Source organism: Flavobacterium sp. NRK F7 (assembly GCF_024054195.1).
Classification (GTDB): Bacteria; Bacteroidota; Bacteroidia; order Flavobacteriales; family Flavobacteriaceae; genus Flavobacterium.
The window spans coordinates 761,835-819,505 of the sequence record NZ_JAMXLB010000001.1 but is presented as its reverse complement, the minus strand read 5'-3'; the positions used below and the strand labels follow the sequence as shown (position 1 = coordinate 819,505).

The window sequence follows — 57,671 nt, the reverse complement described above, 5'->3', positions numbered from 1 at the left end:
AATTCTTCAATAAATTTCATTTGCATATTGCGTAATTCAGACAACCAATCTTGACGAATGATTTCTAAGTTTACGCCATTTTTTTCCATTAGAGAACCTTTTGTTGTTTTTGGTCCACCATTAGAAACAATAATTCCAGATTGTGCATTCCAAGCGTAACCCGCAATTCTTACTAAAGGTTTATTACTTACTTCGTTTGAAATATCTTTTGTAGGCAATTCAATTTTATCTGCGTTTACCACATTGTTAACTTCCACTTTGTCTAAAGTAATTCCATCTAATTTCTTTGAAACTTCAGTTCTAAGTCCTGGAGATAAAAAATAGATTGCTCCTAATATCCCACCAATACCAAGAATAACAATAAGTAATTCTGATAAAGTCGTTAGTTTATTTGTTCTAAGAATTTTTCCCATTATATATAAAAGATTTAGTTTTAGTTATTAAAATATATCGCCAAAGCCACCAGCATTTTGCTTATCTTCTTTGGACATTTTGTAATTTGGATTCGAATATTTAGTAGAATCAGGAATGGTGTTGTCTCCCGTTTTAATTTTATCTGCTAAAGAATCTAAACGAGAATATAATTCGTCGTTATCAACTGAATATTGAGACGTTAAAGTGTCTATATCTAATAAATTTTCAGATGTTCTCGCAATATCTTGAGCGATAGTTGACGTAACCACTTCTAAAGCATACTCTAATTCCCAATCTTTGGTAAACATCATGGCGTTTTTTGCGCTTTCTGTAGCTGCTTTTGCGTTTTTGGCAAATTCATACTCTTTTCTAAGCATGGTAATTGTAGCATCAAAATCGGCAATCTTAATATCTATAGCTGTTCCAGCTAAAGTTAATTTTCTATCCATTTTACCTAAGACATTCGCTCGCACTCCATATTTTTGAATAAAACTTTTGCTTTGCTCATATTGATTTGAAATACGTTGCGAATTACTTAATTTCTTAGCCAATTCACTTTGCAAGGCTACATATTCATCGGTATCTTTTGCTCCTGCACCGTGTTGTCTAACCATTTCATCCATCGCTGATTTTAACTTTTCAGATTGTCGTTGCAGACTTAACAATTGTTCTTGGTAATCTTTCGCTTCCTTTTCAGATTTTGAAGCTTCCATTTCCATTTCATTTTTAAGTCCTTTTAGTTTTGCTTTGGTATTCTTAAAAACTTCACGGTTTTTAATCATTTTTTGTTTTTGTTCCTCCAACTCGTTGAAAGGATTGCTTTGTATTAAGGCTTTATGAATATTTTTAGCCGCAAAACGCAATGCTTTCATAATGACAGGGAACATAATTACTAAGAAAATCAAGAAAATTGCTGTTGCTGATAATGCAATTACTTGACCTAACATGGTAAATAAAGGTGGAATAATATAGGTCCAGGTTAAATAACCTCCAATTCCTAATAATCCTAAAGCAATTACCCAGAAAAGTCCTTTTTCACCTTTTTTTAATGAATTTGCTTTTAACGCAATTTCTCCTTTAGATTCATCAAAGTGCTTTAAGATAGGTAATTCTAATAAAGTACTTTTTTCTTGTTCGTATTTATTCATTGATTTTATAAGTATTGATTGATTCCGCTTATGACTAAATTAATTGAATCCACAATTTTTTGTTTGGCAAAATTATTGGCTTCTATTTTTAATTGAAGTTCTCTAAGTTCTTGTTCGTTTTTACTATCGATGTTTGCTAATAATGATTTCTTTTCTTGCAATTCTTGTTGCATTTGAAGAATTTTAGTCTCCAAATCAGAGATTGAAACAGTTAATGCTTCTTTTTCTTTTTGAACCAAATTGCTTAAATCTTGTTTTTTTCCATTACCAGTAGCATCATATTTAGTATGTACTTTGTTAATTTCTTCAATATAAAACTTCGATTTTTCTAATAAATATTCTTTCGTTAAATCGGGCTTTATCGATTTTCCCATCATAAAAGCCATCTGATAACTTTGCGGATTTGTTATTCCTACAGCTACCACAGATTTATACATTTCAAAAAAATCGAAATTATCTAAATTTAAGGATTCAAATCCTTTTTCATAAACGTCTAGAATTTCATTCACAAAAGGATTGGCAAAATTATCTTGAGATACTTGCGCTATCTTTTCTTCTGGAAATTTATTCACTTGTGAACCAGAAGTAGTTGTCTGATGAGATGAATTTGATTTTGATGATTCTTCTTTTTTAGTAGTGTTTTCAGATTCGTTTATAAATAAACTTTTCCAATTGAAACCTTCTTTTGACATGGATTACTTGTTATATTGTTCTTAATTATACGCAAAAACTTTGTTAAAGTTACAATTTTAAATAAATTTCATTAAAAAATAATATATTCAAATATAAATAAAAAAAGGCTATTTGAATGATCAAATAGCCTTTTTGAAAAAATGCTGTATAAGTAGAAATTAACTATTTAAAGCTTCAGCACCACCTACAATCTCTAGAATTTCTCCAGTAATAGCAGCTTGACGCGCTTTATTATAAGTTAATTTTAATTGATTTCTTAATGCTGTTGCATTATCAGTAGCTTTATGCATTGCTGTCATCCTAGCTCCGTGTTCAGAAGCAAAAGAGTCTCTAATACCTTTATATAATTGCGTTTTTAAAGATTTTGGAATTAAAGTTAATACAATTTCTTCTTTAGATGGTTCAAAAATATAATCAGAAGATATTTCTTCACCTCCAGAAATTGGTGCTAATGGTAAAAACTGCTCTGTTTTAACAACTTGAGTTGCCGCATTTTTAAAATGATTATATACCAATTCAATTTTATCATACTCACCAGCTACAAATTTATCCATTAAGGTTTGAGCAATTTCAGCTACATTTTCAAAAGTTAATTGATCAAAAATGGCACTTTGATTAGCAACAACTTTATTGGTTTTCTTTAAAACATCATTACCCTTTTTACCAACTGCAAAAACATCAACTGTTTTTCCTTTATAAAATTCAGTGCGACTTTTCACTTCTTTAATAACATTCGAGTTAAATGCACCACATAAACCTCTGTTTGAAGTTATAGCAACGATAAGCACTTTATTTACCTCTCTTTGTTCAGCAAAAGCTCCTCCAGTGTTTCCATCTAAAGTAGCACTTAAGTTTTGTAATAATTCCGTTAATTTTTCTGCATAAGGACGCATCGCTGTAATAGCATCTTGTGCTTTTTTAAGCTTAGCAGCAGAAACCATTTTCATCGCAGACGTAATTTGCATCGTAGATGAAACGGAACTAATTCTATTTCTAATTTCCTTTAAGTTTGCCATTTTTTTAATTTGTCAATTTGACAATTATCAATGTGTCAATTGATTAATCGACACATTGACTAATTGAAAATTAATTAATATTTTGCAGAAATTTCTTTTGCTACTTTAGCTAAAACATCGGTAATATTATCATCAAATTTACCTGCTTTTAACGCATCTAAAGTGTCTCTATGTTTCGCATTTAAATACGCTAAGAAATCTTTTTCAAATTCTTTTACTTTTTCAACTGGAACATCCTTTAATAAGTTTTTAGAACCAGCATAAATAATTGCAACTTGATCTTCTACCGTAAATGGATCATTTACTGCTTGTTTTAAGATTTCCACGTTACGTTTCCCTTTTTCAATTACGTTTAAAGTAACTGCATCTAAATCAGAACCAAATTTCGCGAAAGCTTCTAACTCACGGTATTGAGCTTGGTCTAATTTTAAGGTACCTGCAACTTTTTTCATTGATTTAATTTGCGCATTACCTCCTACACGAGATACCGAAATACCAACGTTAATTGCTGGACGAACCCCAGAGTTGAATAAATCACCATCTAAGAAAATCTGTCCATCCGTAATAGAGATAACGTTTGTTGGGATATATGCAGAAACGTCACCCGCTTGTGTTTCAATGATTGGTAAAGCTGTTAATGAACCACCACCTTTAACGATTGGTTTTAACGAATCTGGTAAATCGTTCATGTTTTTTGCAATATCATCATCTGCAATCACTTTAGCAGCACGTTCTAATAATCTTGAGTGTAAGTAGAATACGTCTCCAGGATAAGCTTCACGTCCTGGTGGTCTTCTTAATAATAAAGACACCTCACGGTAAGCAACCGCTTGTTTTGATAAATCATCATAAATGATTAATGCAGGACGACCTGTATCTCGGAAATATTCTCCAATTGACGCACCAGCAAATGGAGCATAAACTTGCATAGCAGCAGGGTCAGAAGCATTTGCCGCAACAATTACGGTATACGCCATAGCTCCTTTTTCCTCTAATGTTTTTGCAATTGCAGCAACTGTAGAAGCTTTTTGACCTACAGCGACATATATACAATATACTGGTTTCCCAGCATCGTAAAATTCTTTTTGATTTAAGATGGTGTCAATACAAACTGTTGTTTTACCAGTTTGACGGTCACCAATAACTAATTCACGTTGTCCTCTACCTACAGGAATCATAGCATCAATTGCTTTAATACCTGTTTGTAATGGTTCTGTTACGGGTTGACGGAAGATAACTCCAGGCGCTTTTCTTTCTAATGGCATTTCATATAACTCACCACCAATTGCACCTTTACCATCGATTGGGTTACCTAAAGTATCTACAACACGACCTACGATTTCTTCACCTACTTTAAGAGATGCAATACGTTGTGTTCTTTTTACATTTGAACCTTCTCTTACACCAGTAGATGGTCCTAATAATACCACACCAACATTGTCTTCTTCTAAGTTCAATACAATTCCTTCCAATCCATTATCGAATTGAACTAACTCACCGTATTGAGCATTAGATAATCCATACACACGTGCAATACCGTCACCTACTTGAAGTACTGTTCCAACTTCTTCTAATGAAGTACCAGATTGAAAACCTGATAATTGCTTTTTTAATATTGCTGATATCTCAGCAGGTTTAATTTCAGCCATTTTAATTTATAATTTTAACACTTAAAGAAGTGCGATCACTATTATTAATTACTAAACTCTCTTTTTAATTGTTGTAAACTATTTACAACAGAAGCATTATATTGTTTGTCACCTATTCGTAATACAAACCCACCAATAATAGATGGGTCTACAATATTCTTAAGTGTTATTTTTTTATTTGAAAAACTAGCAATCTTAGTTAATACTTTTTCTTCTAAATCTTTTGTAATTGGAAATGCGGTAGTAACCACTGCCGTTTCCATATTATTTAATTCATCAAATAAAGTATTGTACTGTGAAGCAATTGTTGCTAAAATTTCGAATCTGCTATTTTCTTGTAGCAAACGAAATAATTCTTTAGTTTCTCCTTGTGCTGAAGCAAATACTTCAGATATAGCTGCAAACTTGGCAGGCCCTTTTACAACAGGACTTTTCAAAAAATCTTTCAATTCTTTGCTTTCTTTTACAGCAGCAACAATTTGTAACATATCGTTATTTACTTGTGCTGTCGTATTGTTTGCTTGTGCAATATCTAGAATAGCCTTAGCATATCGGATAGCTGCTCTACTGGTTGCCATAATTAACTTAATTTAGCATCAGCTAACATTTTCTCAACTAATTTAGCTTGAGCGTCATTGTTAGCTAATTCTCCTTTTAATATTTTTTCTGCAATTTCTAAAGACAAAGTAGAAACTTGAGATTTAATTTCAGCCATAGCTGCATTTTTCTCACCTTCAATAGTTGCTTTTGCTTGAGCAATCATTTTTTGACCTTGTACTTGTGCTTCTTCTTTAGCGTCTGCAATCATTTTTTCTTTAATTTCACGCGCTTCTTTTATCATGGTATCTCTCTCTGCACGAGCTTCTGATAATAATTTCTCATTATCAGCTTTTAAATTTTGCATGTCTTTTTTAGCGTTTTCAGCTGCTAACAAAGCATTTTTAATTCCTTCTTCACGTTCTGTGATAGAGTTCATAATTGGTTTCCATGCAAATTTAGCTAATAAAATTAATAATATTACTAAAATTAATGCTTGCCAAAAAAACAATCCAAATGAAAAATCATTAATTAACTTATCCATTGTTGAAAATTATATTTATTCGTTTAATCTCTTTTTAAAAACAAGACCTGCAACCAACCGTTACAGATCTTTGTTTCTTTGTTTTAATTAAGCTGCGAAAAGTGCTGCGAAAGCAACCCCTTCTAATAAAGCCGCGATAATAATCATCGCAGTTTGAATTTTACCAGCAGCTTCTGGTTGACGTGCAATAGCATCCATTGCTGATCCACCAATTCTTCCTAAACCTAATCCAGCACCGATTACTACTAAACCTGCACCAATAATTCCTGGAATTGTCATAACTATTTGATTTATATATTAATTAAACTAAATTCTATTTTAAATAATTGCATTATCATGTTCTCCTAACATATCCTCACTATGGTGTTCATCATGATGATGATCTTGTACCGCCATACCGATAAATAAAGCTGATAACATTGTAAATACAAACGCTTGTAAAAACGCTACTAATATCTCAATAATTGAAATAAACAAGGTTAATCCAAAAAATGAAGGCCCAGCCACCCAGTTTTTGAAAATAAAAATTAAACCAATTAAACTCATTACTACTATGTGTCCTGCAGAAATATTCGCATAAAGACGTATCATAAGTGCAAAAGGTTTTGTTAACGTCCCTAATATTTCAATAGGGATTAATGCAATTTTCATTAAAACAGGAACATCTGGCATCCAAAAAATATGCTTCCAATAATCTTTGTTAGCACTAAATTGTGTTACTATATAAGTAAACAAAGCCAAACAAGCAGTTATTGCTATATTTCCAGTTACATTAATTCCTAGAGGTGTTAATCCAAATAAGTTTAGAATTAAAATAAAGAAAAACACCGTTAATAAATAACCCATAAATTTTCTATATTTTTTCTCACCAATATTTGGTAAAGCAACTTCATCACGAATAAAAATCACTAATGGCTCAAGTACTTTTCCAAAACCAGTTGGAATAGGCCCTTTTCTATATGATTTAGCCAAACCTACAAACAAGAAAAACATTAAAATTGCAGTCACTAACATTGCTACTACATTTTTAGTGATTGAAAAATCCAAAGGTTTTTCATTCGTCGGATGATGATGCTCATCATAATTCAATTGTCCTTCCGCATTTGTTTTATAAATTTTACCATGATGTAAAGCATAGTAGTTCCCACCTACTTCTGCAATTTCTTCTCCATGATGAAATTTAGATGAAGAAAACACTTTCAAACCATTATCAATCAAGATGACTGGCAAAGGAAATCCATAGTGTTTCCCTGTTTCCTCATCAGAGAAAAAAGTAAAATCATGAGAATCCTGTAAGTGATGATCGATGAAAGCTTTTATTTTAGATTTTTTATCTGTTGGCTCTACTTCTCCGTGTCCTTCATCATGAGCCTCGTGAGCTTCAACAGGAGATTCGTGAGTAATTTCAGTAGCTACATGAGTAGAATCTGAAATCGTATTAGCAGAACTAAAAAATGGTAGTATCGCTACTGCGCATGCTACAAATAAATGAAGTGGTCTTTTTGAAATCACCATAACGTTATAAAATGTTCTTTTTACGGTCGTTAAAAATTTTTGCAAAAGTACAATTTTAATTAATATTTCAAGTTTCTAAAATACTTTTTTTTGAGAATTTATCATTTTTTTTATCTAATAGTTGTTTTTGTTTAACAATCTCGCTGTAAAATAGACATCTATGCATAAAAAAAGAACAAACAAAATAAAAAAATAGCCTTTTTCGAATGTGTTTACTGGTTCACTATTTAATACCGGTGCTATAAAAATATAACACGCAACAACTTTAATCGTTAATGTCACCAAAAAAACATAGCCTAAGATAGCTTCATTCTTACTTTTAACAAAATCATGAACCAATAATAAAATGGTACTGCTAATGCTTAAAAAAGCAAAAATTTGATGGAGACTATACTGTGTTTTTTCAAAATCAGATTCCCATTGGAAAACTGCAATTGCTAATCTATTGGCTAAATAAACAATAATAAGAAATAAGATATATTGTAAGTATAATGCTTTATTGAATTTCATTTAAGGTTCTATTGATTGAATTGATACTATTTCTCTCCTTTATTAATTTGATTCACTTGCTTAATAACGAAATACAAAGCTACAAAGACACCCAATAAAATACTTATTTTTTGAATGTAATGGGTTTGGTATTTTTCATCTAAAAAAACACCTATGTAATTAAAGCCAAAAATTACAACTCCCATTTGAAAAGGAATCGTAAGTAATGCCAACCATTTATTGTATCTATTATTTTTCATCTCACAAATATAAAATAAAAAAGAGGTTGCAAAATACAACCTCTTTTAAAACTAATTCCTCTTTTTATTTAAAATTCGTAACGAACGGTAAAGTTCCAAGTTCTTCCTAAACCAAAGAAAGCATTATTACTTGTTGCTAAACCTTTATAAAGATTCCCATTATCTCTAAAGGTAGCATTAGAAGGAGCTGATGAATCATACGTGCTTGGATCAACACTATCCGCTTGATAACTTGTGTTTGATTCAGAAATATATTTTCTATTTAAAATATTATCTACATTTAAACGTAAGTCGATAAAATTGGTAACGTTTACTCTAAATCTGTAAGAAGCAAAAGCATCTGTAACAGCAAAACTTGGTAATCTTACAGGTGATTTAAAAGCAAATACATCGCCATAAAAAACAGGATCATATCTTTCTAAAGCTGGAGAAGAATACATTCTGTCTGAATACTTTATATTTGAACCTAATCTGAAATTCTTGAAAAATTCATATTCTGCACCTAAAGACGCCATTAATTGTGGAGCACCACCTATTTTTTGACCATCAATTAAAAGAATAGAAGGATCCAATAAATTACCGCTTGTATCAGGTCTTAAATCTTGGAAAATGGCGTTCGAACTATATTTCCATTCTCCAACAGATAATGTTCCGTTTAAGATTAATTTTCTAATTGGTGCAGCAGTAACATCTAGTTCAATTCCTCTATTTACTCTATTAATACCAGAAGTGGTACCAAAATTTCCTAATTCAGGAGTATAATAAGGGGTTTCAGCATCTTTATGATCCGATGAATATGCACTAATATTTAAGCTCACGCTTCTAGATCTGAAACCATACCCAACTTCAATAGATTTGAATTTTTCATTTTTATAATTCGTATTAATATCATTATTTAAACCACTATAAACTGTTACGAATACAGGTGGTCTAGACACAAAACCTGCATTTGCCCAAATGTTATGTTTTGAAGTTACATTAAAATTCACGCCAAATTTTGCATTGTAACCGTCCATTGGTAATTCATTTGTAGTATTAGAAGAGTCCTCAATTAAAGAATAATCTACACGTTGAATGAATTGTCTATTGAAACCTCCTTGTGCTAAGAAATTCAATTTCCAAATATCGTATTCAATTTGCGCATATGAACCTAAATAAGCAATTTTGGCATCATAGTTATAATCTACTGGAGTAGCTCCTAAATTTTTCTTAGTAAAATCTAAAATAGGTTCAGGCAATGCAGTATTGTTGGTATACATCGAATACCAAGAGCCTGAAGGACCTGAATTTAATGCATCATAAAAATCGATAGAATAGCCACTAGCTCCAAATAAATCATTTACAATTCTTGTTTTATTATACACCGTTTTACGCGCGTCTAAACCATAATTTAATTTTAAGTTATTTGTTAATTGCGAACTTAAATTTAAAATTCCACCGTAAAAAGTTTGATTGGTAATCTCAGATAATAAAGTAACCCCAGTATCGTACGAATAGCCAGTAACGTTACCGTTTGCATCTGTAAAAGCACCTGCAAAAGGAGAATTTATATAAAGATTATTCCCATTACCATCAACATAATTTGGATCTCTGAAATAAACACTACTTGGGTTTGTAGTATAAGTATTTGAAGTATATTGTTGAATAAAATCTAAGTCAATTTGTCCTTCATCATTTGTAAGTTGTGCAGCAGAAAAACCTAAAATTCCACCTGAAAAATCAGTGCTTCCACTGGTACCTTTAGAACCGTATAATTTTGCAGATAACTGTGTTTTATCCGTAAAATTGATATCCCATTGGAAAATTCCTAATGGTTTGTGACCAAAGTTCACTTTTGTAGCATATTGCTCGTTATCTAAATAACCCCAATCACGATTGTATTTATAATTTGGTTCGTCTACACCGTTTCCTCTTTCAATATATGTATCTAATGAAATATCAGATACTCTTTGATTGTGCCATTGCGGAGAACCAAATACTTTAAATTGAAAATCGTGTTTCCCTTTTTTGTAGCCTAAAGCTAAATAGTAGGAATACGCTTCAAAGTTGGTAGCCGCTACATACCCATCTCCAGAAGTTGCGCTTAATAAAACGTTAGCAGAAAATCCGCTTTTTAATAATCCTGTTGCATACGATCCTACAAATTTTCTATATCCATCATTCCCAGTTGCATTATATAGAAATCCTCCTTTATCATAATTAGCATCTCTTAAAATCATATTGAAAGTACCCGCTACAGAAGAGTTTACTAATTTAGAAGCTCCTAAACCTCTTTGTAACTGAATCGAAGAAGCCACATCATTCATAGAAGCAATATTTGCCCAGTCCACAATACCTGCCTCTAAGTCGTACACAGGGATACCATCAATCATTGGAGAAATATTGTTTTGCTCAAAACCTCTCACATTCATTCTTGTGTCTCCGTAACCACCTCCAACTCTTGACGTATATACGCCAGGCATGTGACTTGTTAATTCAATAAAGTCTTTATTAGAAACTTTTTCACGCATTTCGTAATTTCTCATTGTAGAAGAAGAAATAGGTGTTTTTCTATCTTTGATAACGTCGATACTTGATGTAGTTACGATAATATCTCTTTGAGTAACTGTATTTTCTTCTAAATAAATAATTCCTAAATCAATCGTAGACTCATCACCTTTGCCATAAAATGGGAAAGATTTAGAAATAAACCCATTCATAGAAACCTCTACTGTACCATAGGTCTTAGTAGTAGTCAAAGAAAATGTCCCATCAAAATCTACAGTAGCTTGATCTACAGCTGTAGTACCTTCTGCAGTAATGGTTACCAAAGCGCCAAACAAAGAAAGTTTTTCTTTGTCATCTTTCACCACTCCTTTAAATTTTGTTTGAGAAAACCCTTGAAAGGAAACTAATAGTAATAATAGTAAATAGCCAATAATTTTTTTCATAAAACTCATTTTTTAAAACGAGTGCAAAGTTTGTCTTAAAAAAAATTTAAAAAAAAATTGGATTATTTAACAAAATAACATTGTCTTGTGATTTTTTATCTTTTTAAAAACTAAAACATTTTTTTTATGTTAATTTTTTATTCTTACAAAAAAATAAATTTTATCAAAAAACGAAATATTAATTTTTTAAGCTATTTTATTAATAAGAATATAAAAGTGATGCCTAACCTAACTTTTTATAAAAAAAGGCGTAAAAAACAACAAAAAGCCCTCTAATTGAAGGCTTTTTGTTGTTAAAAAGTGTTAATTTTTCTATTTTTTATCCGCTTTTGGAGTATCAACTAATGGCTTTTGAGTGGATTTCATAGAGCAAGTTGCTTCAAAAACAGCTCCAGACTCAACTGAAAGTCTACTAACAATTACATCTCCTTTTATATGTGCTGTGGATTTAACCGTTAAAAGTTCATCTACTTCTAATTTACCAGTATACTTACCTTCAACATCAACATTTTTACATTTAATATCTCCTTGAACTTCTCCTGATGTTCCGATAACTAATTTTCCTCCGGAAGTGTAGTTTCCAATTAATGTTCCGTCTAGTCTAAAGTCTTCTTTGGTTTCAATATCTCCTCTGATTACTGTTCCTTGGACTATCCTGTTTGTTTTTCCTAATGGGTTACTTTCTGGTGCTTTATTTTTATCAAACATAGCTTGTTGCGTTTTGGGGTTTATTTATGTTGTTTTTTATTTAATCCATTCTTGAAGCTTCTTCTTTACTTGAATAATTTTATAATCGTCTGAAGAAATTACATAAACTTGATCTTTAATTTTGTAATCTTTATATTCCTGCAATACACTTAAAGTAGCACGAGCTACTTCTTCTGTAATGAAACCATGTATTACAACAAAATTTTCTTCTAAGGTATAAATATCTACTGAGCGTTTTAGATCATCATTTCTTCTAGCTTCTAAATATTTATCTATTTTTTCAATCAACTTATTTGTACTTTCTTCATCACCTATTGCATTTTTAGGAAAAACTAATTTCCAAGTACTGGTTGGTGAAGTGTCAAATTGTAAAGCTTCTAACTTAGGAATATGATTGCGTAATAAGTCTTCAGCTTCTTTGCCTTCTTCTGTATTAGGATAGGTAAGCGCTACATCATTAAGTACTTTTTTATATTCCTCAACACCTTTTAATCTTCCTACTACATTGGCTTTCAACATTTCAAATTTAGGTAACGATTCTTCTCCTATATATTGTTCAATTCTTTGTTGTACTTCTTCATAAACGTTTCTTAGTTTGTTTTCAGTATATTTTTTATACAATTTATTGAAAACTATTTCAGGTCGGGTATCATCTTCAATAGATAAAGAAGGGTCTTTAAGAATTTGAGCGTAACGTGAATCTGGATATTCTGCAATAATTTGTTCTTTATAAGAAACCGCTTTTGCTGGGTTTATAATTTCATATATTTTGAATAAATTATATTTTGCAGGTAATATTAATCGCTCTTCTGGGTTATTCTTAAGCAATTGCTCTAAACGATCAGCAGCTAATTGGTATTCTTTAAATTTTTCTTTATATATCGTTCCTAATTGAAAATAGGCAAAATTTCTATCTTTCACCAAAGTATCTATTTGTGTTTGTCTTTTAGGCAACTTATTTAAATAGTAAGCTACCTCATACTCTGGTTTAGTGATGGTATTCGCTTTCAAAGAATCATTAGCTGTTACTTCATTTTCTCCAGTTCCTTTGTTAGCATCGTTCAAAGAAATATTGGTTTTACTATCCTCTAATTTCCAATTTTCTTTCCATTTTTTATTTCCCCATTTGTTTTGGAAATCTTTTTTCCCATAAGCAACTGTCACAGGATTGTAGAAATAGAATGTACTTTGTTCCTCTATCCCTATGGGTGGAAAATTGCCTGGTGGTAAATTTCCGTTTGGTTTTAGAGCAGATGTATTTGCCAAGGCTTGATTTTCTTGTTTTATAGCTTCTTTTTCGGCTTTTTCAGCTTCAATTTTAGCTTGAATAGAATCTGCAGTTTTTATTTTTTGTATATGCGCTTCGAAATAGTTTTTCCTTTCCAATTCTCCCATGGCAACAATACCTAAAATACTATCATTATCGTGTGCAATGGTTTCGTATTTAATAACGTCTTCTAAATTATCTCTTTTCTTTTTGAACTTTCGATATTCTTTCGTTCTATTATCCAATTGAATTAAAGTACTATCATAATATTGACCCGCCAATTTATATTGTGCCTCTTTGAAATACATTTCACCAATATTTCTATAATTAGAAGCATTTAAATAACGGTCTTGAGAAGCAGTACGTAACGATTTATTATACCATTTTTGGGCGGTAGAATCGATTTCCAATTGGTCATAAAAAAGCCCCATTTGATGATATAAAATATCTAAATAAGGTCTGTTTTCTCTATCTTCTATAAGCTTATTAAATTTTTCAGTAAAAAGTAATGTGTCTCCATTTTTGTAATCAAACTGAGCTGCTTGTCTCGCATGTGCTTGTATGACATATCTTCTTGGAGATTTTCTATTCATATCGATTACTTCCTGAAAACTAGCATAGGCACTGTCCTTGTAAGTTAAAGATTCATAAAGCTGACCTAAAATAAATGCATATCTAGCTTTTTGTTCTTTATTCTTCGTATTCTCTTTTGCTATTTTTAAGGTTGCTACAGCACTGTCATTTGACCCTGTCTTTATGTAAGCTTCTGTTAACATGGCATTCGCATCTGCTAAGTCTTGCCCTTCTATTTTATCATCTTCTAAAAGCTTTTTAAGATTTTCAATGGCAGTTTCGTCATTATCTAAACGAATATTAACCTTTTCTCTCCATACTTTTGCATGGTAAATTTTATCACTTGTAGGGTATTTATATAAAATGTAGTTGAGCGCTTCTAAGGAAGGTAAATAACGATTGTCATAATATCTTGCTTTTCCAAGTAAAAGATAAGCTTCATCCATTTGTGGGTTTTTCTCCTTACCTTTTATATTCATAGAATGCTTTTGAATCGCTTTAACCGCTTTTTCTTCTGCTCTTTCAAAATTCGGATTTTTTTTATCTCCTGGCATTAAATCTTCTTCTTTAACACCCATTCTTTCAACAGGTAGAATTTCCCAGAAATTGTCTTTATAAGTCAGTACTAATTCAGCCTTTCCTGCTTCTAAAGCCAAATTACCGTTGTATAAAATATTATATTCCGTAGTTACGGCATGAAAATTTCTATTGATAAACTTATCTTTTTTAACTGAACAAGCAATTAAAAAGAAAAGGAAACCAATAATAAATGAATATTTAAGTATATTGTTTTTCAAGATGAAACGCTTTAATTCTTTAACTACAATTTTCTCTTTTTAGTATAAAGAATGGTAAAAATACATTTCTTTTTTTGATGTAAAAAAAAACAGGTATATTTTTCTCCTTTAGTCTTGAATGCTTTTTAAATCTTTAATCGCTTTGAAGGCAATATCAATTTGATTGTCACTTACAATTATTGTAAACTCATTCGTGGTTGAAATTACTTCATGTATAATGATTCCTTCCCAAGCCAAACGTTGAAAAATATAGTAATAAACACCAGGAACAGAAACATTTTCTTGAGGCAATTTTACAGTAATAGAAGATAAATTCTCAATTTTATGTGTTATCTTCTCTGTTTTTAATAAATCTGCAACTAAATAAGCAGCAGATGTACTGATAATTATATTGGATTCATTTACCCCTCTTGAAGATGTATAAAAAACATCCGATTCTTTATTAATTTCTGATAATAATTTAGCTTGATTATCTAATAACGTTTCCGAAATTGTAAATGCATAATCCGTTAAAGAAGAACGAACCGTAATTTCTCCTGTATTTTTTAACACACGAGAAATTTTATGATTGATTTTAAAATCCAATTCTTCTGATAACCTTTTTAAGGACATAACAATAGCGCCTTGCTTCACATCTTTTCCTAATTCTTTTTCTAAATAAGGCATCATTACTCTGGACAAAGAGGTTAAGTTAATTATTCCTTGAGATAATGAATTTAATAAAAAGGGTTTTGACTTAATATATTGTTCTACAACAGAAGATATTGTTTTCATAGATATTTGATTTTTTTACAAATATAATTAAAAAACACAAAATGTTATATTTATAACTTAAAAATAATAAAAAGCTTCTTCGATATGTTCTATAACAAAATCTGAATTTTCTTTATGAATCGCTATAATGTCAAAGCGAATGTTGGCTTCAATATCATGTGAAATTACATATTCATTAATTGCTTTCACTAATAATTGAATCTTTTTTGGTTTAACAAAGTCTTGAGGTAAACCGAAATCTAAACTAGATCTAGTCTTAACTTCAATTACAGCCAAAGTAGTCTCTTTTTGGGCAATAATATCGATTTCAGCTTTATCATATACCCAATTGGTTTCTAAAATATCATATCCATTAGCTTCTAAAAACGACACTGCTTTTTCTTCACCAATTCTTCCTAATTCATTGTGTTCCGCCATTTCTATATGCATTCGTTAAAAATTTGAAAATACACGAATCACTCTATTTGAATTGCAGTCGAATCTCTTTATCATTCACTTCGAAAGAAACTTGGCTTCCTAAAACTAAAGTACGATTGTCTTTTTGGTGACCTGCACAAAATTCAAAAGCTATTGGAATATTGTATTCTTTTGCAATAGCTGTAATGATTTGCACTTCATTTTGTCCAAAAGGGATTTCATTATCGTGCATGTCTCTCATACTACCTACAATGATTCCTTTAGCCTTTTCAAAATAACCATTGCGTTTCAAATTGTACATCATTCGATCCACATGATATAAATATTCATCCAAATCTTCAATGAAAAGAATTTTGCCCTGAGTAGAAATTGAAGAAGATGAGCCTAATAAACTATACAAGATGGAAATATTCCCTCCAACTAATTCTCCTTCTGCTTTCCCTTTTACATCATACGATTTAGAAGGGAGTCTATAATTTAAATTAGTCCCAAATAAAGCATCTTTCAAAGTTTGTTTTACTTTTTCAGGAGCATTTGGAACTGTAAAAGGCATGATAGAGTGTAGTGTAGCTATTCCTAATGTATTTAAATGACTATGTAATACGGTAACATCGCTAAAACCCATAACCCATTTTGGTTTCTTGGAAAACTTAGTAAAATCTAACAAATCGATGATTCGAACCGTACCATAACCACCTCTTGCACACCATATTGCTTTTACATTGTCATCATCCATCATTTGTTGCAAATCGGCAGCACGCTCCACATCGGTCCCTCCTAACTGACAGCTATCTAAACCAATAGTTCTGCCCAATTTTGCTTTCAAACCCCAAGACTCTAAAAGTTCAATGGCTGGTTTCGCCTCTTCTGGCATAAATTTTCTAGCGGTACATACAATGGCAACGGTGTCGCCTTTTTTTAAATAAGGTGGTAGTTTCATTTTTTGTTGAGAATGTGCGTATAATGATAAATAAAATAGTATTCCAAAATAAACAAACTTCATAAATTGTAAAAGTTTACTTCAAAAATACATAAAATAAAAGACAAAAATTCGTCAATTCATTCCTAAAGAATTATTTTTGCATGTTTTTCTGAGTGTTTTTTTCAGAATTTAAAATTCAATCAATTTATGTTAGAAAATCCAACTCGAGGCAAAGCCGAACAGAGCGAAGCTAAAAGATATACGATAACTGCTGCATTACCTTATACTAATGGCCCAATACATATTGGTCACTTAGCTGGTGTGTATGTACCTAGTGATATTTATGCTAGATATTTACGTTTACAAGGTAAAGATGTTGTTTTTGTTTGTGGAAGTGATGAACATGGTGTGGCCATTTCAATGAAAGCAAAGAAAGAAGGAATCTCACCTCAAGAAGTAATTGATAAATATGATGGTATTATTCGTCAATCGTTTATCGATTTTGGAATTACTTTTGACAATTACTCTAGAACCTCTGCACCAATTCATCATGATACTGCTCAGGATTTCTTTAAAAAATTATATCAAGAAGGGAAGTTTATTGAACAAACTACCGAACAATTATATGATGCTAAAGCGGATCAGTTTTTAGCCGATCGTTTCGTAACAGGAACTTGCCCGAAATGTGAAAACCCAGAAGCGTATGGAGACCAATGCGAACGTTGTGGTTCTTCTCTAAATGCTACCGATTTAATTAATCCTAAATCGACCATTACAGGTGAAACTCCTGTTTTAAAATCTACAAAGCATTGGTTTTTACCATTAAATGAATACGATGCCTTTTTAAGAGAATGGGTCTTAGAAGGTCATAAAAACGATTGGAAACCAAATGTATACGGTCAAGTAAAATCTTGGGTTGATGGTGGCTTAGAACCTAGAGCGGTAACTCGAGATTTAGATTGGGGAATCGATGTTCCAGTAGAAGGCGCTGAGGGGAAAAAACTATACGTTTGGTTTGATGCACCTATTGGTTATATTTCTGCAACCAAAGAATGGGCTGCAAGAGAAGGTAAAGATTGGGAACCGTATTGGAAAAATGAGGAAACCAAATTGGTACACTTTATAGGAAAAGACAACATCGTTTTCCATTGCATTATTTTTCCGGTAATGTTAAAAGCGGAAGGCAGCTACATTTTACCCGATAATGTTCCGGCTAATGAATTTTTGAATTTAGAAGGAAACAAATTGTCAACTTCAAAAAACTGGGCGGTTTGGTTACATGAATATTTACAAGATTTTCCAGAAAAACAAGATGTATTGCGTTATGCCTTAACCGCTAATGCTCCTGAAACAAAAGATAATGATTTTACTTGGAAAGATTTTCAAGCGAGAAATAACAATGAATTAGCGGCAATTTTTGGTAACTTCATTAATCGTGTAGTGGTGTTAACCAACAAATATTATGATGGGATTGTCCCAACTCCAAATGAATTTTCTGAAGTAGACGAACAAACTTTAACCGAATTAAAAGCGTATCCTTCTGTAATCTCAAGTTCTATTGAACGTTATCGTTTTAGAGAAGCCTTAAGTGAAGTAATGAATGTAGCGCGTTTAGGAAACAAGTATTTGGCCGATGAAGAACCGTGGAAAATGGTAAAAGAAAATCCTGAAAGAGTGAAAACACAAATGTATGTAGCGTTGCAAATTGCTACTGCTTTACAAACTTTATGCGAGCCTTTCTTGCCTTTTACTTCAAACAAATTAAAAACAATTCTGAATACAAGTATATTAGATGTAAATTGGAATAGCATTAGTAAAAAAACAGATTTACTTCCTGCTGGACACAAAATAGGAGAAGCACAAATCTTATTTGCACAAATTGAAGATGCCGAAATACAAAAACAATTGGACAAACTAGAAGCTTCTAAAAAAGCGAATCAAATAGCGAATGCTAAAGCAGAACCTCAAAAAGAAGTGGCAACATTTGATGATTTTACCAAATTAGACTTACGTGTGGGTACTATTTTAGAAGCTGAAAAAATGCCTAAAGCAAATAAATTATTGGTTCTAAAAGTAGATACAGGTATCGATGTAAGAACGATTGTCTCTGGAATTGCAGAACATTTTACTCCAGAAGAAGTTGTGGGTAAAAGAGTGACTGTTTTAGCAAATTTAGCTCCAAGAGCCTTACGTGGAGTTGAAAGTGCTGGAATGATTTTAATGACTAATACAGCAGAAGGAAAATTAGTTTTTGTAAATCCTGATACTGATGGTGTTTTAAATGGTGCTTTAATTAGTTAAAAAACACATGAAAAACAAAATAGTTTTTATAAGCCTACTATTTATGTTAGGGGCTTTCTTTTCTTTTGCTCAAGAGTTCAATCATAAATTTGATTTAAAGTTAAAAGGCAATAGAGATGTTTTTCAAGTAGTTGATTCTGTTTCCAATACTGTTACTATGTTTTTTAGTGATAAAGAAAAAGTAACTGCGATTCGTTTAAATCAGGAGTTTCAAATTATTGATACCTTATCAGCTGATAGACCAGAATCAAAATATCAAGAGATTCTAGGTTATAACCGAAATGGAAATAAAATTGGGCTTATTTGGGCAAAATCAAATAAAACTGAAATTATGGAACAAGCTTTTGATTTTTCAGAAAAAAAGATTGTTCAAAAAAGTTTTTCTTTGGAATTAAAAAAACAAGCCATATTACCTTCCGTTTCAATTAATGATTGTTTTTATTTAATTACTTGTAATAAAATTGATTTAACAATTAACCTTTATGTTATTAAAGATGGCAAATTAGACATAAAAAAAATAAATTTAAAGGAGGAAACTTTTTATAACTCTTCAAAGAGAAGAACTCATATTTATGATCTTTTTACTGAAATAGTTTATCCAGAAAACATTTATTCAGAAATTCAAGTTATCACAAAAAATAATTTAGTTTCATTAAAATCTACTAGTGCTAAAAGGAAACTATATGTAAGCGATAATGAAATGATTTTTACTTTTGACAATCATTTAGATGTAACCCAATGTATTTTTATAAATCTTAACTCTTTTGACTATACGCTTAAATACTTTAAAAAGCCGAGTGTTCAAGGAGATGATTTATTTTTCAATTCCAATTCTTATATTTTTAATAATCAGATTTTTCAAATCAAAACAACGGAAGAAGAATTTTATTTAACTTTAAAAGATATGGATGATAATTTGCTAAAAACACATCATCTAAAAAAATCGGATTCTCTTTATTTTAAAAATTCTCCAGTTTTTCAAGAAAATGGAGGTTTCGGTGGTAAAAGAGAATTTGATAAAAGTTCTAAATTTATTAGAAAAATAAACAGTCTAAATTGTGGCTTAACTGTACATAATTTTAATAATAACTATCTTATAACAATCGGAGGTCTTTCTACAACTGGTAAAATGACAACTGGTGTTTTTATTGGAGGTTCAATGTTTGGTGCAACAGGTGCCCTTATTGGAGCTGCTTTAAATCCTTCATTAGATAGTTTTAATTCTTATGCAAATCAAAAAGTCGTTTATACAAATTGTCTTTTTGATAAAAGTTTAAACCATTTAGAGGGAGAGGTACCTCTCTTTACATTTGATCAGGTAAGAAATTATTTAGATAGCAATAAAAATTTAAAACTTGAAACGCTTTTTAAAGTTAAAGATGCCTATTATTTAGGGTTCTACCTAGACAAGGAAGATCAATATTGTCTTAAAGAATTCGATGATTTAATAAAATAAATAAGAAAGGAATACAAAATTCTATTCCTTTCTTATATTTAAAAATTACTTTTCATAATCTATAAATGATAGAAAACCAAAATCTAAATTTTTCTCAAAATGCAATAGTGCGGTTCCAATTCCAACAATTCCGTGGGAAAAAGACAACTGTGCATTTATATCAAATTTATTGAAAGTAGTGTCAAAACCAGCCCATTGACTTTCCGGTATTTTATAATCTTCTGTTTTGGTATACCAATATTGAATCGCTTCTTCTAAAAAATTACTTTGGGTCTTTTCTTTCATCAATTTGAAAAAAGAGGCCACTCCTAAACTTCCATAAAACAAATTAGCATCTTTAATAATTTCCTTTTTATCATCTCTAATTTCGCTAGCTCTTGTTAAAGTTTTTAAAGCTAATTCTTCATACTTATTCCAATCAAAAACATCAGCTGCTCGATGCAATACATAGGCTATTCCTAAATCTCCATACATTAAACCAAAAGAGAAAGATTTAGCTTCAGGTACATCATCAGTACAAAAAGGGAAAATCACTTTTTTATTTTCAAACTGATGTGCTGTGGTATAAAGCAAAGCTTTTTCTATAAGTTTTTGTACTCTTTCCTTTTGAAAATTAATTTGGTACAAATTAATCAAACTATCAACGATTCCCATCACGCCATGTTTCACTCCTAATTCGATTAGTTTTCTACCTTGTCGATCCACATTTGAAATCCAATAAATACCACCAGTTTCAGCGTCAGTCTGCGCCAATTTCTCTATTTTGTCGACCACGTCTGAGAAAAATAAAGTATAATCTTTCTTGCCATACTTCGTGCGTTGTACAAAATAATTGACATATTTTAAGATTCCTGTTACTGGACTCAAATTGTCTTCTTTTAAACTGTCAACAAATAATTCTTCTAGTATCGGATCATAACTTTCAAAATACATTTCTATATCTTCTTGCTGCAGCAATCCATTGTCTACATAAAAAGTTAATAGTTTGCCAATGCTAATAATATCTTCCACAATATTAGGTCCTTCATAGGAGTCGTTTAAACCCTCAATGGCTTTTTCTAGAAAAGAGATACTTAAATCGGCATCTCCTAAATAATAATAAAATAAAGAAACCCCTGCTAAACCATTTACGACACCCATGGACGTAAAAATGGAATGATTGTCTTGAATAGACTCTTCTATTTCTCTTACGATACTACTTTCTGTAATGATGTTATTTGTTTTCATGTTAACTTCCTAATTCTAATTGGTTTTTTACTAAACTAAAATAATCTCCTTTTCTTTCTACTAATTGTGCATGACTTCCCACTTCGCTAATTTCTCCTTTTTTAAGGACAACTATTTGATCGGCATGTTTCACCGTACTTAATCTGTGTGCAATTATTACCACTGTTTTTCCTTTGAAAAAGTCGAATAAATTGTCGTGAATTATCTTTTCATTTTCTGCATCTAAAGCTGAAGTGGCTTCGTCAAAGAAAACATAATGTGGGTTTTTGTAAACGGCTCTTGCAATTAAGATTCTTTGCTTTTGACCTCCAGAAAGACCACTGCCTGAAGCACCGATTTTGGTATCATATTTCAATGGTAGCGATTCGATATACTCTTCAATATTTGCAATTTGAGCGGCTTTTTTTAACCTGTCATAATCTATTTCTTCATCTGCTGTAGCAATATTTCTTTTAATGGAATCTGAAAAAATGAAACCGTCTTGCATTACAACCCCACAATTTTTTCGTAAATCTTTTGGTGATAGATTTAAAATATTTTGACCATTAAAACTGATATGACCCGTTATGGAATCATAAAAGCGCAGTAACATTTTCATTAATGTCGTTTTTCCGCTACCAGAAGCACCTACTATCGCAGTAATTTTCCCATCTGGAATATACATATCAATATTTTTCAACACAAAAGGTGATCTTGGACCTTCGTATTGAAAGGAAACATTGCTTAATTTGATTCCAGAATGAAGCGCACTTTTTAATTCTAAATTCGCATAGGTTTCTTTTTCTTCCGCTTGTTCGGTTTGAACTTCATTTAATCGAGCTAAACTTAATTTGGCATCTTGTAAAGATTTTAAGAATGAAACCAATTGGTCAACTGGTGAATTCATCATTCCAATAATATAAGAAACACTCAATAAAACTCCTAAAGACATATCTCCTTGTACTACTAAAACGGCTGTATAAAAAGAGACACAGATATTTTTAATGTGATTGATAAAATTAAATCCAGAACTTTGAATTTGGTCCAATTTCAAGATTTTAAGATTAATTTTAAACAATCTATTTTGCACTTCTTTCCATTGATTGCATTTGTGTTCTTCGAAATTATTCAGTTTCATTTCAGAAACACCATTTAAAATTTCATAAATCGTTTCTTGATTGTTACTGTTTTCAACAAAACGGTGATAATCTAGTATTTTTCTTTTCTTTAAAAAATAGTTGGACCATAAAAGTGACAAAACGGTTAAAGAAACATAGATTAATAGAACTTTAGGATTGTAATATGCTAAGACTATAAAAAAGACTGAAAAAGTAATGGTTGAAAAGAACGTAGCAATAGATTGAGAGGTTAAAAAATATTCTATTCTATCATTATCTTGTATTCTTTGTTGAAAATCACCAATTAATTTGGAATCAAAAAAACGTAAAGGCAACTCTAGAATTTTAGTTAAAAACTCCGATATAATTTTGATACTAATTTTGGTTCCTACAATTAGAAGCGACCAGTTTCGAAATATTTCTATAATTATGGCTCCTAAATACAAACTCAATTGTGAAAAAAGAATCAATTGAATGTAATTGATGTCTTTATTCGATATTCCTTTATCAATTAAAAACTGGGTTAGAAAAGGAAAAATCATATTGATTAAACTTCCTAATAACATCAAAATAAAAACAAGTCCCAACTTCTTTTTATGTGAAACAAAATATTTCAAAAAGAAGTTTAATGATATTTTTTCAGGTTGTTTAAATTCGGTTTTAAAGAATTTCTCTTTTGGTTTAAGAAAAAAGGCAATTCCAGTTTCATTTTCACCTAACCATGATTTTTTAAATTTTTGATCATTTAAATCGATAAATCCATGTCCTGGATCGGCTATTTGCCATTTCTTTTGTCTGCTAAAAAAGCTTTTTCTTCCATAGCCTTTGAGCACTACAAAATGGTTGTTGTTCCAATGAAGAATACAAGGAAAATTATAGTCTTCTACTTTTTTTAATTCATCCATATCTAAGCTTGCAGAGAAGGTTTCAAAACCGAGTTCGGTAGCTGCTTCATCAATTCCTAGCAAAGAGACTCCTTCTTTGGTAATATGACATTTTTCTCTTAGATAATTTAATGAAATTTCTTTTCCGTAAGAATTGGCAACCATTCCTAAACAAGAAGGTCCACAATCCATTTTATCATATTGTCTAATAAGCTTCATCTGTAACTAGTTTTTGGTTATACTTTTTCATTCCAATTTCTTTGCTGTAAAAGCGCTCTAAAATTCCATACATAATTAACTCATGTGATCTCGGATGTGCAGGAATAAATCGATTGACATGCATATGAATATAACTCCATAGCAAATCTGTCATATTAGTTGTTACCTCATCCACAAACTGAATTTTAGTTAATTGTGACAACCGCTCTTGATACAGTTCTTGTAAATCGGCAGGTGTTTCGTGGAATAAATGAGTAAGTTCTTCTGTATGCTTTCTAAATTTTGCATTAATGTCTTTTCTTACCGATTTTACTTCACCATGTTCTACCCAAAAGCTGTGATACATTTTTTCTATGATTTGATGTCTTTCTTCAAGAGAAATTTGAAATGCATTGAAAAAATCATCTATCGATTTCAAAATAAACAACCAAGTACGGTTTTCATTTGCTTCTTTGAGGTATCGCATTAATTTCAGTGTAAAATCAGAATCAATTGAAAAAATGTTTTCCGAATTGTCGATATTTTTCCAATGATATCTTTCAATTTCCCTTTTATAGGTGGAAACATCTAACTTCCAAACTTTTCCTTCATTTACTAATGTTTTTAACTCTTGATGGATTACTTTAGTTACCATATCATAGTTTTTATTGTCCGTTAAATGCAAACGCACTCTAAGGTGAAAATCAGGGTCAGTGTATCGGATAAAAAACCATTTGTCTATGATTTTTTGTTCGGTCAAAGTCGTCACAATTTTCTGTATGTTTTCCGTTAAGATAACATCTGAAATTACGCGACCCGTATAGAGTTTAAAATACATCCATTCGTCACCATAGATAAAAGCTCTTTCTACATTTTGATCTTCTTTATCAGAAAAATTCCAAATTGTATCTAAAACATTGGCACTTCTTTGTGATTTTACAAAAGCAATGTTTTCATTAGCCACTTCATTCTCTTTATTTAAATCATACACACATTCTGAAATTTGTACAAAACCGTTCTTTTTTATTTCATTCCATAAAATAGCAAGAGTTACCGGGTTTTTTCTGTCGATAATCATTTTTTCTTCCGTACTTTCAACGATATATACAAATTGAGGTACTTGTAAGGTTTCTAAATGATTTTGCAAAGCTTCTATCGACTTGTAGTTTTCTTTCTTCAAACGCCATTGTGCATTTCTAACTACCAATTTTTCTCCAAAAACCAATCGCGGACAATAATCTAAATCATCAATATTAAAACCTCCAAAATTAATAGCGTAATCGATGTATCGATCTTGAATTTGTAAATCACATAATAAATGATAGGCTGGTAATGAGTTGAAATGAAAGTTTTGTGCCGAACTTAGATAGGGAATTACTTCCTTTTTATATTTCCCAGAACGTAAGACAATCCTATTGTTTTTTATGCTAAGGTATAAATCATTAATATCTATTACTTTTCGCTTTCCAGATGGTCTTGAAATTAAACTGATTTCTGCTTCTCTATCTATATTTCTAATTAATACATTTCCTGTTCGATTCGAAGGCAAATGGATGATTTCTGCGGTGATTCTATCTTTATTTACGGTTTGCTCAAAAGTGGTAATTTCATCAATTACTTTTTGCATTTGTGAGTCATTATTTCCAAAACGACCAATTAGGTTGGTTGCGGTTGCACCTGAAGCATATTTTAAATAGATTTTATCATTTGCATAGGTATACGCGATTGAAAAAGCACCATTTTTTATTGGTTTTTCATTTTGGTATACATCTAATGAAACTTTATCCAAGTCAATTGCTCTTTTATCAGCATTTTCCATGATTAAATTCAACCAAAAATTATTAATTTGAGGTTCAATTTTTCTATCGGTAACTCCCTTTTTCTGTGGAGCAATGGTGATATCGTCTAAAAGATCTGAGAATAAAACATCTTCATTATATTGCGATAAGTATCCTATTCCTAACTCATTATCTAAAGCATCCATTAGTTTTACCTCTTGATCTTCATATCGATTGTAAAAATTTTGTTTGAAAATTTCCAAATTATTCAAACGCTTAATTTTACTATGAGAAATTTTAGATAATTTACTTAAGAATTGTTGGAGTTTTTGATTAATATCCTTTTCGTTTATCGCAACATTATTACGTTTCAGGTTGGAATTAATCACATATTTTTGTTCGTAAGGAATACCAATCTTATTCAATTCAGAAAAAACAGTATCATAAATGGCTTTAGAATTAAAGACCTTATCATCTAATTGATGTAAAGCTGTATCTACATTTCGTAAGGCTTCAAAAATATTTTTTAACGAATCTTTCGTGTCAATTTGAGCTTTGTTTTTTTCATAAAAACCTACTATTTGCTGTATAAATTGAGGCTGGTTTAAACATACTTCTAGAGAAGAAAGATAGATTCCAGATTGGATTAATTCATCTAAGTAAGCTGCCACCTCATCTTCAGTTACACCTTCCACAAGATTTAAAATTTCTTCTTTAAGTACTGTTAACGTAATTTCTTCTCTGTCGTCTTGTAATAGGTAATCAATTAATTCATCACTATCAATAGATGCTAATGTATAGCTGATTTTATCATTGACGTATTTAGGTTCAATGTATCTATATTTTTCCCCTACTTTATAAATGGAATTATTCTTTCTGTAAGTAACTGCGTTTTTTATAATAGGATCTTGATTCAGATGATGTAACAATTTCAATAGATATTCCATATCAAGATTAGAAAACCTTTCATAGTCTTTTGCCTTTGATTCTTTAGGCTCGTCTTCCAATATCGAATAAGAAGTAAACAATCCGAAAGGCACCGTATTAGAAATTGCTCTTAAGTAATATTTTAGAATGGATTCGTTGATTTTACCTCTTTCTTTACCTGATTCAACTATTTTTTCCCATTCTTCATGTAAAACAGGTGATGCCAAATAAACGGCTTCTGAAAATTTTTCGTGATAAAACAGGGCATCGATAAAGGTGTCTAGTTCCTTTACATCTGTTGGAATTGCTTTGTATTCATTCAATGAGAAGAAAGGTATTCGAACTATTTTATTGGTAAATATGCTAATGTTTTTCATTTTAATAGATTTTTAAAAGTTTAGAAGAAACCGCTTCTTTCATGATTTTTAGATGCTTCATCTTTTTCTCCAAATTATACTCTGTATCATAAATAATAAATTCATCTACTTGGTATTTTTGCTGAAGGTTCTCTAAAGTTTCTAGAAAATTATCCTCTGTAACTGAAAGTACTTTTATCCCTTCTTTGATGTTGGTTATTTCTTTTTCTTTCTCCAATAGTTTTTCAGGAGAATCTGTAAATGAAACGGCAATGGCAAGCGCTACTTCAGGATATTCTTGATGTGTTGCATAAAAATCTTCTCTATATTTTGTAAGTCCTTCAATATCTGGATCAAAATCAAAAACATCTAATCCATGTAGTAAAGACCTACAGATGTTAAGTTTTTTTTGCACCGCCATATCTCGCATTTTATAGCTGTTAGATAAATACCAAAGAGAAGGCGATACTCCTTTAAAAGGGGGAATTACAATGTTTTTCTTTTCAAAATTTTCTTCTTCATTTTGAAGTAAATCACAAATACTTTCCAGATTACTCATATAATTTCTGTTTTCGAAAGTGGGATTGTCCAAATTGAAAAAATTATGTAAATGAGAGTGTTCGGGTCTTCCTTTAGACAAACCAAAGTCGATTCTGTCATTATAAATATTATTCAGTAATTTATAGTTTTGGACCAAAGAATAAGGGGAATAATAGCCTATTAATGATCCTGCTGATCCCACTCGTATTGTATTTGTCATTCCTGCAATTAAAGAAATTAAAATTTCAGGATTATTGTAAGGGTGGAGTGGATTCGATCGATGGTGTTCAGAAATCCAAAATCTTGAATATCCAATTTCATCAGCTGTACTTGCATAGGAAAAGATGTCTTCTAATCCATGAATAGAGTTTTTTTGATCACTTATCCCAAACTCTAAAAGTCCTATTTTAATTTCTTCATTTCTCATAATAATACAATATTTGACCAGTTCGTATTTTTTTGTTCTTCAAACTCCAAAAGCGTTAGCGTCGTGGCTGGAAGATTATTTATAAAATCTAAAGGATGTTCGGCTATGGTATTGTTTTCTAAATAATGTAGGGTTTGTTGATACCAAAATGCGGAAGCTTCTTTAAATTTTGGGTTTCCTGTTTTTGTATATAAGTAGTTATAGCTTTTTAATACTCCAGAGCTGCCATAATAAAATCGATGGTCCCATACTCGAGTTGAACTGGCATCGATTCTTTCTAGGCTTGTTAGGGCAATTTCATCTGCCATTTTTAATAATTCTGGGTTAACCAATTCCTTTTTAAGTGAATAAATAAGCGTTGAAAAATTCACATCGCTGTTCGACCAAGCTAATACGGCTCTAAAATTTAATCCATTCGGGAACTCGGTAGAGTTATGAATACTTCTTGGCAAGAAATATCTTTTTTGGTTTATAAAAACCTCATTTTTATTGATATAATCAACTAACTTGGTAAGGATTTTTGTAGAAATACTAGTTGCTTTTTCATTCTCAATATCATTTAAAACTTTTACGATAGCACACAACCCATGAGCATATCCAATATGAATTCCTTCTATGTAGGTAGCGTTATTATAGAATAAAAAAGAGGCATCTTCCTCACATTTTTTTTGTATTTTTTGTAAAATTTCATCTACATAAACAGTTGCCTTAACGTGATTTAAATAATATAATATTCCAAATGGTCCTCTTATAAAATCATAATTTTGAGCCTCTAATAATTGCATCGCCTCCTGAAAAGCCATCGTATTAATTTGCTCTATTTCTTCTGCATAATCCTGCTGATCTAAGACTTGTTCTTCAATTAGCAAGCTTAATATATATCCTAAACCGCTTAACCCATCTTCTAAGGAAGAAGACAACACTAAATGCGATTGTTCGCTTTCAATATTTGAAAAAACAGTTTCAAGAGTGGCTTGAATTTTTTGTAAATATTTATCTTCTTTGAAATGCTTATAAAGTGATAAATAATAGTATACAAGTCCTAGTTTACCTGATAATAAACCATCGTTTGTTAATTCTTCGCTATTTAAAGAATCTATTTTTTCAATTAATTGATATGCTATTTTCATTTTTTTTGATTTTAATAAGAGAACCCTGGAATAGTAAGTCCTTTATCATTTAAGACGGAAGGACAATTGTGATTTGTTGCAAAAATTAGCGAGTAAAATCTAGTTGTTGATCGGCAGAACCGTTACAAGTTCCATTGTTACAAGAAGAATTACAAGTAAATTGTAAACAAGAAATACTTCTCACACCACCTCTTAAATTTGACATTTGAACGTCTTGAAGTCTAGTGATTGCTTCTTTATTCAAGTTTAATCCTTTGTTTAATTGAATTTTTTTCATTTCTTTTGTTTTTGAAATTGGTTAAAAAAACATAAGGGATTTTTAGATTAGGAAACAAAAATCCCTTTATGTTTTGTTGAATGATTAACGCTCTAAAACTTGATCTACTTGAGCATTACAAGAATTTTGGTTACAAGAGTTAGCACATGATGCATTAGCACAAGTAACACCTCTAACACCACCTTTTACGTTAGATAATTGATCTTCTTGTAATTTTGTAATTGCTTCTTTGTTTAAGCTTAATCCTTTGTTTAATTGAATTTTTTTCATTTTTGTTTTATTTTAAAAATTAATATTTGTTTTAATTGTTTTACGAATTATTGTAAAACTTGATCTGCTTGAGCGTTACATGAATTTTGGTTACATGATGCTGCACATGATGCATTAGCACAAGTAAATCCTTTAACTCCTCCTTTTACGTTAGATAATTGATCTTCTTGTAATTTTGTAATTGCTTCTTTGTTTAAGCTTAACCCTTTGTTTAATTGAATTTTTTTCATTTTTGTTTTATTTTAAAAATTAATATTTGTTGAATTGTTTTACTAACTATTGTAAAACTTGATCTGCTTGGTGATTGCATGAATTTTGGTTACATGAAGCTGCGCATGATGCATTAGCACAAGTAACACCTCTAACACCACCTTTTACGTTAGATAATTGATCTTCTTGTAATTTTGTAATTGCTTCTTTGTTTAAGCTTAACCCTTTGTTTAATTGGATTTTTTTCATTTTTGTTTTATTTTAATTATTGTTATTTCAATTCTAGTTTAAAGACATCAATTGTTCGTCGGTCTAATTCTCGGCCAAGAATATTTTTTAGTTATTTTGTTGCTCTGCTTTGGATATCGTCATTTCCAAATCGAGATGCTTTCGAATAAATCTTTTTGTTACCAAATGTGTATCTCGCTGTAAAACTCACATATCTGGTATCGTAATAGTTTTTATATGTTGCTCGTATTCCGTTGTAATAATTAGTTACTTTAGCTCTACTGGTATATAAAACATCACTTGCATATAAAGAGAGGTTTAAATTTCCTTCTAAGAGTTTTAATCGTAAGGAGATATCAAGTGGTCCATAGCCCTCCACTTTAGACAGATTATTTTTAGCTGGAAAAACGTAATAATAATTAATTCCTAAAGAGAGGTTGTTTTTTGGGTCCAAACGAATACTATTTTGTGTTTGGATAAAAGCATTGAAACCTTCTTGATTTGCAATCGTCTGTGGTATGGAAGAAGACATTATAGAATAACCAATATCAATAGTATTATAAGAGGTTAACCATTCTAACTTATCAAAAATGTAGGTGTCAGTAATTCCATACGTTCTGGTTTTTATATAATTGTAATAAGTATAGTTGATGATTTTTGTATTGGGATCAATTTCACTTATTTGTTCATAACCATCATCCATCCATTGAGAATAGGCTTTCAATTCATTTTTGTTTGTATTAAAAATTAGTTCGCTACTCGTAAGGTAAGAAGGTTTAAGAAAGGGATTCCCTTGAACGGTTTTGAAAGGATTTAATACCATCTTAAAGGGATCTAAACTTTCAAAAGAGGGTCTGTTCAATCGTCTGCTTACATTAAACGAGAGGGATTTATTATTTTCAAGACTATATGTTAAAAATAACGTTGGAAATAATTTGGTATACTTATTTGTATTCGTTTGATTAATTGCTCTTGAATAGGATTCGGTAACCGTATTTTCAACTCTTAAACCTAATGTACCCGATAATTTTTCACTGAGTTGCTTTGTACCAGAAACATATCCTGCATAAATATTTTCTTCATAATTAAAGTGATTGGACTGATTGTTATCTAAGACAGGTATACCCGTAAAAGTGTCATAAAATTTAAAGTCATTTGTAGTTTTTGATAAAGAAATTTTGGTTCCTGCTTTTAATTCAATTCCTTTAAATGGAAGAAAAAAATCTATTTTATTGGATATATTTTTAAAGCTATAATCTATCGCTGTAGCATTAGAAAAAATAGGTTGATTGATATTGTTTTCTGATTTTTCGCCACTATTATTTCCTTCTTTAAAAGCATTTGAAGTAAAATAATCCAAATCAATAGATACTTTTTTCCCAACCGTGTCTAATTGAATGGTATTGTAATAATTTATTGCATGAACTTTAGAATCACTTAGGTTTAATCCTCTCGAATTAATTATATATTTTAATGTGTTGCTTGTGTCAAATATACTGTCTCTATTTGTGGTTTGATTATCGGTATCCGAAAAAGATCCCGCGTAACTAGCTCCCATTTCCCAGTTTTTAGTAATGTTTTGGGTTATTGAAAATCTATAATTGGTATAATCATTATCATATCGATTTGGCCCTTCTCCATACCAAGTTTCCTCATCATAATAGGTCGCATTTCGAAATAAATTATTTTTAAGATATTTACCATTAGAAGCACTCAATGTTAAATAGGTATTTTTCTTTTTATAATTAAAGGATAAATCTCTTCCATATGAAAATTCTTTCCTTTGAATACTTGACAAGCGAGCATTTAGACTCCAAAAATCATTTTTTTGCTTTTTAAGAATAATATTGATAATTCCCCCATTTCCTTCTGCATCAAACTCAGAGGGTGGTGTAGTAATGACTTCAATACTTTTTATATCATTACTATTAATACTAGACAAGTAATTTCTTAAGTCATTTCCCGTAAAAGGCATCATTTTACCATTTACCATGACACGAATGAAATTTTTTCCCAACATCGATAACTGATCATCACGCATCACAATATTTGGAGTAACCTTAAGTACATCTACAGCTGATCCTAGTTCTTGCGCAACAGTATTTTCAATTGAAAAAATCAGACGATCATTTTTCCGTATGAGGTTTATTTTTTTAGACTTTACCACAACTTCATTAAGACTATTCACCTCTTCTTCTACTATTATATTTCCCAGTGCAGTTTTTTTAAGAGGGATAACTTTGGTTTTAAACCCTAGAAAACTAATTTCTAAATGATAATTCTCTGTTTCATTCAGTGTAATTTTAAAATTTCCATTTTCATCTGTTATAGTACCTTCTTTAACAGAACGGTCGTTACTTTTATAAACAATAACATTTGCAAAAGCTACTGGTATATTTTTAGTATCGATAACTTTTCCTGTGTAAGTAGTTTGAGCCAAACAAACTGACATTGAAAAAAATACTAGTAAATTGAAAATTATATGGTTCATCTTTTTTGTTTTTAACTACATTTCAAAACTACTCAACATCTACTTTGTACCTGCTACACTAAAGAGTAGTTGTAGCTTGAGGTATTAAAAACTACACTTTTAGGTAGTACATAAGCTTCTTTTAATTCTTGTTCCATAACCGTATGAGGAACTAATGCTTTATTGGCATTATAGAAATCAAGTAACCCGTCATAGGTCATACAAATTGGAATCGTTTCCGAACCTAAATAATTTATAGATGCTCCCACTACTGTTGCTTTAATCCCTAAAAGCCTCAGGATACGTAACAATTTACTATCACATTCTGCAAAGACTACATTTCCTTTATGCTTACAAACTGGAGAAATCGCACATACCATCAATTGTTTGAATAGATTCATATCGCTGCCTTCTTTTTTAATAGCAAATCTTCCAATATGAAAAATGTCATTTAAAGGAATATCACCAATTACATTTAAAGGATTTATTCCGAAAATTTTCTGAATAGGCAAAACATCCATAAAATTCCATTTCAATACGCGTATGGCACCTAAAATCTCACCTGAACTATTTTTGGAAACAAAAATTTGAGAATTCTTTATATAAAGCATTTCTTCTTCATATATAGACTGAACATCTTCTTGGTATTCTTTTGGTAGAATACTATTCGCATGATGTTTAAAATTTTCAATAACAACAAATTCAGATAATTTTTGAATTTCTGTTGTGTTTAATCTTTCTAAGTAGTTTTTTGTAAGTATCATATTTGCTTTATTTATACTCAAAGCTATTCAACATACAGATGGACATCATTACACAAAATAGTAGTAATGAATAAGTTACATAAAAACTACCCGAAAGTGTAGTATATAAGATTTTTTTCTTAAAAAAATCTTATATTTGGTATTAAACAAATAAACATGGAAGAAATAAACAATTTTTTCAGTCTGAAAAACACGGTTAATAGCGTTTCAGATGAGGAAGTCCTACAAACCAACGATTACTTAGAGCCTATTAAAGCTTTTGCACGAACAACTTATAACAGTATTTATGTTATCGATTATCAAAAGAAAGGGTTTGATTATGTCTCTGAAAATCCTTTATTTCTTTGCGGCCATTCAGGAGAAGAAGTACAAGAAATGGGTTACGCTTTTTATTTTAAATATGTTTTAAAACAAGATTTAGATTTACTCCTTAAAATTAATGCGATTGGATTTGAATTTTATGAAAAAATTCCTGTAGAAGAAAGAAAATTTCATACAATTTCCTATGACTTTCATTTAAAAAATCAAGAGGGAAAAATCATCTTAATTAATCAAAAATTAACGCCTCTTTTTTTAACAAATGATGGTAAAATATGGAAAGCCATTTGTATTGTTTCCCTTTCCAATGAACAACGCTCTGGAAACATCAAAATATTTAAAAAAGGAGACAACAAAATATTTAAATACGATTTAGAAGGTGATTTTTGGAAATCTGAAGAGAAAATTGAATTATCCGATAGAGAAAAAGAAGTATTAAGCTACTCCATTAGGGGTTTTACAATTACTGAAATTGCTGATGCTATTTATGTTTCTCCTGACACGGTTAAATTTCATCGCCGTAAATTATTTGATAAATTGGGTGTCAATAATATTTCCGAAGCTGTTGCCTTTGCTACGAATAATAAACTCATTTAAAATTATTGGATTGAAGAAAAATAAAATTCTGGAAACTTTTTTACCTCTTTACCCGTAGCAATATCAAAAAGAATTTGAGTACACATCGCTGCTACAATCCATGAGGCTACTGCCAATTGTGGTGGTGGCAAAAGTTCTACCTCATCTTTATATTTTTGAATAATGTCTTCAAGCCAATCTTGAGGATTTCCCCAAAAACGAAGATAACTTGTCGCATATTCTACCATATTAACCTCATTAAAAGGCTCTCCTTTTTTTGCTAAAGCATTCAAAGACAAACTATCTGGTGCTATAACTGAAACTAAGCCTGCCCAACCTAAATTATACGGGTGTAATACCGGAATGTTTTGTTCCTGACAAATCGCATCAAAAACTAAAGGGACATCAGAAGAAAAATCAAGTGCATTAATTGCAATTTTATGGTTTTTTAAATAATCTGCAACATTTTCGACCGTAAGAAAACAAGAATGAACTGTAATTTTTGCATTTTTATTAATAGCTAGCAAACGTTTCTGTAAAGCTTCTGTTTTAGAAATTGCTATGTCTTCTTCTATATAGTTTTGTCTATTTAGATTTGTTAATTCTACTTGGTCTCCATCAATAATAGTAATGTTTTCAAAACCGAAACGCAAAGCACATTCTGCAATAATACTTCCTATTCCACTCCCGCCAAGAAGTATTGGGTACTCTTTAATTCTATTTTGCTCCTCTGGAGTAATGTATATTCTGTTTCTGCTATATCTGTTATCCATTGCTTTATATTTGATACAAAAATAACTCTTATTGATAGAAATAGCTTTAACCTAAAAGGTAGTTTTAATAATTTGTCTAGCTCTTTAAAAGAAACCGTTTATTTTTAAGTATCTTAAAAAAGACGTAATTTTAACCTTTTATTTCTTATAAATTATTTTTATCCCTTTGATATGATTATGAAACCAAAAACTATTGCTTTTGACGCTGATGATACACTATGGCACAACGAACCTTATTTTGATGAAGCACAAGCCCGTTTTTGTGAATTATTTCAAGATTATGCTTCAAGCCAAGAAATTTTAGGACAAATTTTAAATCATCAAGTCAAAAACTTACCTCTTTATGGGTTTGGTATTAAAGCTTTTACGCTTTCCATGATTGAGACCGCTTTACAAATTACCAATCACTCCATCTCAGGTAAAGGAATTGAAAAGATAATTACCATTGGTAAAGATTTATTACAAAAACCAGTAGAATTATTACCTCATGTAGAAGAAGTGTTACAAGAACTTAAAGGAAAATACAAATTAATTGTAGCTACTAAAGGCGACTTAAAAGACCAGCATAGAAAATTACATGACTCTGGTCTGGGTCACTACTTTCATCATATTGAAGTATTGAGTGATAAAACTGAAGTGGATTACACGAAAATGCTCGGTCGATTAGACATCCAAGCTGCTGATTTCTTAATGATTGGTAATTCTTTAAAATCAGATGTTTTGCCTATCTTAAATATAGGCGGTTATGGAGTTCATGTTCCTTATCATACTACTTGGGAATATGAAAAAATTGATTTTGAAATTCAACATGAAAACTTCAAGGCTATTAGTACTATAAATGAAATCATTCCTTTACTAGCTTACTAGAAGATGAAACAAGAGATTAATACCAACACCTGGAATCGGAAAGAACATTTTAAGTTTTTTTCTCAATTTAACGAGCCTTTTTTTAGCATTACTTGTGACATAGATATGACGGTAGCCTATGAAAAAGCTAAAAAACATAAGATTCCTTTTTTTATTTATTATCTACACAAAAGTTTAACAGCAATAAATTCAATTGAAAATTTTAAGTATCGAATTGATGATAAAAAAGTTTTCTTGTATGACAACATTCATGTGTCTGCTACTATTATGAGAGAGGATAAGACGTTTGGTTTCTCTATGATGCATTATCATGAAAACCTTTTGGAATTTAATCAAATGGCGCAACTAGAAATCAATCGAATACAAAATACTCCTGGACTTCTTACTACTAGCTATCCTGAAAATATTATTCATTTTTCAGCCATTCCTTGGATTAACTTTACAGGATTAACTCATGCAAGAAATTTTTCTTATCCTGATAGTTGCCCCAAAATCTCATTTGGAAAATTGATTCAAAAAGAATCCCAAAAAACAATGTCATTATGCCTTGCCGCACATCATGGATTAGTTGATGGATATCATATGGGTTTATTAATCGAAAAATTACAACATTTACTGGATTCTTAGATATTCCGTTTTAGTAACTTTTGCATAGTTTTAACGAAAGATTTATTGCAATTATTCTATATTTGATTTAAAATCATGCTATATGAAAAAGAGTATCCTTTTCTGTTTCTTATCTATAACCCATTTATTTTTTGGACAAATTAGACTTTCAGATGTATCTCTTGAGCTTAAAAAAAACAGTGATTTTCATCAATTAGTTACCCAAGAGAACCAAAATACAAAGGAAATTTTTTCTTTTGTAGCCGATAAAGAAAAATTTATTGGGATTAAATTTAATAGTGCTATTTTCTTTTCGGATAGTATTTCTTTAAAAAGACCGTTTAATTATCGCTTCCTAATGGGTTGTGGCTTTACTTCCCTAAATAATCCCATAGCGTATTGGACTTCTGAAGATTTAAAAAGTTTTGTTGGAATCGAATTTGATTTTAAAACACATGCTACAAAAAAAGTTTTATATCCTCTTGATCTTTCAAAAAACACCTTATTTACGCAATTTTACGTAAACCATACTTTGTATTTTTTAACAGAAGAAAAAGAAACAAAATCGATTCAGTTAATTGGACTTAAAGGTCATGAGATTACTACCACTACATTAAATTTTTCGGAATTTCAGATAACCAATTCTAAAAATAATAACACCAATTTAAGTGCATTACTGCACGAATATGGTTTGACAAAAATGGAAGACCAATTATTTAATTCGTATCTCAATGCCACTCCACCCATCAAATACTACCTTAGAAAGAATACTTTAATACTCACTTTAGATCAAAACCTGTCTAAAACACAAATTTTTGAAATTGATTTATCTCATTTTCAAATACAAGAAATTATTTTTAACAAAAGTGATTTACCTAATAGTAGTGCCTCTAATTCTCTTTTGTACCAAAATAGATTGGTGCAACTGATGTTAAATTCGGAAAAATTAGAAATTGAATTCTTTGACTACTCTACAAAAGAAAAAATAAAACAATATACAATCGCAACTGAAACATCTTCTCCATTTCCATCTGACTTTTTAATACAAACAGGTAATAATAGTCCCACAACACTTAAAAATAGTAAAAAATTTATAAAAAAACTTCAAAACAGTGATCTAGGAGCATCTTTATACTGTAGTAATGGAAATTATATTGCTACGTTTGGTGGCTATACTGAACATATAAGAAGTAGTGCCATGCTTTTAGATATTGGTCTTCAAATGGCAGGAGCAGGTGGCGGTGATTTATTAGGAAGTTATGTAAATCAAAATATATTTTTTGACGTTCAATTGGATCCAAATTTTAACTCTGTAGATACCTCTTTTGAGCCTTTATACATTGATAAAATAGCACAATTTACTGCTCAAAACAATGTGAATTACGAAACTATTTTTCCTTATAAAGATTTTTTTATTATGAGCTATTATGACTCCAAAAAAGAAGAAATTGTGCTTACAAAATTCACAAATGGTTACGATTATTAGAGTATGTTTCCAATAGCTTATCATCCTATTTACAAACATCCGTTACCTGAAGGGCATCGGTTTCCCATGCTAAAATATGAATTGTTGCCACAACAATTATTACATGAAGGAACCGCTTTACCTCAAGATTTTTTTGAACCTGAGCTTGCTGACTTCAAAGATATTTTAGCAGTTCATACTCAGGAATACCTTACATCCTTATTACATCTTACCTTAGAACCAAAAGCAATTCGAAAAATAGGATTTCCGCTTTCAAAAGCTTTAATTGAACGAGAACTGCGTATTGCCCAAGGCACAATTTTAGGTTGTAAAAAATCTTTTGAATCAAGAATTTCTTTTAATATTGCTGGTGGTACACATCATGCTTATTCAGACAGAGGAGAAGCATTTTGCTTATTGAACGACCAAGCTATAGCTGCACAATATTTAGTAGACCATAAATTAGCTAAAAAAATTCTAATCATTGATTTAGATGTACATCAAGGGAATGGAACCGCTGAAATTTTTAAGAACAACCCCTATATATTCACTTTTTCTACTCATGGTAAAACCAATTACCCATTTAAAAAAGAACAATCTGATTTAGATATTGAATTTCTAGATGGTACTTCCGATGCTATTTTTTTAAAGACTATTGCTACAGTTATTCCAAAATTAATAGAAGAACAAAAACCCGATTTTATCTTTTACTTAGCAGGCGTAGATATTTTAAAAACGGATAAATTAGGTAAGCTATCTTGTACTTTAGACGGTTGCAAAAAAAGAGATGAAATCGTCTTTCAATTGTGCCGTCAATATGAAATTCCTGTGCAAGTTTCAATGGGCGGTGGTTACTCACCCGAAATAAAAACGATTATTGAAGCACATGCTAATACGTATAGAATAGCTAAAGATATTTTTTAAAAAAACGAACCTCTTCAATTTTGAAAAGGTTCATTTTCCCTTTTTATTATTTCCCTAATAAAAGTATTTCATTGGCTACTATTTCCGTAACATATCTTTTTACGCCGTCTTTATCATCATAGGTTCTGTTCGTCAATTTCCCTTCAACTCCAACTTCTTTTCCTTTGGTTACATATTTTTCAATAATTTCAGCTGTTTTACCCCAAGCAGTTACACGATGCCATTCCGTCTTTTCAACTTTGTCACCGTTGTCTTTATAATACACTTCATTGGTTGCAATTGATAAGCTCGCTACTTTCTTTCCTGCTTCTAAAGTTTTGATTTCTGGTTCTTGACCCACATGTCCGATTAATTGTACTCTGTTTTTCATAAGGCTTGTAAAATTTTAATGGTTTATAATAAATTAATATCGTATCTCGTAAAACGTGGCAATAAATATTGTTTTTAATATTGAACTGTATTCGTTTCATTTCGACAAGGCAAAGATGTAACAACTTTGGAAAAGTATTCGGTTGTTAGTTATTTACTTTCGTTTGTAAGTATTTGTAAACGGTTGTTTTTGATAAACTAATAAAATTAAGTGTATAAAAGAGGTAAAATAAATGACGCAACAACTAATAAAACCAAGGATAAAATACCACCAATAAGTAAAAAGTGCTTGAATTTATAAATTCCCATTCCATAGATAATCGCATTGGTTTGATACCCCATAGGAGTGTAAAAACTGAAGTTGGCTCCAAACATCACTGCATATAATAAAGGCTTAGGGTTTAAATTCATCTTTTGCGCCACAACAATGACTATGGGAGCTAAAATGATGGCCGTTGCATTATTAGAAATAAAACCACTCATGAGCAGGGTAAAAGCAAATACTAAAGCAATCACTGCAGAGGTAGGAACCGATTTTAATATAGAATACAAATGACTTCCTATAAAATCATCTGTTCCAGTATTCTTCATGGCAATCCCTAACGGAATCATACCCGCTAAAAGAAAAATTACCTGCCAATTAATACCTGAATAGGCATCTTTTAATTGGATACAACCTGTAAATAAGCACAAAGCGACACCTATGAGTGCACTTTTTAAAATTGAAAAAGTATTCGATGCAGAAAGAAAAATAACCAATAAAATGGCTAAGAGTGAGATTATTTTTTTATACGTTGGAATATTCGGTAAAGTTAAAACTGAATTGGTAAAAAGTAAGTTATTAGAATGTGCTATCTTTTGGATTTCACTTAAATTTCCTGTTAATAAAACGCGATTTCCAGGGTTTATAAATTTCTTAGAAAAAAATTTATAAATCATATTTGGGTTACGCTCATAATCTTTTTCACTATTTACGGCTTTTACAGATATGTCTTCAGGTAATTGCTCATTAAACTCTTTCACCGACATATTTACGTATCTCGAATTAGGCAATATAATGACCTCATGATATTCATTCGTGTATTGTTCTTCTAATAAATCCTGATCCACCCCAAGTATGTTCAAACCTAAACTTTCTGATTTAGAAGTTAAATCTTCAATCGTTAAGTCGAGCCAGAGAATGTCATTTTCTTGCAAGGTCTCCGATTTCAAATCGGTTCTAAGATATCGTTTCCCTCTTTGAATTTTAATTAACCGGATATCGTTTTCATCCCAAATTTCCGTTTCATAAGGTTTTTTACCAATTAATTTTGAACCTTCTCTAATTTTAACAGAAGTGATATAAGCAAATTTATCAGCTAAATTATCGGCTTCTTCCTTAACGCTTTTGGGCAAAAATATTCTTGCCAGTACAAAAACAACAGGGATTGCTATCGCTAAAAAAATGACACCAGCAGCTGAAAATTCGAAAAAAGAGAAATTTCCAATACCACTTTTTCTAGAAATTCCCGAAACTATTAAATTAGTACTCGTACCCATTAGCGTACAACTACCTCCTAAAATTCCAGCAAATGAAATGGGTAATAACACTTTCGCTTTGTCTATTTTGCCCATCTTATCTAATTCGTTGACCAATTTTATAAAAATAATAACCACAGCAGTAGTTGCAATAAACGAGGATAAAATTCCAACTGCTATCATTAAAAGTGGTAAAAAAATCCATATAGGCCAATGCATAATAGGTACAATACGTTGTGCCATCAAAGCAACCACACCATTTTTTTCAAGCCCGATAGCTATAATCATCAAACAAAGAATGGTAAGCACAGAATTATCCGAAAAACCTGAAACCGATTCCTCTGGTGATACAATACCAAATATAAGTAAACTTGTAAGTATAAAAAAAGCTGTTTTATCCACTGTAAATTGCTCACTTACAAAAAGTAGAAAGGCAATGGCTAAAATACTTAAAACAATTCCAATTTCAAAGGTCATATAGTTCTAATTTACACATAAAAATACGATTACTGTTGTATAAAAATTTACATCATTTTCAAATAGTTTTACAAGATTATAAGACTATTTGTAAACGGTTGTAAACGGAAACTAAAATTAGTATCTTTGATAAAAAACCCTAATATATGCCGAATACAATTAGTAAAGTTGAACTGCGAAATTTACAGATTAAAGATTATAAGGAGCTTAAGAAATCCATGATTGAAGCCTACCCAGAAATGGTAGATTCTTATTGGAATGAAACTGATATTAAGAAACTATTAAAAGTTTTTCCAGAAGGTCAGTTAGTTATTGTAGCCGACGATGTAGTTGTAGGTTCTGCTTTATCAATTCTGGTTTCGGAAGATTTCGCTTTTAAAACAAAGACCTATAAAGAAGTTACTGGCAATTATACCTTTAAAACACATAACGAAGAAGGAGATGTTTTATATGGTATAGATGTATTTATTAATCCAAATTACAGAGGGTTACGATTGGGCAGACGTTTGTATGATGCTCGAAAAGAATTATGCGAACAATTGAATTTGCGTTCTATTGTTTTTGCAGGAAGAATTCCAAATTATGGTAAGTATGCTAAAGAAATTACACCTAAAAAATATTTGGAAAAAGTCAAGAAAAAAGAAATTTATGATCCTGTATTATCTTTCCAGTTAAGCAATGACTTTCATGAAGTGCGTGTCTTGAAAAATTATTTGGAAGGTGATAAAGAATCTCAAGAATATGCTGTTTTATTAGAATGGAATAATATTTATTACGAAGATTCTAAAAAATTAATCAATGTAGACAAAAGTATTGTTCGTTTGGGTTTAATCCAATGGCAAATGCGCCCGTTAAATAATCTAGATGCTCTATTTGAACAAGCCGAGTTTTTCATTGATGCGGTTTCGGGTTATGGTAGTGATTTTGCGCTGTTTCCAGAACTGTTTACCGCTCCTTTAATGGCCGATTACAACCACTTGTCGGAAGCGGAAGCCATTAAAGAATTGGCGCGTCATACAGAAGCGATTCGTAAAAAATTTCAAGAATATGCCATTTCCTACAATATTAATATTGTTAGCGGAAGCATGCCTTATCAAGAAAATGGTCATGTGTATAATGTAGGATTCCTTTGTCGTAGAGATGGAACCTATGAAATGTATCGTAAAATTCACATTACACCAAATGAAGTGTTTCATTGGGGAATGACAGGTGGCGATATGATTCAAACCTTTGATACCGATTGTGGTAAAATAGGTATTATTATTTGTTATGATGTGGAATTCCCAGAATTATCGCGTCTAATGGCTGATGAAGGCATGAATATTTTATTTGTTCCTTTTTTAACCGATACTCAAAATGGATATACTCGCGTTAAAAATTGTGCACAAGCACGTGCCATTGAAAATGAATGTTATGTAGCCGTTGCTGGTTGTGTTGGCAATTTACCTAAAGTAAATAATATGGATATCCAATATGCACAAGCAGCTGTTTTTACGCCTTCTGATTTTGCCTTTCCAAGTAATGGAATTAAAGCTGAAGCCACTCCAAATACGGAAATGACGTTAATAGTAGATGTGGATCTTGACTTATTAAAAGAATTGCACGAACATGGAAGTGTAAACACTATGAAAGACCGTCGTAAAGATTTGTACCAATTAAAAAAGCTGAAACAATAATAGGCTTTTATCAAACATACAAACATGAAAAAAATAACTTACTTAGTACTGCTTTTTGTTACGATTAGTTTTGCACAAAATACGCTTCACTATAATGATGAAAAAGGTTCAGAAAAAGCCACCTTAAAAGATATGGAATGGCTTGTTGGAAATTGGACCGGAGAAGCTTTTGGTGGAACCTTTCAAGAAAATTGGAGCTCACCTTTAGGCGGTTCTATGCTATTTGATTTTAAATTAGTGGTAGAAGGTAAAGTTGTTTTTTATGAAGTAGGGCATATCGTAGAAAAAGACAAAACACTTTTGTACCAAATCAAACACTTTGATGCTAATTTAAAAGGCTGGGAAGACAAAGACAAATCCGAAGATTTCAGGTTTATCAAAAAAGAAAAAAACAGAATGTACTTTGATAATTTTACTTTTGAAAAAGTATCTGAAAATGAAATCAACCTTTACGCCTATTTTGAAGATTCTAAGAAAGAAGTCGTTTTTAATTTTAAGAAATAAATGGAACTAGAACAACTTAAATATCCTATAGGACAATTTAATTGTCCGGAAATCATTACAGAAGATATACTTAATAATTGGATTTCAGAAATACAACATTTTCCAGAACAAATTGTGGCTATGACTGATGGCCTTTCTAAGGAAGAACTGCATTGGAAATACCGTCCGTATGGTTGGAACATCAAACAAGTGGTCCATCATTGCGCAGACAGTCATAGTAATGCTTTGATCCGATTTAAATTGGCACTTACTGAAAACAACCCAACTATTAAACCCTATGCGGAGGATGTTTGGGCAGAATTAATTGATGGTACCGATGATGATATTTCGTATTCCTTATTGATCTTAAAAGGCTTACACCACAAATGGCATTTAGTAATGGTGAATATGGATGAAAAAGATTGGGAAAAAACCTATTTCCATCCAGAAAGCAACAAATCATTCACCTTAAAAAGTGTTGCTGGTTTATATGCTTGGCATTGCAACCACCATTTGGCACATATTAAACAAGCTTTATTGCATAAAAACAAGTTTTAAGGATGGCCAAAGTATGTTTAGAATGCAAGGATAAAATTGTAGGTCGAGAAGATAAAAAGTTCTGTTCCGATAGTTGTAGAAATGCCTACAATAATAAAATGAATAAGGATCAAAATAATTTGATGCGAAATATTAATAATAAATTGCGTAAAAATTATCGTATTCTTTCCGAATTAAACCCAGAAGATAAAACCAAAACGACGAGAAACAAACTTCTAAGCAAAGGTTTTGATTTTGATTTTTTTACCTCTATTTATCAAACTAAAACAGGGAACACCTATTATTTCTTATACGATCAAGGATATATGGCAATTGAAAATGACGGATTTGTATTGGTGAAAAAAGATAGTTAGATTTAGAGAAAAGATGAAAGAGAAAAGAAAAAAGATTTCTTTTAAAGAATCCATTCCTATTTTAAAATTGAGGTTTTGGGCAGGTTTAGTTATAAGTATTTTTCTAAGCTTTTTTTTATACCAATTTTTTATTTTAGGTAGAGATATTTTTCGCTCGTATACGTTTACCACTAATTTTAACTATTTAGAATTTACGGAAAACGAACTCCTTTTTTATAATTTATTTTATGCTTTTTTAGCCTTAATTATTGCACAAACTTTTTTTCTAAAAATAATTTTTGATACCAATAAAAAATTGTGGGAAAAAAGAATTCAATTTAGCCGTAAAAAAATAGTTCACAACCAAAATATATGGATTTGGTTCTTTCTATTTTGTTTTATAAAATTAGCTGTGTTCTACGGAGTTATGAATATGAATAGTCTTTATTGGGGAGATTATACTTTTTCAATTAATGAGCATCTTAATTTTTTTGAAGAATATCCTTATCTATTCTTATTGATTATATTGGTCTTGTTTTTACAATCCTGGCAAAGTTTAAGAGTAATTCTTCATAATTACTTAAAATACATGATTGGTTCTTTTGTTTTCATTTCTATTGTTGCGATAGTTTTTTCTCAAATTAATCTTGTGGATTTTGAAAGCTATTTCAAGAAACAACATGCCGAAAACCCTTATATTAAAGGAAATATCGAGTTACCAAATATCCATTTTACAGAAGCTCTTTATTCACGAAATAAAACATTACAACTATATGTTTCAAAAAAAGGAGAACTATACTTTTATGGAAAAAAAAGAAATTTCAGTCAACTAAAAGAAATAGTAGTAGCGCTTAATAATGAAGGATTTTATTTTGAAAATCTCAATTACTTTGTACAACTCAATATTGATAAGAATACTTCTTTAAAACAGTTATATAAATTACAAAAAGTTATTACGACTTACTCCGATTTTAAGATTGCTTATAACGCGTATCCTGAAAATCCAAAATTTCCCAAAAGATACTATCAAGACAATCCTGAAGGCATTTTTGAAGTGAGAAGAAGAAGAGTTGCATCTTTTGAAAATGAAATTATGGTTCAATTAACCAAAGAAAATGAAATTTTAATAAATAACAGTCCTGTTAATTGTAATGAAATAGCAAAAAATATAGCATTACATATTTTAAAAGATAAGCATTATACATTAGTAGTAAGACTTAAAGAAGATGCCGTTTTTTCAGATTATATAAACGTTTTATCTTATACTCGAGCCGGTTATTTAAAGGCTTGCAAAATAGTTGCTAGAGAAAAAAATGTAGGTGATTATACTTTATATAATAATCCAGAATCAATTTTGCCTTTTAATATTATATATAACTACGCGTTTGAAACTGATAATTTATTAAAATTACCTCCTAAACGTCCAGAAGATGACTAAACAAATTTCCCTATTAGGCTGTGGCTGGTTAGGTTTGCCTTTGGCCAATCATTTATTAAAAAATGGTTTTTCTGTGAAAGGCTCTACAACTTCAGCGCATAAACTCGAATTATTACAGGAGAAGGGCATCCAACCTTATTTAATTGCTCTTTACGAAAATACCATTGAAGGAGACATAACTAGTTTTTTAAAGAATTCGGAAGTTTTAGTTATTGACATTCCACCTAATTTGAGAAAAGACACTTCTGCTTCTTTTGTCGCCAAAATACAAACATTGGTTACCCAAATTGAAAAATCTGAAATAAAAAAAGTCCTTTTTGTAAGTTCGACTTCTGTTTATCGTGATGTGTTTCCAATTGAAGAAATCACGGAAGAAACACCTACAAATCCGGAAACTGAAAGCGGAAAGCAATTAGTTGAAGTAGAACAATTACTATTGGATAATCCCCATTTTCAAACTATAGTTCTACGTTTTGGAGGTTTAATTGGGGAAGATAGACATCCTATAAAATATTTGGCTGGCAAAGAAAATGTAGAAAACCCTGATGGACCGATTAATTTTATACATCAAGAAGATTGTATTGGTATAATTCTGGAAATTTTGGAACAACTTCTCGACTCCGCTCGAAGTGACAATAAGACTGACAAAATAATTTTTAACGCTGTGGCACCTCAGCATCCCACTCGAGAAGAATATTATCACAAAAAAGCAAAAAATATGAATTTGCCTTTGCCTATATTTGCCAAAAATACAGCATCAAAAGGTAAAATTATCAGTAGTGCTAAAATTGAAACAGTATTGTCTTATATTTTTAAAAAAGAGGTATAAATAAATGGCCTATTTTAGTGTTTTTCACGAATATATCAAGCAGAAAAAAAAGGCAATTGGGTTGCCTTTTCTTGCGTTGTGTTGGATTAGTTTTTTTTGGGGAACTACATGGATTGCTTCTAAAGAAGGGGTAAAACATATGCCAGCGATGCAGTTGGTTGTTTTACGTCAATTTTTTGGTGGCATTATCTACTTAACTTATTTTCTTATAAAAAAAGCACCTTGGCCTACACAAAGACAATGGCGTAATATTTTAGTATTAAGTATACTAAATTTCATGTTGAGTAACGGTTTAAGTACATGGGGTGTGAAGTATATTTCTAGTGGATTGGGTGCTATTATTGGTTCCATATTTCCGCTATGGATTGTAATTATTAGCTTTTTTAGAGGTGAAAAAGTTTCATGGAAAGCTGTTTTAGGGTTGATTATCTGTTTTTTTGGAATTTGTGTAATATTTTATGATTATCTAAACGATTTTCTAAACCCTGAATTTCGTTTTGGAATTATTCTATCTGTTATTGCAACATTTACTTGGGCTCTATCTTCCATCTATATTAGAGAAAATAGAACGAATTTCAACCCTTATTTTAGTTTAGGCTTACAAATGCTAATTTCCTGTGTGGCTATTTTTGGAGTAATTCAATCCACAGGAGAAACGGTTCCTTTAAGTGAAATACCTGCTGTTTCTTGGTGGTCGATTGCTTATTTAGTTGTCTTTGGATCTGTTTTAACGTTTATTGCTTTTATTTATGCTTTAGAACATTTACCTAAAGAAGTAAGTAGTTTATATGCTTATATTAACCCTATGGTGGCTTTGTTTTTTGGATACATTTTATTCAACGAACCTTTAACCGTTTCAATCGCCATTGGAGGTTTCGTAACGCTTACTGGCTTATTTTTGGTAAACAAAGCAATTAAAAAACCATAAAAAAACACTCAAATACTTTTATTTGAGTGTTCTATAATTTTTGAATTGTAACTAAACCAAATCTATTTACCAGATTTTAACTCGTTTTTCTGGAGCTACATACATACCATCACCTGCTTCTACATCAAACGCTTCATAGAAAGCATCTACATTTTGTAACGGCACATAAGCACGATACATTCCTGGTGAATGTGGATCTGTTTTTACTTGGTTTTTAATAGCTTCATCTCTCATTTTACTTCTCCAAATGGTTGCCCAAGAAATAAAGAAACGTTGTTCTGGAGTAAACCCATCTATTAATCCTGGATTACCGTTTTCTTTTAAATAGATTTGTAAACCATCGTACGCTGCATTTACACCTCCTAAATCACCAATGTTTTCTCCTAAAGTAAATTTACCATCTACATAAATACCTGGTAAAGGTTGCAAAGCAGAATATTGATCTGCTAAAGCGGACCCTAAAGAAGTAAATTGTGTTAAATCTTCATCGCTCCACCAATTGATTAAATTTCCATCTGCGTTATATCTAGATCCTGAATCATCAAATCCATGAGAAATTTCATGACCAATTACGGCACCAATTCCACCATAATTGACAGCTTCATCTGCTCTATAATCATAAAAAGGAGGTTGTAAAATAGCTGCTGGAAATACAATTTCATTGTAAGAAGGATTAAAGTACGCATTTACCGTTTGTGGTGACATTCCCCATTCTTCTTTATCCACTGGTTTTCCTAATTTATCTAAATTATCTTGATGTCTCCATAACGCATATTGTCTTGAATTTTGGAAATAAGTACCTCCATCTTTTGGATCAGTGATGGTCAATTTAGAGTAATCTTCCCACACATCTGGATAACCAATTTTAACTCTTGATTTCTTTAATTTCAATTTGGCATTTTCTTTGGTTTCTTTGGTCATCCAAGGTAAATTGTCAATTCTATTTTCAAAAGCTTTAAAAACATTTGCAATCATGGCTTGTGCTTTTGCTTTTGCCTCAGGTGGGAATTTTTTAGCCACATATAATTTTCCGATAGCTTCTCCCATTCTTCTATTTACCACTTGAAGCGCTCTTTCATCAGCTGGTCTTTGTTTAACAGCCCCCGTTAAAGTTTTGCCGTAAAATTCAAAATTTGCATCTTCTATTGCTGTGGTTAATTCATCCGAAGCACCTCTGAGTAAAGTCCATTTCATGTAGGCTTTCCAAGCTTCCAAATCGTTCTCTTTAAAAATAGTCTCTAACCGTTCCATATATTTTGGTTGAGAAACAATTAAAGAATCAATTTTACCAATTCCAACTCCTTGTAAATAGTTTTCCCATTTTACAGTAGGTGTAATCTTTTCTAAATCAGCTACAGTCATGGGATTATAGCTTTTTCTTCTATCTCTTCTTTCAACACGATCAAAAGTAGCTTCAGACATTTTAGTTTCTAAGGCTAAAATTTTAGCGGCATTTGCTTTTGCGGTTGCTTCATCATCACCTACAAATTGAAGCATTTTAGCTACATGTTGTTCGTATTTTTCTCTTTTTTCTTTATTGTCAGGAGCATCAGAAACATAATAATCGCGATCTGGTAAACCTAAACTACCCGTACCAATATACACTACATTTCGGGTACTATTTTTAGCATCTGTACCAATATAACTTCCAAAAAAACCGATACCCGCTTGTGGTTCCATTTCTGTTACTAAAGCAACTACTTCATCTGTGTTTTTTAGTTGATTTATTTTATCTAGATACGGCTGTAATGGGCTAATCCCTTGTTTGTTTCTAGTAACCGTATCTAAAATAGACTTATAAAGACTTAATGCTTTTCCTTGATCCGATTTTGAATCGATAGATTTATCATTCAAAGCTTCTTTAATAATTAACATCACATCTTCATCTGTTTTTTTACGAAGTTCATCAAAACTACCCCAACGCGTTCTATCGGCAGGTATTTCAGTGTTATCTAACCATTTTCCATTCACATATCGGAAAAAATCGTCGGCAGGATCAACCGATTTGTCCATTAAATTGGTATTAATACCAATAGGTTGATTCTTATTTGTACTTTTGGTACTACTATCTCCTGATTTACAGGAATTAAGAATCGAAATCAAAAAAAGGAAGCCTACACTTCCTTTAAAAATATAATTTCTCATTTTACTTGGGTTTTTAAAGTCTAGTTGTCAGACAAATATACCTTATTTGCTAGAGCCATAAAAAAATGTGACTATTCTTTAACAATTCTTTTAGAAACTATTCCCTCTAGTGTTTGAATAACCAAAAAATAAATTCCTTTTGAAGCTTTAGATAAATCTAAATTTGCTTTGTTATCTATTGTCTTTATCTTTTCAATTTCTGAAATCTTCTTACCACTTACATCATAAATGGTAATTGAAACGGGTTCAACATTTCTTAAAGACAACGTATATATACCTTGTGATGGATTTGGGTAAACCAAAATTCCATCATTTATAAAACGCTCCGTTGATAAGGTTCCATTAATCACAAAATCATCAATATTAACTCCTAATTCGTTTACAGCTTGATCAGAATGAAAAACGATTCTGAAAATTACATGGGTTTCATTAATAAGTGCATTCAATGGGTACGAATAATTAGTGAGGGTTGTATTGGTTCCAGTCCATTGGGCTCCTGGACAATTAAAACAATCATTTCCATTGGTAAGTTGTGTGCGATTACTTGTATACCAATTGGTCCAATTGGCCACATCATTAAGTCCTAATACTTGCCAGTTTGCCCCAAAATCTGTAGAATATTCCACATAGACAATATCCCAATTATTTTCTAAATCATATTTCATGTTGAAGCTTATTTCAGGATTTGAAATTGAGGATAAATTATAACATTGCGAAATCAAATAGGCTTTGGTTTCATCAGGATAATTACCAGAAAGATTAGTGGTGTAAACTATATTTCCATTACTATCCATAGCATTTGTAGGACTATCGGAATGAATCCCTCTCACCCATAAAGAGTTCACTTCACCTTCGTTATAAGCAATTAACTCATCTGAACTACTACTAAAGGTATTGATAAGTCCCACAGTTCCTTCATCATTAACCATTAATAATGTTTCTTTGGTATTATTTTCTGGTCTTCCGTCATTTATAATGGAAGTAGTTACATTCAGTAAATGAGCTCCTCTCGTTAATCCATTAATTGTAATAGGATAATTAATTTCTTCACAAGGTGCTAAATTACCATTCCAAGTTTCGGTAATTAAATTAGATCCATCAATAGTGTAAGAAATTGTTGCAGTAGAGATAACATTTAAGCCTTGATTTTTAATTAATAAATCAGTTACAACTGAAGAAGAAGTACATAAAATAGTTTCCGAATTATCAATAGCTTGTAGTGCAATATCATCAGTAGTAGCAACATAGGCTTCTCCTACATTCACAGCAAACCAAGCATTTGTAACTGCAATAGCTTCTGGGCTATTGGCACAATATAAATGATTGGCTACCGCTATAGTCGCTGTTCTTGCTTCTTCATAAGTAGCATTAGGAGTTAAATAATCTCTTTCCGCTAAATAGGCTATTTCTGATGCCTTTTCCATCCCAATCCCAGTAACGGAATATGAATCTGGTGAAGGAGCATTGTTGGTTCCTGTTTCTCCGATAGTTAAGATATAGAACCAATGATTTAAAACTCCAGAATTGGTATGAACTCCTCCATTGTCAGCACTGCCATTATACCAATAGGTTCCTAAATAAGTATCTGGGTCTCCATTTGAATTTGGATTCTGCATTGATCTTAAACCTGATGTGGTAAGGTCTTCACCTATAAGCCAAACATTATCAGATATAGGGTTTGAAAGATTTCCAGTTCGTCCATAGTGTTCAATACAAGCTCCCCAAATATCTGAAAAGCCTTCATTCATTGCTCCTGATTCATTTTGGTAAACCAAATTTGCTGTATAAGTACAAACCGCATGGCCAATTTCATGACCGCATACATCAATAGAGGTTAAAATATCAAAACTACTTCCGTCTCCATAACTCATTGCAAAACCATTCCATCCTGCATTATTATAATTGGTACCAAAGTGAACATAACTTCTAATTATTCCGCCATTATCATCATAACTATTTCTACCAAAAACCTCTGACCAGAAATCGTAGGTTCTTTCTGCGCCCCAGTGCGCATCCAAAGCACCATTATCTTTTGCTGCATTGTTATATTCTGCATCTGTCCAATTATTATCATTATCTGTAAAATCAATATTTTGGAAACTATTCGAATTTTGGCAATTGAATGTAAAAATGCCTAATCCTCTAGTTTGATCTCTTAAAATATAATTCGAATTTCCATCATCAAATGTGGTTTCAATAGTTCGGGTACCACTATATCGTGTAGCAGCGGTTCCTAGTGTTAAATTGATTTTGTCTTCAAATTCATTTTTTGGTTGAAAGGTTTTTTTAGTTTTTTCCGTTGAAAGATGTTTAATAATTTGATTTGAAAACAAGAGCTCTCCAGTGTGTGCATCTACATATACCTCTTGCCTAGAAACAGGTTGTGTACTATAAATATCATATTTATAGGCTAAATGAACCATCTGTGTTTTTTGATTTGGGAAATAAATAAGCTCTCCTTTTGGTTTTTTATAGTTCATGAGTTGCGCTTCGGCTTCATTTTCCCATAAATAGCTAGTTGCATTTATATTCGCTAAAGCCTTATTCAATCCTTCTTCAGAGGTGATCTTAGGATTTAAAGGAACATTACTTACATCGTATAATTCACCATTCACATGAGTTACTTTTCCTTCAAATGAATGTGTAATAGCTGTTCCAAATTCAATTTTAATGCCTCTATAAAACTGTTGAAACTTATGATGCTTTTGTCCTTTTCTGTCTAAATTTTCATAAATGGATTGATAACTATAATCCTTATTTAAATGGTATGTTTTGTAAAATTGATTCAAAGCTTCTTTTTCAGAAAGTGATTTTGAAGCAAAAAACAAACTCGATAGAGGGGTTTGTTTCTGTATTTTTTTCTGAGGAAAAACAACTGTGATAAATAATAATTGTAGAAGAAGAATTTGATTTTTCATTATTGTGTTTCTTTAAAAACAAAGAAGTTGGTTTACTTAAACCAACTTCTTTTATTTAGAATTTTATTTTTTAACAATTCTTTTCGTAATAGACCCCACATCCGTACTTATTTTCATAAAATAAATACCATTTGATGCATGAGTTAAATCTAACATGACTTCGTTTGAAGTTTTAAAGTTATTTTGATTCAAAATATTTTTACCTGTAATATCGTATACTTCAATAGTCTCTATTTGTTGATTCTTTGTACTAATAGTATATATCCCGTTAGATGGATTTGGATATACAGTTATAGATTCTAATTCAAAAGTATCAGAAGATAAAACAACCCCGTTTATAACAAAATTATCAACATTTGCTCCAGCATTATTTACCGATTGATCTGAATGGAAAACGATTCTAAATATAATGTGCGTTTCAGCATTAAGTGCTGTTAATGGATAGAAATAAGAAGTATTCACAGTGTTTAATCCTGTCCATTGCGCTCCTGGACAATTTTGACAGTCGTTTGCAGCACCAGAAGTAGCATTAGTTCTATTACTATTGTACCAATTTGGCCCACTAGTACCTAAAACATTCCAATTACCACCAAAATCAGTTGAATATTCTACATAAACAATATCCCAATTTTCTTCTAAATCATATTTTAGAGAAAATCTAATTTCAGGATTTGAAACGGAACTTAAGTCATAACATTGAGATACTAGATACGACTTTGTGTTATCTGGATAATTTCCAGAAGTGCTTGTAGAATATACCGAATTTCCAGCACTATCCATTGAGCTACCATCAGACCTAATTACTCTAACCCATTGTGAACCAGCACTTCCTTCATTGTATGAGATTAATGCATCACTTGCATTGGTAAAGGTATTTACAACACCAATAGTTCCTGCATCATTCATTATAAAACTTTTCTCTCCATTATTATTATCTGGAAACGCATCATTTGTTGTTGAAGAAGATACTGAAAAAGTATGAGTTCCTCTACCGATTGTTACAGAAGGCAAAGTGACAACTGTGGTAGCAGAAGAAGCTAAGTTTCCATTCCATGTATACGTATATGGAGTGCTGTCTATAGTATAATCAAAGGTAACAGAAGTGATTGGATTTAAACCATTATTTTGTATTTCCACTTCTGGAGCAACAGCATTGCCACAGTTAATACCTGTAACTGGGCTTTGAATTTGAACTAATTTTACATCGTCATTCGGCACTTGTATAGGAATATCTGTTTGCCAAATTCCTCTTCCATAAGTAGCAGCTATTAACTTACCATCAGTTAAATTTATTTCTAAATCAGTAACGGATACATTCGGTAAGTTCGTATCAAAAGCTTGCCATGATGACATGGTGTCATCACGATAAAAAACACCTAAACTCGTACCAACATACAAAGGATTGTCTGTGTTTTGACCTTGATGAACAATTATATTTTTTCCTATATTTGGTAATCCAGTAGAAATATCAGTAAAGTTCAATCCTCCATCTGTTGATTTAAATACCTTTCCAGATATGTTTCTAGTAGTTAAATAAACAATACTTGGATTTGAACTATGACATTCAATAGAAGTAATTATAGAAGGAGCAGTAAAAACATTACTAAAGTTTATTCCTTTATCAGTACTCTTATACAATTCCGTTCCATTAGAAACAAACATAATGTCATCATTTACTGGAGAGATTTCAATATTTTCTATATCTCCACTACCAATTGCACTAACACTTTGTTGAACCCAAGTGTTATTACTCAAAATATAGAGTCTTTGGTATCCAGCAAAAACTTCTCCTGCATTGTTAATTTTCAAAGGTGTAATCCAATTTCCGCCATCATCGTTTGTTCCCGTTTCAGCAGCAGGAGCATTAACACTTCCTGTTCTATTATTTCCTGCATTATTAGATAAATAAAGAGTTCCTCCATATTGAATAAAACCATAATAGGCGTTTGGATCATTAGGGTTTACTGCTGTGTCCATTCCATCTGCTCCATAATAATTTTTCCATCCTCCATTACTGTAAGCATGTCCTCCATTGTCTTGAAGTCCACCAACCATATTAGCAGAAGATTGTTTTGAAACTGCAATTCTATAAAATTGACTAATTTGTGCTGTAGCGGTTAAATCGGTGAAGTTTGTTCCACCATTTGTAGACTTATATACACCACCATCACTTCCGCAATAGAAGTTTCCATTATAGAATTTTAAAAAGTGAATATCTGCATGCGTATAAGCTGCTGCTGTAGGTGCATTCCAGTTATTTAGTTTTGTGAAATTTGTTCCACCAGTAGTAGACTTCCAAATATTCAAACATCCTGTATATACTTCCTCTGCATTGGTATCTGAAACCGCTAAAGCAAAATCATAATACGCTTGGTTAGATTCTAGTACATTTGTTGTAGTATTTCTTGAAGTAAAAGTATCTCCGCTATTTATAGATCTGTAAAGACCTTGAAAACCATTATTTGTAGAAATAGAATTGGAGTGACTCAACACATAAACATAATTTGCATTTGCTGGAGTTACATCTAATCGCAAACGACTTGAGGAAGCTGGAAGTCCTGAAGTAATTTGAGTAAATGTAGTTCCAGTATTTGTCGATTTATAAAATGCGGTATTTGTTACCCCATATACTACACTTGGATCGTTAGGTTTAAAACGCACTGAACCTTTTGCAAAGTTTCCTGTTCTTACATTTGACCACGTAGTACCGCCATCAGTAGTCTTAAATAAACCCGTACTAGTAGCACAAAATAAAATTAAATTATTAGTAGGATGCATAATGATATCCCCAGCGTAACTATTTGTATTATTAAAGGATAAACCTGTTGTATTCCAAGTTAAACCTCCATCTGTTGATTTTAAAACTCCAACAGAATAAGAATCACCTCCATCATTATCTCCTGTGGCGATATAAATTACATTCGAATTAGTATAATCTACTACGATTCCTGAAACACCAATTTGCGGTAAATAATCAGACAATGGAGTCCAGTTCACACCTGCATCTGTTGATTTCCAAATTCCACCTGCAGGAGCTCCAATATAAAGTGTATTAGCGTTATTTGGGTCTTGATATACCACATTAACTCTTCCTTGACCCGAAGACCAAGATCCTGTATTAGTATGTGTAGATGGTCCTACAGGTTGCCAATTACTGGGTGGCAATGAAAAAGCTACATTTGAATTTCTGCTCAATTTAGCGTTGTTCTTTTCGTTCCACGCTGCATAAAACTCTTTCGGAGTAATTATATATCCCTGGTCATTTACTAAGTTTTTCCAGTAGTTTTCCCATCTCATAAAGGGTTTGTAACCAGACCCTTTTACATTTTTATTTCGGGTAGACCAATAGTCATTGAATAATGCTTTTTCTTCCTCAATAGTTAATTTTTCCTTTTTGGATAAAGGGTTATTTTCTTTCCATGGTGCGGAAGAATTGAATTGGGAAAATCCCAATATGGTAAACAACAATAAGAACAAGTAACTGTTTTTCATAATATTAACTATTAAAATCAAAATTTCGCAAATATAATTAGTTTTGGTTAAAAAAATTTATTTTTTTTCAACATTAACAACTGTATTGGTCTAATTTCCAAGAGAAACATCTAATTTTGTACCTATGATTAATATACGTAAAAACAAATACTTTGGCTTTATAACGCTATTTACCATTCTTTGTATTCTTATTTTTTTAGGAATATATTCTCTTTTACAACCTCAAAAAAGATTAAAAATTTTCAATCCTAGGGATGTTAATCCTGAATTAGTAGACTCTACAATACAACATATTGGATACGACCATAGCATTCCTGATTTTGCCTTTATAAATCAAAATGGTAAATTAATTACTCAAGAAGCTTATAAAGATAAAATATATGTGGCTGATTTTTTCTTTACAACTTGTCCTTCAATTTGCCCTATTATGACAGATAACATGGTTTGGTTACAAGAAAAAATTAAAAACAATCCTAAAGTAATGCTTCTATCCCATTCAGTTACACCTGATATTGATAGCGTACCTGTATTGAAAGCCTATGCTAAGGAAAAAGGAGTTATTGATGAAAAATGGAATTTGGTAACAGGAAATAAAAAAGATATTTATTATATCGCTAGAAAATCGTATTTAGTAGTTAAAACAGGAAAGCCAGAAGAATTATATGATATGGTGCACACGGAAAATTTTGTTCTAATAGATCAAAAAAGGAGGATTCGTGGCTTCTATGATGGAACCAATTTAGAGGAAGTAAAAAAACTATATCAAGACATCCTATTTCTATGTGAATAAGAATCTTTAAATTTTATATAAAATTGTCTTTCCATTTCTAATTATTAGCTACCTTTGTATTTTAATTCAATCTAAATAAGTTTGGAAAAAAATCTGTCAGATTTAAAAAAGGGAGAAAGAGCATACATTAGTGAAATAAATGTAGATGAAATTCCTTTAAAATTATTAGAAATGGGGTGTTTACCTGGCAATTTTATTGAGTTAATTCAAATTGCACCTTTAGGTGATCCTTATTATTTTAATATCAATGATTCTCATGTAGCCATCCGTAAGGAAACAGCAAAACAAATCATTGTAACATTAGAAATCACGATTTAATTCATGTCTAAATCTACTATAAAAGTTGCTTTAATTGGAAATCCAAATGTAGGAAAAACATCTGTATTTAATCAGTTAACAGGTTTAAACCAACAGGTTGGAAACTATCCTGGAATTACAGTTGAAAAAAAACAAGGAATTAGTAAGCTTTCGGAATCTGTAAAAGCTAAAATAATCGATTTACCAGGCACTTATAGTTTAAATGCGAGTTCAATAGATGAAAATGTGGTAATTGAATTACTTTTAAATAAAAATGATGAAGATTTTCCCGATGTTGCAGTAGTTGTAACCGAAGTGGAAAATATTAAACGTAATTTACTCCTTTTTACCCAAATAAAAGATTTAGAAATTCCTACGATTTTAGTCATTAATATGGCTGATCGAATGTCATTAAAAGGGATTGAATTTGATATTCCAGTTTTAGAGCGAGAACTAAAAACAAAAATTGCTTTGGTTAGTTCCAGAAAAAAAACAGGTATAGCTGATTTGAAAGCCTTGATATTAAATTATGAATCTTTATCAACAGAACCTTGTTTGCATGCCTCTGTAATTGATCCAGATTACTTTAACAATTTAAGAAGAGCCTTTCCAAATCAACTTTTGTATAAATTGTGGTTAGTAATTACACAAGATGTTAATTTTCTAAACTTAGAAAGAAACGAAATTAAAAGTTCGTTT

51 protein-coding genes (2 of these 51 cut by a window edge) are annotated in these 57,671 nt (G+C 31.1%); 17 read left to right on the top strand and 34 right to left on the bottom strand.

The window, feature by feature from the left end:
• The 17 genes from NHF47_RS03455 to NHF47_RS03375 all read right to left on the bottom strand — a co-directional run.
• Positions 1–413, bottom strand: the 5' end (the start) of a protein-coding gene (locus NHF47_RS03455; RefSeq protein ID WP_252763625.1) for an OmpA family protein. It extends 1,402 nt beyond the left edge of the window; only the first 413 of its 1,815 coding nucleotides appear in the window; the start codon lies at positions 411–413; its stop codon lies off the left edge, out of view.
• Positions 414–440: 27 nt separating this feature from the next.
• The gene (locus NHF47_RS03450) at positions 441–1,562 is read right to left on the bottom strand and encodes a hypothetical protein (protein ID WP_252763624.1); all 1,122 of its coding nucleotides are present in this window, start codon (positions 1,560–1,562) and stop codon (positions 441–443) included.
• A 5-nt stretch (positions 1,563–1,567) separates the two neighbouring features.
• Positions 1,568–2,254, bottom strand: a complete 687-nt coding sequence (locus NHF47_RS03445) for a hypothetical protein (RefSeq protein WP_252763623.1) — start codon at positions 2,252–2,254, stop codon at positions 1,568–1,570.
• A gap of 159 nt (positions 2,255–2,413) precedes the next feature.
• The gene (gene atpG, locus NHF47_RS03440; RefSeq protein ID WP_252763622.1) at positions 2,414–3,271 is read right to left on the bottom strand and encodes an ATP synthase F1 subunit gamma; all 858 of its coding nucleotides are present in this window, start codon (positions 3,269–3,271) and stop codon (positions 2,414–2,416) included.
• Positions 3,272–3,345: 74 nt separating this feature from the next.
• The gene (gene atpA, locus NHF47_RS03435) at positions 3,346–4,920 is read right to left on the bottom strand and encodes a F0F1 ATP synthase subunit alpha (RefSeq protein WP_252763621.1); all 1,575 of its coding nucleotides are present in this window, start codon (positions 4,918–4,920) and stop codon (positions 3,346–3,348) included.
• Positions 4,921–4,964: 44 nt separating this feature from the next.
• On the bottom strand, positions 4,965–5,498 hold the full coding sequence (atpH, locus tag NHF47_RS03430) for an ATP synthase F1 subunit delta (RefSeq protein WP_252763620.1): 534 nt from the start codon (positions 5,496–5,498) through the stop codon (positions 4,965–4,967).
• Positions 5,499–5,500: 2 nt separating this feature from the next.
• The gene (locus NHF47_RS03425; protein ID WP_252763619.1) at positions 5,501–6,001 is read right to left on the bottom strand and encodes a F0F1 ATP synthase subunit B; all 501 of its coding nucleotides are present in this window, start codon (positions 5,999–6,001) and stop codon (positions 5,501–5,503) included.
• Between the two features lie 87 nt (positions 6,002–6,088).
• Complete coding sequence (atpE, locus tag NHF47_RS03420) at positions 6,089–6,280, bottom strand: ATP synthase F0 subunit C (protein ID WP_140997966.1); 192 nt, start codon at positions 6,278–6,280, stop codon at positions 6,089–6,091.
• A 39-nt stretch (positions 6,281–6,319) separates the two neighbouring features.
• Entirely contained in the window at positions 6,320–7,516 is a 1,197-nt protein-coding gene (gene atpB / locus NHF47_RS03415; protein ID WP_252766053.1) for a F0F1 ATP synthase subunit A, read from the bottom strand.
• Positions 7,517–7,630: 114 nt separating this feature from the next.
• On the bottom strand, positions 7,631–8,026 hold the full coding sequence (locus NHF47_RS03410; protein WP_252763618.1) for a hypothetical protein: 396 nt from the start codon (positions 8,024–8,026) through the stop codon (positions 7,631–7,633).
• Positions 8,027–8,052: 26 nt separating this feature from the next.
• A complete protein-coding gene (locus NHF47_RS03405) occupies positions 8,053–8,265 on the bottom strand; it encodes an AtpZ/AtpI family protein (RefSeq protein ID WP_252763617.1) in 213 nt (70 codons plus the stop codon).
• Between the two features lie 68 nt (positions 8,266–8,333).
• The gene (locus NHF47_RS03400) at positions 8,334–11,195 is read right to left on the bottom strand and encodes a TonB-dependent receptor (RefSeq protein WP_252763616.1); all 2,862 of its coding nucleotides are present in this window, start codon (positions 11,193–11,195) and stop codon (positions 8,334–8,336) included.
• A gap of 312 nt (positions 11,196–11,507) precedes the next feature.
• Positions 11,508–11,903 (bottom strand): polymer-forming cytoskeletal protein, encoded by a 396-nt coding sequence (locus tag NHF47_RS03395; protein WP_252763615.1) that lies wholly within the window; start codon positions 11,901–11,903, stop codon positions 11,508–11,510.
• A gap of 36 nt (positions 11,904–11,939) precedes the next feature.
• Positions 11,940–14,540 carry a gliding motility protein gene (locus NHF47_RS03390; RefSeq protein WP_252763614.1) on the bottom strand — a complete coding sequence of 867 codons (2,601 nt, stop codon included), beginning with the start codon at positions 14,538–14,540 and terminating at the stop codon, positions 11,940–11,942.
• Positions 14,541–14,648: 108 nt separating this feature from the next.
• Entirely contained in the window at positions 14,649–15,314 is a 666-nt protein-coding gene (locus NHF47_RS03385; protein WP_140997960.1) for an aspartate kinase, read from the bottom strand.
• Positions 15,315–15,371: 57 nt separating this feature from the next.
• Entirely contained in the window at positions 15,372–15,731 is a 360-nt protein-coding gene (locus NHF47_RS03380; protein WP_252766052.1) for a YraN family protein, read from the bottom strand.
• 43 nt (positions 15,732–15,774) lie between these two features.
• Positions 15,775–16,671: an LD-carboxypeptidase gene (locus NHF47_RS03375; protein WP_252763613.1), complete on the bottom strand. Its 897-nt coding sequence runs from the start codon at positions 16,669–16,671 to the stop codon at positions 15,775–15,777.
• A 189-nt stretch (positions 16,672–16,860) separates the two neighbouring features.
• Between NHF47_RS03375 and metG the strand changes: the two genes are divergently transcribed.
• Both metG and NHF47_RS03365 read left to right on the top strand, forming a co-directional pair.
• Positions 16,861–18,954, top strand: a complete 2,094-nt coding sequence (gene metG / locus NHF47_RS03370) for a methionine--tRNA ligase (protein WP_252763612.1) — start codon at positions 16,861–16,863, stop codon at positions 18,952–18,954.
• 7 nt (positions 18,955–18,961) lie between these two features.
• Positions 18,962–20,410 (top strand): hypothetical protein, encoded by a 1,449-nt coding sequence (locus NHF47_RS03365; protein WP_252763611.1) that lies wholly within the window; start codon positions 18,962–18,964, stop codon positions 20,408–20,410.
• A gap of 45 nt (positions 20,411–20,455) precedes the next feature.
• On the opposite strand, the gene NHF47_RS03360 is transcribed toward NHF47_RS03365, so the two are convergent.
• From NHF47_RS03360 to NHF47_RS03310, 11 genes are all read right to left on the bottom strand, one after another.
• Positions 20,456–21,637, bottom strand: coding sequence for a lanthionine synthetase LanC family protein (locus NHF47_RS03360; protein ID WP_252763610.1), 1,182 nt, complete (start codon positions 21,635–21,637; stop codon positions 20,456–20,458).
• 1 nt (position 21,638) lies between these two features.
• Entirely contained in the window at positions 21,639–23,837 is a 2,199-nt protein-coding gene (locus tag NHF47_RS03355; RefSeq protein ID WP_252763609.1) for a peptidase domain-containing ABC transporter, read from the bottom strand.
• Positions 23,824–26,898, bottom strand: a complete 3,075-nt coding sequence (locus tag NHF47_RS03350) for a lantibiotic dehydratase (RefSeq protein ID WP_252763608.1) — start codon at positions 26,896–26,898, stop codon at positions 23,824–23,826. Before NHF47_RS03350 ends, NHF47_RS03355 begins: the two co-directional genes overlap by 14 nt.
• A gap of 1 nt (position 26,899) precedes the next feature.
• Positions 26,900–27,844, bottom strand: coding sequence for an LLM class flavin-dependent oxidoreductase (locus NHF47_RS03345; RefSeq protein ID WP_252763607.1), 945 nt, complete (start codon positions 27,842–27,844; stop codon positions 26,900–26,902).
• Positions 27,841–28,974 (bottom strand): lanthionine synthetase LanC family protein, encoded by a 1,134-nt coding sequence (locus NHF47_RS03340; protein WP_252763606.1) that lies wholly within the window; start codon positions 28,972–28,974, stop codon positions 27,841–27,843. The genes NHF47_RS03345 and NHF47_RS03340 overlap by 4 nt, the downstream gene beginning before the upstream one ends.
• An 85-nt stretch (positions 28,975–29,059) precedes the next feature.
• Positions 29,060–29,251 carry a class I lanthipeptide gene (locus NHF47_RS03335; RefSeq protein WP_252763605.1) on the bottom strand — a complete coding sequence of 64 codons (192 nt, stop codon included), beginning with the start codon at positions 29,249–29,251 and terminating at the stop codon, positions 29,060–29,062.
• Between the two features lie 84 nt (positions 29,252–29,335).
• A complete protein-coding gene (locus NHF47_RS03330; RefSeq protein ID WP_252763604.1) occupies positions 29,336–29,521 on the bottom strand; it encodes a class I lanthipeptide in 186 nt (61 codons plus the stop codon).
• A gap of 47 nt (positions 29,522–29,568) precedes the next feature.
• A complete protein-coding gene (locus tag NHF47_RS03325; RefSeq protein ID WP_252763603.1) occupies positions 29,569–29,751 on the bottom strand; it encodes a class I lanthipeptide in 183 nt (60 codons plus the stop codon).
• A gap of 46 nt (positions 29,752–29,797) precedes the next feature.
• Entirely contained in the window at positions 29,798–29,980 is a 183-nt protein-coding gene (locus NHF47_RS03320) for a class I lanthipeptide (protein ID WP_252763602.1), read from the bottom strand.
• Positions 29,981–30,071: 91 nt separating this feature from the next.
• Complete coding sequence (locus tag NHF47_RS03315; RefSeq protein WP_252763601.1) at positions 30,072–32,450, bottom strand: TonB-dependent receptor domain-containing protein; 2,379 nt, start codon at positions 32,448–32,450, stop codon at positions 30,072–30,074.
• 53 nt (positions 32,451–32,503) lie between these two features.
• Complete coding sequence (locus NHF47_RS03310; RefSeq protein WP_252763600.1) at positions 32,504–33,193, bottom strand: hypothetical protein; 690 nt, start codon at positions 33,191–33,193, stop codon at positions 32,504–32,506.
• Between the two features lie 156 nt (positions 33,194–33,349).
• On the opposite strand from NHF47_RS03310, the gene NHF47_RS03305 reads away from it, so the two are divergent.
• Positions 33,350–34,108: a response regulator transcription factor gene (locus NHF47_RS03305; protein WP_252763599.1), complete on the top strand. Its 759-nt coding sequence runs from the start codon at positions 33,350–33,352 to the stop codon at positions 34,106–34,108.
• A gap of 2 nt (positions 34,109–34,110) precedes the next feature.
• On the opposite strand, the gene NHF47_RS03300 is transcribed toward NHF47_RS03305, so the two are convergent.
• Positions 34,111–34,860, bottom strand: a complete 750-nt coding sequence (locus tag NHF47_RS03300) for a ThiF family adenylyltransferase (RefSeq protein WP_252763598.1) — start codon at positions 34,858–34,860, stop codon at positions 34,111–34,113.
• Positions 34,861–35,037: 177 nt separating this feature from the next.
• On the opposite strand from NHF47_RS03300, the gene NHF47_RS03295 reads away from it, so the two are divergent.
• From NHF47_RS03295 to NHF47_RS03280, 4 genes are all read left to right on the top strand, one after another.
• Positions 35,038–35,727, top strand: a complete 690-nt coding sequence (locus NHF47_RS03295; RefSeq protein ID WP_252763597.1) for an HAD family hydrolase — start codon at positions 35,038–35,040, stop codon at positions 35,725–35,727.
• A gap of 3 nt (positions 35,728–35,730) precedes the next feature.
• A complete protein-coding gene (locus tag NHF47_RS03290; protein WP_252763596.1) occupies positions 35,731–36,354 on the top strand; it encodes a chloramphenicol acetyltransferase in 624 nt (207 codons plus the stop codon).
• An 82-nt stretch (positions 36,355–36,436) separates the two neighbouring features.
• Entirely contained in the window at positions 36,437–37,819 is a 1,383-nt protein-coding gene (locus NHF47_RS03285; protein ID WP_252763595.1) for a hypothetical protein, read from the top strand.
• 3 nt (positions 37,820–37,822) lie between these two features.
• Positions 37,823–38,722: a histone deacetylase gene (locus NHF47_RS03280; protein ID WP_252763594.1), complete on the top strand. Its 900-nt coding sequence runs from the start codon at positions 37,823–37,825 to the stop codon at positions 38,720–38,722.
• 46 nt (positions 38,723–38,768) lie between these two features.
• On the opposite strand, the gene NHF47_RS03275 is transcribed toward NHF47_RS03280, so the two are convergent.
• A complete protein-coding gene (locus NHF47_RS03275) occupies positions 38,769–39,092 on the bottom strand; it encodes a single-stranded DNA-binding protein (RefSeq protein ID WP_252763593.1) in 324 nt (107 codons plus the stop codon).
• Between the two features lie 206 nt (positions 39,093–39,298).
• Positions 39,299–41,086 carry an SLC13 family permease gene (locus tag NHF47_RS03270; protein WP_252763592.1) on the bottom strand — a complete coding sequence of 596 codons (1,788 nt, stop codon included), beginning with the start codon at positions 41,084–41,086 and terminating at the stop codon, positions 39,299–39,301.
• Positions 41,087–41,232: 146 nt separating this feature from the next.
• Here NHF47_RS03270 and NHF47_RS03265 point away from each other — a divergent pair, with 146 nt between their 5' ends.
• Genes NHF47_RS03265 through NHF47_RS03235 form a run of 7 tightly spaced genes read left to right on the top strand, consistent with a single transcriptional unit; the run spans position 41,233 to position 47,330 of the window.
• Entirely contained in the window at positions 41,233–42,762 is a 1,530-nt protein-coding gene (locus NHF47_RS03265) for a carbon-nitrogen hydrolase family protein (RefSeq protein WP_252763591.1), read from the top strand.
• Between the two features lie 24 nt (positions 42,763–42,786).
• Positions 42,787–43,266: a DUF6265 family protein gene (locus NHF47_RS03260; protein ID WP_252763590.1), complete on the top strand. Its 480-nt coding sequence runs from the start codon at positions 42,787–42,789 to the stop codon at positions 43,264–43,266.
• Entirely contained in the window at positions 43,267–43,803 is a 537-nt protein-coding gene (locus tag NHF47_RS03255; protein WP_252763589.1) for a YfiT family bacillithiol transferase, read from the top strand.
• A 2-nt stretch (positions 43,804–43,805) separates the two neighbouring features.
• Entirely contained in the window at positions 43,806–44,156 is a 351-nt protein-coding gene (locus NHF47_RS03250; RefSeq protein WP_252763588.1) for a hypothetical protein, read from the top strand.
• Between the two features lie 13 nt (positions 44,157–44,169).
• Positions 44,170–45,573 (top strand): hypothetical protein, encoded by a 1,404-nt coding sequence (locus tag NHF47_RS03245; RefSeq protein ID WP_252763587.1) that lies wholly within the window; start codon positions 44,170–44,172, stop codon positions 45,571–45,573.
• Entirely contained in the window at positions 45,566–46,402 is an 837-nt protein-coding gene (locus NHF47_RS03240) for an SDR family NAD(P)-dependent oxidoreductase (protein WP_252763586.1), read from the top strand. The genes NHF47_RS03245 and NHF47_RS03240 overlap by 8 nt, the downstream gene beginning before the upstream one ends.
• Before the next feature lie 4 nt (positions 46,403–46,406).
• Positions 46,407–47,330, top strand: coding sequence for a DMT family transporter (locus NHF47_RS03235; RefSeq protein WP_252763585.1), 924 nt, complete (start codon positions 46,407–46,409; stop codon positions 47,328–47,330).
• Between the two features lie 66 nt (positions 47,331–47,396).
• Here NHF47_RS03235 and NHF47_RS03230 read toward each other — a convergent pair whose 3' ends face one another.
• The 3 genes from NHF47_RS03230 to NHF47_RS03220 form a co-directional block, all read right to left on the bottom strand.
• Positions 47,397–49,475, bottom strand: coding sequence for a M13 family metallopeptidase (locus tag NHF47_RS03230; protein WP_252763584.1), 2,079 nt, complete (start codon positions 49,473–49,475; stop codon positions 47,397–47,399).
• A gap of 71 nt (positions 49,476–49,546) precedes the next feature.
• Positions 49,547–52,393 (bottom strand): M4 family metallopeptidase, encoded by a 2,847-nt coding sequence (locus NHF47_RS03225; protein ID WP_252763583.1) that lies wholly within the window; start codon positions 52,391–52,393, stop codon positions 49,547–49,549.
• 63 nt (positions 52,394–52,456) lie between these two features.
• The gene (locus NHF47_RS03220; protein WP_252763582.1) at positions 52,457–55,885 is read right to left on the bottom strand and encodes a T9SS type A sorting domain-containing protein; all 3,429 of its coding nucleotides are present in this window, start codon (positions 55,883–55,885) and stop codon (positions 52,457–52,459) included.
• Between the two features lie 124 nt (positions 55,886–56,009).
• On the opposite strand from NHF47_RS03220, the gene NHF47_RS03215 reads away from it, so the two are divergent.
• The 3 genes from NHF47_RS03215 to feoB all read left to right on the top strand — a co-directional run.
• A complete protein-coding gene (locus NHF47_RS03215) occupies positions 56,010–56,675 on the top strand; it encodes an SCO family protein (protein WP_252763581.1) in 666 nt (221 codons plus the stop codon).
• An 81-nt stretch (positions 56,676–56,756) separates the two neighbouring features.
• Entirely contained in the window at positions 56,757–56,993 is a 237-nt protein-coding gene (locus tag NHF47_RS03210; RefSeq protein WP_252763580.1) for a FeoA family protein, read from the top strand.
• A gap of 3 nt (positions 56,994–56,996) precedes the next feature.
• On the top strand, positions 56,997–57,671 hold the 5' portion of the coding sequence (gene feoB, locus NHF47_RS03205) for a ferrous iron transport protein B (protein WP_252763579.1). It continues 1,434 nt past the right edge of the window; the window shows 675 of its 2,109 coding nt (coding positions 1–675); the start codon lies at positions 56,997–56,999; the stop codon falls past the right edge of the window.

What these genes read in the sequence shown, in the direction of transcription:
- NHF47_RS03375 (WP_252763613.1), bottom strand. Translation starts at nt 16,671, where the DNA reads ATGAAACTACCACCTTATTTAAAAAAAGGCGACACCGTTGCCATTGTA.
- NHF47_RS03280 (WP_252763594.1), top strand. Translation starts at nt 37,823, where the DNA reads ATGTTTCCAATAGCTTATCATCCTATTTACAAACATCCGTTACCTGAA.
- NHF47_RS03285 (WP_252763595.1), top strand. Translation starts at nt 36,437, where the DNA reads ATGAAAAAGAGTATCCTTTTCTGTTTCTTATCTATAACCCATTTATTT.
- metG (WP_252763612.1), top strand. Translation starts at nt 16,861, where the DNA reads ATGTTAGAAAATCCAACTCGAGGCAAAGCCGAACAGAGCGAAGCTAAA.
- atpG (WP_252763622.1), bottom strand. Translation starts at nt 3,271, where the DNA reads ATGGCAAACTTAAAGGAAATTAGAAATAGAATTAGTTCCGTTTCATCT.
- atpE (WP_140997966.1), bottom strand. Translation starts at nt 6,280, where the DNA reads ATGACAATTCCAGGAATTATTGGTGCAGGTTTAGTAGTAATCGGTGCT.
- NHF47_RS03405 (WP_252763617.1), bottom strand. Translation starts at nt 8,265, where the DNA reads ATGAAAAATAATAGATACAATAAATGGTTGGCATTACTTACGATTCCT.
- NHF47_RS03220 (WP_252763582.1), bottom strand. Translation starts at nt 55,885, where the DNA reads ATGAAAAACAGTTACTTGTTCTTATTGTTGTTTACCATATTGGGATTT.
- NHF47_RS03325 (WP_252763603.1), bottom strand. Translation starts at nt 29,751, where the DNA reads ATGAAAAAAATTCAATTAAACAAAGGGTTAAGCTTAAACAAAGAAGCA.
- NHF47_RS03345 (WP_252763607.1), bottom strand. Translation starts at nt 27,844, where the DNA reads ATGAGAAATGAAGAAATTAAAATAGGACTTTTAGAGTTTGGGATAAGT.
- NHF47_RS03330 (WP_252763604.1), bottom strand. Translation starts at nt 29,521, where the DNA reads ATGAAAAAAATTCAATTAAACAAAGGATTAAGCTTAAACAAAGAAGCA.
- NHF47_RS03395 (WP_252763615.1), bottom strand. Translation starts at nt 11,903, where the DNA reads ATGTTTGATAAAAATAAAGCACCAGAAAGTAACCCATTAGGAAAAACA.
- NHF47_RS03235 (WP_252763585.1), top strand. Translation starts at nt 46,407, where the DNA reads ATGGCCTATTTTAGTGTTTTTCACGAATATATCAAGCAGAAAAAAAAG.
- atpH (WP_252763620.1), bottom strand. Translation starts at nt 5,498, where the DNA reads ATGGCAACCAGTAGAGCAGCTATCCGATATGCTAAGGCTATTCTAGAT.
- NHF47_RS03400 (WP_252763616.1), bottom strand. Translation starts at nt 11,195, where the DNA reads ATGAAAAAAATTATTGGCTATTTACTATTATTACTATTAGTTTCCTTT.
- NHF47_RS03410 (WP_252763618.1), bottom strand. Translation starts at nt 8,026, where the DNA reads ATGAAATTCAATAAAGCATTATACTTACAATATATCTTATTTCTTATT.
- NHF47_RS03275 (WP_252763593.1), bottom strand. Translation starts at nt 39,092, where the DNA reads ATGAAAAACAGAGTACAATTAATCGGACATGTGGGTCAAGAACCAGAA.
- NHF47_RS03310 (WP_252763600.1), bottom strand. Translation starts at nt 33,193, where the DNA reads ATGATACTTACAAAAAACTACTTAGAAAGATTAAACACAACAGAAATT.
- NHF47_RS03350 (WP_252763608.1), bottom strand. Translation starts at nt 26,898, where the DNA reads ATGAAAAACATTAGCATATTTACCAATAAAATAGTTCGAATACCTTTC.
- NHF47_RS03265 (WP_252763591.1), top strand. Translation starts at nt 41,233, where the DNA reads ATGCCGAATACAATTAGTAAAGTTGAACTGCGAAATTTACAGATTAAA.
- NHF47_RS03340 (WP_252763606.1), bottom strand. Translation starts at nt 28,974, where the DNA reads ATGAAAATAGCATATCAATTAATTGAAAAAATAGATTCTTTAAATAGC.
- NHF47_RS03360 (WP_252763610.1), bottom strand. Translation starts at nt 21,637, where the DNA reads ATGAAAACAAATAACATCATTACAGAAAGTAGTATCGTAAGAGAAATA.
- NHF47_RS03320 (WP_252763602.1), bottom strand. Translation starts at nt 29,980, where the DNA reads ATGAAAAAAATCCAATTAAACAAAGGGTTAAGCTTAAACAAAGAAGCA.
- NHF47_RS03300 (WP_252763598.1), bottom strand. Translation starts at nt 34,860, where the DNA reads ATGGATAACAGATATAGCAGAAACAGAATATACATTACTCCAGAGGAG.
- NHF47_RS03215 (WP_252763581.1), top strand. Translation starts at nt 56,010, where the DNA reads ATGATTAATATACGTAAAAACAAATACTTTGGCTTTATAACGCTATTT.
- NHF47_RS03445 (WP_252763623.1), bottom strand. Translation starts at nt 2,254, where the DNA reads ATGTCAAAAGAAGGTTTCAATTGGAAAAGTTTATTTATAAACGAATCT.
- NHF47_RS03290 (WP_252763596.1), top strand. Translation starts at nt 35,731, where the DNA reads ATGAAACAAGAGATTAATACCAACACCTGGAATCGGAAAGAACATTTT.
- NHF47_RS03225 (WP_252763583.1), bottom strand. Translation starts at nt 52,393, where the DNA reads ATGAAAAATCAAATTCTTCTTCTACAATTATTATTTATCACAGTTGTT.
- NHF47_RS03250 (WP_252763588.1), top strand. Translation starts at nt 43,806, where the DNA reads ATGGCCAAAGTATGTTTAGAATGCAAGGATAAAATTGTAGGTCGAGAA.
- NHF47_RS03260 (WP_252763590.1), top strand. Translation starts at nt 42,787, where the DNA reads ATGAAAAAAATAACTTACTTAGTACTGCTTTTTGTTACGATTAGTTTT.
- NHF47_RS03230 (WP_252763584.1), bottom strand. Translation starts at nt 49,475, where the DNA reads ATGAGAAATTATATTTTTAAAGGAAGTGTAGGCTTCCTTTTTTTGATT.
- atpA (WP_252763621.1), bottom strand. Translation starts at nt 4,920, where the DNA reads ATGGCTGAAATTAAACCTGCTGAGATATCAGCAATATTAAAAAAGCAA.
- NHF47_RS03295 (WP_252763597.1), top strand. Translation starts at nt 35,038, where the DNA reads ATGAAACCAAAAACTATTGCTTTTGACGCTGATGATACACTATGGCAC.
- NHF47_RS03365 (WP_252763611.1), top strand. Translation starts at nt 18,962, where the DNA reads ATGAAAAACAAAATAGTTTTTATAAGCCTACTATTTATGTTAGGGGCT.
- NHF47_RS03335 (WP_252763605.1), bottom strand. Translation starts at nt 29,251, where the DNA reads ATGAAAAAAATTCAATTAAACAAAGGATTAAACTTGAATAAAGAAGCA.
- NHF47_RS03270 (WP_252763592.1), bottom strand. Translation starts at nt 41,086, where the DNA reads ATGACCTTTGAAATTGGAATTGTTTTAAGTATTTTAGCCATTGCCTTT.
- NHF47_RS03315 (WP_252763601.1), bottom strand. Translation starts at nt 32,450, where the DNA reads ATGAACCATATAATTTTCAATTTACTAGTATTTTTTTCAATGTCAGTT.
- NHF47_RS03425 (WP_252763619.1), bottom strand. Translation starts at nt 6,001, where the DNA reads ATGGATAAGTTAATTAATGATTTTTCATTTGGATTGTTTTTTTGGCAA.
- NHF47_RS03355 (WP_252763609.1), bottom strand. Translation starts at nt 23,837, where the DNA reads ATGAAGCTTATTAGACAATATGATAAAATGGATTGTGGACCTTCTTGT.
- NHF47_RS03245 (WP_252763587.1), top strand. Translation starts at nt 44,170, where the DNA reads ATGAAAGAGAAAAGAAAAAAGATTTCTTTTAAAGAATCCATTCCTATT.
- NHF47_RS03380 (WP_252766052.1), bottom strand. Translation starts at nt 15,731, where the DNA reads ATGGCGGAACACAATGAATTAGGAAGAATTGGTGAAGAAAAAGCAGTG.
- NHF47_RS03255 (WP_252763589.1), top strand. Translation starts at nt 43,267, where the DNA reads ATGGAACTAGAACAACTTAAATATCCTATAGGACAATTTAATTGTCCG.
- NHF47_RS03240 (WP_252763586.1), top strand. Translation starts at nt 45,566, where the DNA reads ATGACTAAACAAATTTCCCTATTAGGCTGTGGCTGGTTAGGTTTGCCT.
- NHF47_RS03450 (WP_252763624.1), bottom strand. Translation starts at nt 1,562, where the DNA reads ATGAATAAATACGAACAAGAAAAAAGTACTTTATTAGAATTACCTATC.
- NHF47_RS03385 (WP_140997960.1), bottom strand. Translation starts at nt 15,314, where the DNA reads ATGAAAACAATATCTTCTGTTGTAGAACAATATATTAAGTCAAAACCC.
- NHF47_RS03305 (WP_252763599.1), top strand. Translation starts at nt 33,350, where the DNA reads ATGGAAGAAATAAACAATTTTTTCAGTCTGAAAAACACGGTTAATAGC.
- atpB (WP_252766053.1), bottom strand. Translation starts at nt 7,516, where the DNA reads ATGGTGATTTCAAAAAGACCACTTCATTTATTTGTAGCATGCGCAGTA.